Genomic DNA, 55,645 nt, shown 5'->3' with positions numbered 1-55,645 from the left:
GGTCACCGCCTCGGAGACCCGCATGTTCCCGTAGACGATCCACGGCTGGCGTCCCACCTCGGTGGTGATCCAGCCGCATTCGACGGCGACGACGGAGGCGACGCCCGCGACCGCGGCGCCCCGGTAGAACCATGTCGACTCGGGCAGCCGGCGGCGGCGCCACCAGGCCAGGGCGTACCACAGGGCGAGCAGCACCAGCAGGCAGCCGATGCCGACCATGGTGTCGAACGCCCAGTGGGCGATGGTGGCCTGGGTGGCGTTGGGGCGCTGGTCGGCCGGTACGGAGGTCAGGCCGGTCACCTTGGTGTCGGGCCTGAACCCGGCCAGGACGGAGTCGAGCTGCGGGATCCTGATACCGCCGGAGATGCTGCCGTCCGGGTGGAGACGGCCGTAGAGGTACTCGGGAACATGGGTGTCGGTCTTCCAGACGATCTCCATCGCGGCGAACTTGACCGGCTGCTTGTGGAAGACCTGGCGGGCGATGGAGTCGCCCAGCATGAACTGGACGGGCGTGCAGACCGCGGCGACGGTGAACGGGACGGTGAAGCCGAGGCGGTGGTAGCGGTCCCGGCGTCCGCGCAGCCATCCGCTGGCGTAGACACCGGCCACGACATAGCCGGCGGTCACCAGCATGGCCACCACGAAGTGCCAGTACTGCGGCCCGAACATCGGCGTGAAGATCGCCTTCCAGATGTTCACGTCGGTGGGGTCGCCCTCGGCGTCGAGGGTGAAGCCCCGCGGGGTGTTCATCCAGGAGTTGGCGGCCAGGATGCCGAAGGCCCCGAGCAGCGCGGCGGCGGGGAGGGGAAGCCCGAGCAGGAAGTGGGTGCGGGGCTTGAGGCGCCGCCAGCCGTAGAGGTAGATGGCGATGAGCACGGCCTCCAGGAAGAAGGCCCAGGCCTCGACGCCGAACCCGATCCCGAAGACGTCTCCCCACCGGCCCATCAGTCCCGGCCACAGCAGCCCGAACTCGAAGGACAGGACCGTGCCGGTGACCACGCCGATCGCGAACTGGACCGCCATCACGGCCGACCAGCGCCGCGCCAGCAGCAGGGCGGTGGGGTCGCCTTTGCGCAGCCCGTAGCCGTGCATGATGAGCGTGATCAGCGGCAGGGCCACGCCCAGCGGCACCAGGATGATGTGCGAGGCGAGGGTGAAGGCCATCAGCGATCTGGCCGGCAGCAGCTGGGGCGGTGCGTCCGCCAGGAGGTGGAGCGTGGTGTGCATACGTGTCTCCCCGGAGGCCGGCGACGCGGGCGGGCGAGATCAGCCGCCCGTGGCGAATCCGGGGAAGAGGGTCATGCCGCCGTCGACGTAGAGGGTGGTTCCCACGACGTAGTCCATGAGGTCGGAGGCGAGGCCGACGGCCGCGTGGGCGATGTCCTCGGGTTCGCCGACACGGTCGTAGGGGATCAGCCGCAGGAGATCCCGCTCGGCGTCCGGCGTCTCCCAGGCGGCGCGGTTGATGGGGGTCTTGACGGCCCCGGGGGCGATCGCGTTCACCCGGATCTTCTTCGGGGCGAGTTCCTGGGCCAGGGTCTCCATCATCATCTGCACACCGCCCTTGGACGAGGCGTAGTTGACGTGCCCCGCCCACGGGATGACCTGGTGCACCGAGCTCATGCAGATGATCTTTCCCGCGGCCCGCGACACCTCGGGCACGACCCCGCGGCGCAGGAACTCCTTGGTCGCCTCCCGGGCGCAGAGGAACTGCCCGGTGAGGTTGACGTCCAGCACCTTCTGCCACTGGGCGCGGGTCATCTCGGTGAAGGGGGCGTCGCGTTGCAGTCCGGCGTTGGCGACGAGGATGTCGATCGTGCCGAACTCCTCGACCATCCGCTCCGTCATGGCGACGACCTGGTCCTCGTCGGACACGTCCGCCTCGTACGCTGCGGCCCGCACACCGAACGAGGTGATCTCCTCGACGACCTTCTCGGCCTCGTCCCGGCCGGCCACGTAGTTGACGACGACGTCCGCTCCGGCCCTGCCCAGGCCGATGGCCGTGGCCTTGCCGATTCCGGAGTTGGCCCCGGTCACCAGGGCCTTCTGGCCCCGGAGCAGCTGAGCGGGGATCACACCTTGAGGTGCGCCTTCGGTGGAACTCACGATCGACTGCCTCCTGCACTGCGTAGCCCCGTACGGCCGCCGGACCACGGCCCGGCGCGCTCGCGCGTCACCCCATCACCGGGGGCGTGAGGCATGGCCCAAGGCAGGGCGGTGTTGCGCTGCCTGGCCGACGGGATTCGCCCGTCGGAGGCGGTGCCGGCCTGGTGGGCGGTGGCGCCGATCGGCATGGCCTTGTGCAGATGGACGCTGTGGTCCAGCAGATGGTGCTCGTGCACGCCCAGCTGGCCGAGCAGGTGCTGGAGTTGCCTCCGTACAGCTCGCCGTCGAACATCACATGGCGCCGGGGGTGTCCGGGCCGGGCCGCGTCTCGATCGGGCGGCGAGGGACACGGTCCGCCCGGACCTCACCTCGGCGGCGGCCGCCCTCACACGCTCGGGCGTCCAGCATTCTCGTCTCCAGGGCACCCACGCTGCCGATCACTCCTGCCCCGCCTGGCTCTGCACCTGCTCCAGTACCTGTTTCGCGGAGCTCGCCCCGCTGAAGAGGTCGGGGCCGTACTGGTTGAGCAGTTCGTTGACCCGCTCCCAGTTCTCCGTCGTACGCAGCGGAATCGCCGAGGCGTCGGCGGCTTCGAGAACCTCTCGGGCGCCGGCGAGGCGGGCGTTCTCGTACCACGCGTGCTGGGCCGACTCGCGTGACGGATAGGCGCGTCCCACTCCGCCGAGCCACTCCAGTTGCTTCTTCGCGGTCATCAGCGTGATCGCCCTGAACGCCCCCTCCGGGTCCGGGCAGGACTTGGAGATGCCGAACCCGGAACCGGACGAGTACGTCCTGCTGCCCTCCGGGCCGGCCGGGAGCGTGGTCAGACCCACCGGGAAGCCGGCCTGGTTCTTCAGGTTCAGCAACGCCCACGGGCCGTTGGCGCCCATGGCCACGTCGCCGCTGAGGAACTCCTTGTCGGGGAATGTGGGATCGTTCCCGGGCACGCGGGGGGCGACCTTCTGCCTGGCCGCCAGGTCGGCGTACCACTGCACGCCCCGGATCACGGCGGGGGTGGTCAGTCGCAGTCCGCCCGACCCGTCGGTGGGCTGCGCCCCGGTCCTGGTCAGCACCATGGGAAACATCCACACGTCCTGGGGTGAGGCCACGAACCCGTACGTCCGGTCCCCGGTCAGCTTGCGGGCGGCCGACTCGAACTCGGCCAGAGTCCACCCCACCCGGGGCTCCGGCACCCCGGCGTTGCGGAACATGTCCTTGTTGTACGTGAGGATCACCGGGCCGACGTCGTACGGCAGCGCGTACTGCTTCCCGTCGGCACTCAGTCCCTCCATGACGGACTTGTCGAAGTCCGTCACGTCGAAGTCGTTCCTGGCGATCAGATCGTCGAGCGGCAGCATGCCCTGGGTGTAGCCCGCGGTGCGGAGCGCCTGCATCGAGACGATGCAGGGTGCGTCGCCGCTGTCGAAGCGGGTGCCGAGCTCGGCGAAGTAGTCCTCGAAGGACGAGGTCTCGAGCTTGATCGTGATCTGCGGATCCTCGAGGGACACGCGGTCCGCGAGTTCATGCCAGACCTGCTGTTCCTCACCGCCGCTGGCCCACATCGACCAGGTCAGTGTCTTCGAGCCGCCCTCGCCGCCGCCGCACGCCATGACCAGCGTCCCGCCCAGCGCCAGGGCGACGGCTGCCCTCACTGCGATGCGCGACCCCGTCATGACATGTCCACATATCCCTTTTTGTGGCAATTGCATGCATTATGGCATGGCGAGTTCGGCGGCACCGAAGGAGACGTCGAAGCGGTCGCACCAGATGCTGACGCTGCGGTAGCGGGCCGGGGCGATGTCTTCGGGCACCTCGTAGTTCTGGCTGCCCTTGTTGCCCTTGAGCTTGCCGAGGCCGACATGCTCGCCGTCGTCGAAGACGTGCCAGCCGGCCCGGCCCTCCTTCACCGGTGCGTCGGTCAGCAAGACGCGCAGGTCAGGACCGTTGCTGGTGTCGAGGTTCTCCAGCCGCACGATGTGGGATCCGTCGGCCAGCCGCACGAGCCTCACCGTGCCGGACGTCGCGTGCTCATGGCTGACCAGCTCGCCGACCGCCACCGTCACCGGCCCCGCCGGGGCAGCCGGGGCGGCCGGGGCGGAGGACGTCCCGGACGACGGCGGTCCGGCAGGTGCCTGCGAGGCGGCCGCGGTCCCGGGCAGCGCCTCCTGGACCGTCTCGTCCTGCCACAGCTTCCACGGCTGGAACCAGTACAGCCCCAAGCCGACCATGACGACCGCCACCACCAGCACACCGGCCACCCACGGCCTCGCCCACGCGCTCCGCACCCGCCCCATACCGCCCACCTCCTGGGAAGTCACCCGTCCTGCCTCCCATTCAACGGACGAACGCGGCCGTCCGGGGCTCCCGGCGGATGACGAAACCCTTACGTCCGCGGCCCTGTGCCCGCCGGGGCGTGCCCGTCCGTCAACGGTGCTCGGGGTTGTCCGCACCCGGGTGGCAGCCGGCCTCCCACTGCGAGCGCTGGTTGCCGTACGAGGGGACGCCTCCGGCGCGCTTCAGCAGGGCGGCGAGGTGCATCAGGTTCCAGGTCATGAAGCTGGTGTTGCGGTTGGTGAAGTCGTTCTCCGGGCCGCCCGAGCCCGGGTCGAGATACGAGGGGCCGGGGCCGGCCGTGCCGATCCAGCCGGCGTCAGCCTGGGGCGGGATCGTGTAGCCCAGGTGCTGGAGGCTGTAGAGGACGTTCATCGCGCAGTGCTTCACACCGTCCTCGTTGCCGGTGATCAGACAGCCGCCGACGCGGCCGTAGTAGGCGTACTGCCCTTGTGAGTTGAGGAGACTGGAACAGGCGTAGAGGCGCTCGATCACCCTCTTCGTCACGGAGCTGTTGTCGCCGAGCCAGATCGGCCCGGCGATGACCAGGATGTCCGCGGCCATCACCCGCTCGTACAGTGCGGGCCACTCGTCGGTGGCGAAGCCGTGTTCGGTCATGTCCGGCTGGACGCCGGGCGCGATGTCGTGGTCGACCGCGCGGATCTCGGATGTGGTGACCCCGCGCGACATCATGATCGCCGCGCTCCTGTCGATCAGGCCCTGCGTGTGGCTGAGCTGCGAGGAGGGTTTGAGGGTGCAGTTGATGTAGAGGGCGGTCAGGTCGTCGAAGCGGTACGTGGCTTCGGTGGCGGCACCGGGGGACGGTGTGGCTGTCATGGGTGCAGCGTCTCGCGCGGATTCCGTTTTGTCCCGGTCCGACGCACGCCCTGACGCCTTACGGAGTCGTGACGTACGGGCGCGATCCCGTGGTGCGGCGCCGGTGCGGGCCTAGCGTGGCCCCATGCGTGTACTGGTCACCGGCGGTGCCGGGTTCATCGGGTCCCATGTGGTCGCCGCCCTGCGGGAGCGTGGGCACGAGGCGGTCGTGTTCGACGTGCGGGAGGAGCCCGGCGCCGACGTGCGGGATCCGGTGGCCGTCCGTCGCGCCCTGGCCGGGGTGGACGCCGTGTGTCACCAGGCCGCGATGGTCGGGCTCGGGGACGGGGTCGCCGACGCGGCGGAGTATGTCTCGCACAACGACCTGGGCACCGCCGTACTGCTCGCCGCCATGGCGGAGGCGGGCGTCGGGCGTCTCGTGCTGGCCGGGTCGATGGTGGTCTACGGGGAGGGGCGCTACGAGTGTCAGCGGCACGGGGTCGTACGGCCCGGGCCGCGTGCCGCCGCCGACCTCGACGCGGGCCGGTTCGAGCCGCCCTGTCCGGAGTGCGGGGCGGAGCTCTCCCCCGGCCTGGTCGGCGAGGACGCCCCGGCCGATCCCCGGAACGTGTACGCCACGACCAAGCTCGCCCAGGAGCACCTGGCCGCCGCCTGGGCCCGCTGCACCGGCGGATCGGCGGTGTCGCTCCGCTACCACAACGTGTACGGACCGGGCATGCCCCGCGACACCCCCTACGCCGGTGTCGCCTCCTTCTTCCGCTCGGCGCTCGCCCGGGGTGAGGCACCGCGCGTGTTCGAGGACGGGCGGCAGCGGCGGGACTTCGTGCACGTGCGGGACGTGGCGGCGGCTGGCGCGGTGGCCCTGGAGACGGAGTCCGGGCGGGGTGCGCTCACGGCCTACAACACCGGCAGCGGCGACCCGCACACCGTCGGCGAGATGGCCCGGGCCCTGGCCGCCGCGTACGGCGGGCCCGAGCCGGTGGTCACCGGCGAGTACCGGCTCGGGGACGTACGGCACATCACCGCGGACTCGTCGCGGCTGCGGGGCGCTCTGGGGTGGAAGCCGGCGGTCGGGTTCGAGGAGGGCATGGCGGAGTTCGCACGGGCCGGGATGCGGGACTCGTAGGAGCCGCCCCGGGCCCCGGCTCGCGAAAGACCGGTGGTGCTGCCCGTGTTCACGAAGCGGCGGCGGGCAGCACCACCTCGAAACGGCAGCCGCCGGGGATGTTGCGTACGGTGGCCCGGCCCTGGTGCGCCTCCACGATCCCCCGGACGATGGCGAGGCCCAGGCCCGCGCCGGCCGGGGGCGTCCGGGCGTGCGTGCCGCGCCAGCCGGTGTCGAAGACACGCGGCAGGTCCTCCTCGGGGATGCCGCCGCAGGCGTCCGTCACCGACAGCACCACACCTTCGGCAGTACGTTCAGCAGCGATCGCGACCGTGCCGTCGGCCGGGGTCCGGCGGATGGCGTTGACCAGCAGATTGCCCAGGACCCGGCTCATCTCCTTGCCGTCCACCTCCACCGGCACCTGTTCGATCCGGCCGCCCACCAGCCGCACCCCGTGTTCCCGGGCGAGCGGGTCGGCTCCCGCCAGCGCGTCGCCGACCAGGTCGTAGAGGGAGAGCCGGGTGGGAGTGAGAGGGAGCGTGCCCGCGTGGATGCGGGAGAGCTCGAAGAGGTCGCCGACCATGTCGTTGAGGCGTTCGACCTCGGTGCGCATCTGCTTCAGATAGCGGTCGGGGTCGGTGGCGACGCCGTCCTCCAGGGCCTCCGACATGGCGCGCAGACCGGCGAGCGGGGTGCGCAGGTCGTGCGAGATCCAGGCGACGAGTTCGCGCCGGGAGGTCTCCAGAGCGCGTTCCCGCTCGCGGGATTCCGCGAGCCGGGCGCTGGTGGCCGCCAACTCGCGGCTCAGCGAGTGGAGTTCGGCGGTCGTCGGGCCGTCGGGGGCGGCGAAGCTCCCGCCGTCGCCGAACGACCTGGCCGCGACCGCGAGTTCGCGGCTGCGGGCCACGACCCAGCGGCCCAGGAGGAGAGCGGTGGCCATGGAGACCACGGCCGCCATGGCGACGACGGTCGTGACGACGGTCAGGTCGTGCGAGTTCAGGAACATCGCCCACGCCACGGCCAGCGTGCCCGCGAGCATCGCGACGACCCCGACCGCCGCGACCACCGCGAGGGACGCGGTGAGCGAGCGGCGCCGGATCAGGCGCAGTACGGCCGCCCCGGCCAGCCCGGTGGCCGCGGCTCCGGCGAAGGCGTAGACGGCGATGAGAAAGGTGTCCCACATGGCTCACTCACCACCCGGTTCGAAGCGGTAGCCCACGCCCCACACGGTCTGGATCAGACGGGGCCGGGCCGGGTCGTCCTCCACCTTGCCCCGCAGGCGGCGCACGTGGACCGTGACGGTCGACAGATCGCCGAAGTCCCACCCCCACACCTCGCGCATCAGGTCCTCACGGCCGAAGGCCCGGCCCGGGTGGCGCAGGAAGAAGGAGAGCAGGTCGAACTCGCGGAGGGTGAGGGCGAGTTCGGTGCCGTCCTTGGTGGCCCGGCGGGCCCCCGGGTCGACGGTCAGACCGGCCGCACCCAGTCGGCGCCCGGGGACGGCGGGCCTGCTGCGGCGCAGCACCGACTCCACACGCAGGACCAGCTCGCGCGGGCTGAAGGGCTTGGTGACGTAGTCGTCGGCGCCGACCTCCAGGCCGAGGATGCGGTCGTCCTCGTCGCCGCGGGCGGTGAGCATGATGACCGGGACCGGCCCGTGCCCCCGCATCCGCCGGCACACCTCCAGGCCGTCCATCCCGGGCAGCATCAGATCGAGGACGATCAGGTCCGGCCAGTGCGCGGCGGCGCGGGTGAGGGCCGTCGGGCCGTCGTCCGCGCGGTCGACGACGTAACCGGCGCGGTCCAGGTACCCGGCGACGACCTCCGCGACGGTCGGGTCGTCGTCGACGACCAGGATCCGCGGGGGCCCGTCGGGGGTGTCCTCGTGCTGATGGGGCTGCTGCATGCCTCCAGCCTGGCACCGGGCGCCCGCCGATGCCGTGCGCCGGAGGCCTCCGGGCCGCTGACGTCCGCGTTTCGTAAGGAGCGGAAGTCCGCTATGCCCGATTCGCGTTCGTAGGGTGAGACCGTGACGACGATTCCTTCGGACGTCGACGTGGTGCTGCCCTGCCTGAACGAGGCCCGGGCGCTGCCCTGGGTCCTCGAGCGGATCCCGCCGGGCTGGCGCGCACTCGTCGTCGACAACGGTTCCACCGACGGCTCGGACCGGGTCGCCCGCGCGTTCGGCGCGACCGTCGTGAGCGAGCCGCGCCGGGGCTTCGGCGCGGCCTGCCACGCCGGGCTGACCGCGGCCACCGCCGACGTGGTGTGCTTCTGCGACTGCGACGCCTCCCTGGACCCCTCGCTCCTCGTCCCCTTCGTCCGCGAAGTGCGGGACGGCGAGGCCGACCTGGTGCTCGGCAGGCGGCGTCCGCAGGGCCGGGGCGCGTGGCCCGCGCACGCCCGGGCCGGCAACCTCGCGCTCGCGCGGATGCTGCGCCGCCGCACCGGGCTGCGGCTGCACGACCTCGGCCCCCTGCGCGCCGCCCGCCGCGAACCGCTGCTCGCCCTCGGCCTCACCGACCGGCGCAGCGGCTATCCGCTCCAGATGGTCGTCCACGCGTCCGACGCCGGCTGGCGGATCGCCGAGCACGACGTGCCGTACCTGCCGCGCACCGGGGCCTCGAAGGTGACGGGCACGTGGCGCGGCACCTGGCAGGCCGTACGGGACATGAGCCGCGTGCTGAGCGAGGCCCCGGCGCAGGGAGGAGCCGTCCGTTGAGTCCGTCGAGCCCGTTGCCCACGCTTCTGATCATCGCCAAGGAGCCGCGGCCCGGCCGGGTCAAGACCCGGCTCACGCCGCCGTTCACGCCCGGGGAGGCGGCCGAGCTGGCCGAGGCGTCCCTCGCGGACACCCTGCGCGCCGTGGCGGCCACGCCCGCCTCCCGGCGCGTCCTCGTTCTCGACGGCTCCCCCGGCCCCTGGCTGCCGCCCGGCTTCGACGTCGTACGGCAGTGCGCGGGCGGGCTGGACGAGCGGCTGGCGGACGCCTTCGCGCAGTGCGACGGCCCGGCGCTGCTCATCGGCATGGACACCCCGCAGGTGACACCGGAGCTGCTCACCGTGGACTTCTCCGACTGCGACGCCCACTTCGGCCCGGCCGAGGACGGCGGCTTCTGGGCCCTCGGCCTGGCACACCCCGACCCAGCGCTGCTGCGGGACGTCCCCATGTCCACGTCCATGACGGGCGCGGTGCAACGGAGCCGGCTCATCACCGCGGGCCTGCGGGTGCGGGACCTGCCCCGGCTGCGGGACGTCGACACGGCCGCGGACGCCCACGCGGTCGCCGCGCTGGCCCCGCACGGGACGTTCGCGGCCCGGCTGGCCCGGCACACGGCGAGGCGCCCATGACCACCGCGCCCGCGGCCTGGGCCGCCGCCGACCCCTACGCCACCGCCCTGCGCACGGGCCGTGGCCCGCTGTTCCTGCGCCGCGCCGACGGCTGGCTGCTGCCGCTCGACGTCGAACGCTGGTGCGCGCGGGCCGACCCGGTCGACCGGGACGTACTGGACCGGTGCGAGGGCAGCGTGCTGGACGTCGGCTGCGGACCCGGGCGCCTGGTCGCGGAACTCGCCGCCCGTGGCCGGACCGTCCTCGGCATCGACGTCAGCGAGACCGCCGTCCACCACACCGTACGGCTCGGGGGCCAGGCACTGCGGCGCTCCGTCTTCGACCCCCTGCCCGGCGAGGGCCGTTGGGGCACCGTCCTGCTCATGGACGGCAACGTCGGCATCGGCGGCGATCCGCGCGCCCTGCTGGACCGGGCGGCCGGTCTCCTCTCCCCCGGCGGCCTGCTGATCGCCGAGACCGCGCCGGTGGACATCGACGAGCGCGCCGAGGTACAGGTCGTGGACGTCGTCCACAGCTGTGGACCGGACGGCGCGTTCCCCTGGGCGCGGCTCGGTACCCCGGCCCTGCTGCGGCACGCCCGCCGGGCGAGCTGGCGTGCCGCCGGTCAGTGGGTGGCCGGCGGGCGCTGCTTCGTCGCCCTGCGCAGCCGCAGCGCCAGCAGCAGCGCGGAGCCGCCGAAGAGCAGGGCGCTGATCAGCAGCCAGCGGGCGAGGAACACGTCCGGCGAGAGTCCGGTGCCCAGGCGGTAACGCCGCTCCACCCTCCCGCCGATCAGCGGGAACCACACGAGCAGGAGCAGACCGGACAGGGCCGCCGGGACACGGACGTACATCGCCCACTCCCGGCGGCGGACCGCACCGAGCCCTCGTACGACCGCCCGGTCCAGAGCCGCGTACAACGGCAGCAGCACGAGGTCGTGCAGCAGTGCCGCGCCCACGAACCACAGCGCCACGCCGAACCAGTCGTCCGCGAGGAGCCGCACCCCCGCGTAGGCGGCGAGGGCGAACGAGCAGGCGAGCAGCAGAAGCTGGAAGGGGCTTCCGAGGGGGATCCGCGGCCGTCGCATCACAGCTCTCCGAACGTCATCCGGGCCACCCACTTGGTGTTGAGCACACCGGGCGCGGCGGGCACGATGATCCGCGCCGGGTAGCCGTGGTCGGGGGACAGGTCCTCGCCGTTGACGTACAGGGCGAGCAGGGAGCGCGGGTCTGCCACCTGGTTGGCGCGCAGCGCGGCCTCGCGGAAGGCGCCGCGTGCCTGGAGGGACTCGACGAACACGTCCGGCGGGTCGTCGTACCCGACGAGCGCCGCGAGGTCGCGCAGCCGCACCCCGCGCCACCACTGGTCGGACGTGGACCAGCCCTCCACACAGGCGATGGGCAACGCGGAGCTGTGCAGGGAGAGCGCGGCGAGCTGGGCACGGCTGAGGCGGACGGTGCCCGTACGCCCCGTCACGACGAGCCGCCACGCGTCCTCGCCCGTCTCCGCCACGTCGATCCCGGCGTACGCGGCGGTCTTGTTGATCTGGAACCCGTTCGGGCCGCCGCCGGGTTCACCGCCGCCGTGGGGCGCGAGGAGGGCGGTGCGCCGCAGCGGACCGTCGAAGCTCTGCCCGGCCGTCGTCGCGAACAGCAGCAGCGAACCGCCCCCGACGAACCACAGCGCCCCCCGCCGGGAGACGGTCGGCTCGGCGGGACGCGGCGTCACCAGGTCGTTCCGCTCCTCCCGCAGCTGCCGCAGATTGCGCAGGGCCGTCGGCAGCTTCAGCAGGGCGTGGGCGACGAACGCGGCGAAGAACACCCAGGCCCCGTAGAAGTGCAGGGTGTAGAAGGAGCCGGGGAAGACGTAGTCCAGCTGGATGTTGAGGACACCCGTCACGAACTCGAAGAGCGCGCCCCCGACGAGGAGCAGCAGCGAGATCCGCTCCAGCGCGTGCGCGAGCGAGCGGGCCGGCGGCAGCGCGAACAGCCTCGGGATCACCGACCACAGCTTGGCCAGCAGCACGGGGATCAGCGTGATGCCGAGCGTGACGTGGACGCCCTGGTTGAGCCGGTACAGCCAGTGCGGGTCCGTCGGCCAGGAGAACAGGTAGAAGCCGAGGATCCCCTTGTCCGGGGTCTTGTCGTTCACCGGCGACAGGTCCGGGTTGTAGGCGGCGTAGGAGACCAGCCCCGTCACGAACAGCACCGTGATCCCGCCGAGCAGGACGACGCCCAGCACCGAGGTGAACCAGGGGCCGCGCAGCGGGCTGCGCCAGAAACCCGGCGAGGAAGGAGACCGTGTCATGGCCCGACCGTAGGCCCGGCCCACCCCCGGAAAGGCCGCGCGAGCGATGACGAAACGCTGACATCCGGCCCGGACGGAGGTACTTCCTCCCATCACCCGGCCTAGCGTGCGGATGTGACCCGCCCCCTCCTCCGCGACCTGTACGCCGCCCTCGCAGCCGCCCTCCTCGTCACGACGGCCGTGCTGATCGGCCGGCACATCCAGGACTCCCAGCACACCCTGTTCGTCAAGTGGCCTCCGGTGCTCGCCACTTGGGATCCGCACGTCGGCCCCGGCACCCCGGCCGCCCTGCTCGTGGCGGTGGCCGTGGTGGCGTACGGACCCGCCCTCGCCGCCAGGCTGCCCTGGCGGGCCCTGCTCGCGACGGCATGGGCGACGGCAACGGCCTGGATCGTCTCCCTCGCCCTGGTCGACGGCTGGCAGCGGGGCATCGCGGGCCGGCTCACCACCCGCCACGAGTACCTCCAGGTCATCGACCGCTTCGACGACATCCCGGCCACCCTGCGGGACTTCACCCAGCACATCCTTCTGGAGTCCCCCGACAACTGGCCCGCCCATGTCGCCGGGCACCCGCCCGCGGCCACGCTCACCTTCGTCCTCCTCGACCGGATCGGGCTGCGGGGCGGCGGCTGGGCCGGGGTGTGGTGCGTCGCCGTCGGCGCCACGGCATGCGTGGCCGTGCTGGTCGCGGTACGGGCGCTGGCCGGTGAGAGCCTCGCGCGACGGGCGGCGCCCTTCCTGGTCCTGGCCCCGGCCGCGGTGTGGATGGGCACCTCGGCCGACGCGTACTTCGCGGCGGTCGCGGCCTGGGCCGTGGCGCTGCTGGCCCTCGCGGTCAGCGGAAGGCCCCCCTGGTGGGCGGCGGCGGCCGGCCTCCTCTTCGGGCTCACCTGCTACCTCTCGTACGGCCTCACCCTCGTCGCGCTCATCGGCGCGGCGGTACTGCTGCTCGGCCGGCGGCGCGTCCGGGAACGGCCGGTGCTGCTCGTGGCGCTGCTCGCCGGTCTGGCCGTGGTCCCGACGGCCTTCACCCTCGCCGGGTTCGACTGGTGGGAGGCGTACCGGCTCCTGGTCACGCGCTACCACCAGGGTGTGGGCGGTACCCGGCCCTACGGCTACTGGGTGTGGGCGAACCTCGCCTGCGCGGTCCTGATCACGGGCCTGGCGACGGCTCCGGGGCTGCGTCGCACGGGTGCCGTACTGCTCCGGCGGCGCTCCGGACCTCCCGGGCACGTCCGCCTCGCCCTTCTCGTGTCCGCGGCCCTCCTCGCCCTCCTGGTCGCCGACCTGTCGGGCATGAGCAAGGCCGAGACGGAACGCATCTGGCTCCCCTTCGCGGTGTGGCTGCTGCCGGCCTGCGCGTTCCTCACCCGGCCCCGCGCCTGGCTCGCGACCCAGGCGGTGCTCGCACTCCTGCTCAACCATCTGCTGCTCACCGGGTGGTGACCGGGGACGGGGGCACGGAAGCGCGACATCCTGCGGGCCCGGCGGTCCGCAGCCGCCGAGTTGTCCGCGAACTCCCCCGGGATTGTCCGTGCTCGGTAACGGACGGATCCTGTGGCCGCCGCTTCTCGTCATGCCAGTTGGTCGCACGGTGACCGGGCATCGGCGAGGAACTGCGGGAGAGCGGGGCGGACATGGCGCGGCACGGCGGCGGGCGGGGCTGGTACGGCAAGGTGGTCGGGGCGGCGCTCGGGGTGACGCTGCTCGCCACCGGTGCGTCGGTGTGGACCGCGCAGGCCGGGGCCACGGACGGCTCGTCGCCGAAGGCGAGCGCGTCGGCCGGGCCCGGCGGTGACGTCAAGCCGGTCGCGGTGGACATCGCGCACGCCTCGGACAAGGGAGCCCGCGGCGTCAACATCACCATCGACGACGGCCCCGACCCCGTGTGGACCCCCGAAGTGCTCGACGTGCTGCGGGAGTACGGGGTGAAGGCCACGTTCTGCATGGTGGGGACGCAGGCACAGGCCCACCCGGACCTCGTGAGGAAGGTCGTCGCGGCCGGGCACCGGCTGTGCGACCACTCGGTGTCGCACGACACCACCATGGACAAGAAGTCCGAGGCCTACCAGTCGCGGCAGATCCTCGACGCCGAACGCATGATCACCAAGGCGTCCGGGGGCGTACGGCCGATGTACTACCGGGCGCCCGGCGGGGCCTTCACCCCCTACAGCCGCAAGCTGGCCGCCTCCCGGGGCATGCGCCCGCTGGGCTGGAACGTCGACTCCAAGGACTTCGAGCGGCCGGGCACGGACGCCATGGTCGCCACCGTCGAACGGGAACTGCCGAACGGGCCGACGATCCTCTTCCACGACGCGGGCGGCGAACGCTCCCAGACCGTCGAGGCCCTGCGCCGAATCCTCCCCTGGCTCAAGGAGCAGGGCTACTCCTGCGGCTTCCCGGTGCGCTGATATTCGGGTCATTGCGGATGAGGGTGTAACGCGGCAGGGCTCACAAGACGCAGGGATAGGCAGAAGCGGGGCGACGAACCGGATTGCGTTTTCGGTGTCCGGGGCGGGCGTGCCGACAGGACAACACGTCAGATCGGATTCCTTGTGAGCAACATCGACCCGGCTCCCGGATATCAGACGTACAACCAGCCCACAGGCCCGGAACGACCCGTACGCCAGCAGGCCGGCGCCCGGCGCGCGGCCCTGATGATCTGCACGATCGCCGACATCGCCGCGGGTTTCCTCGGTCTCTGGATCCTGCTGTTCCTGCTCGACGCGAACCAGGCGAATGTATTCGTCGAGTTCGTACGGGGAACGGCGGACTTGCTGGCCTGGTGGTCCCAGGACATTTTCACAATGGACACAGAAGGCCTACGCGTTGTCCTCAATTACGGCCTCCCGGCCGTCATGTATTTGCTGATCGGTCACGGAATCGCCGCACGGCTCAACCGGGCCTGAAAGGCATATACGGCGTCCCGGCCGCCGACCCCGACCCGGTGAGCACGGCACGGAAGTCGGCGGCCTCGGGCGGCTCAGCCGGCGGCCTTGGCGATGATGCGCGCCATCTCCTCCTGGCCGAAGGCCCGCAGGGTCGTGGTGCGGACGTTGCCCACCCCGCCGAGCTGCAGGAGAGCCGCGGTGGCGGTTTCGTCGTCGGGCGCTTCGACGACGGCCATGAGGTCGTAGGGACCGACGGTCCAGTAGATGCTCAGAAGCTTCGCCCCGAGCTTCTGCACCCCCGAGGCGAAGGCCTCGGCACGCTTCGCCGTGTCCTTGTAGTTCCGGATCCCTTGATCGGTCCAGTTCAGCAGCGTGACATACGTCGGCATGATCATTTCACCTTCGTGAGGGAACACATCGCGCCACCCATCCTGGACAGAAGCCCTGAAATGCGCACAACATGCGCACCCGAAATGGGTAATGCGAGCGCGGCTCTCCCCGTTCAGGTGATTTTCGTCAAGTAAGCCACTTCGCTGGACTTACTATCCCGTCTCGTGGCAGACAGGCAGACCCGGAGCACGACCGACGTGGTCGTCCTCGGGGCCGGACCGGCCGGGCTGGTGCTCGGCAATCTTCTTCAGCAGCGGGGGGTCGACTGCGTCGTCCTGGAGCGGGCCGAGCGCGCGCACGTCGAGACCCGGGCGCGTGCCGGGTTCCTGGCGGCCAACACCGTACGGATCCTGGAGCGGCACGGGCTGGCCGAAGGGCTGCGGCGGCATGGGCAGCCGCACAGTGTGTGTGAGTTCCGCGGCGCGGACGGCCGGTTCCGGCTGGACTACAGCGGGCTCGGGCGCGGTGAGCGGCATACCGTCTATCCCCAGCAGCAGCTGGTCAGCGATCTGCTGACGCGGTTCCTGGCCTCCGGCGGGCGGGTCGAGTTCGCCACCGAGGCGGTGACCGTCCTCGGCTCCGGCACCGAGCGGCCCTCGGTGACCGTGCGCGAGGCGGACGGGCGGCCCGGGCGGTGGCGGGCACGGTACGTGGCCGGGTGCGACGGGCGGCACGGCGCGGCCCGGCGGTCGCTGCCGCCAGGGTCGGTGCGCCGGCACCACTGCGACCACGGCGTGACCTGGCTCGGACTGCTCGCCGAGGCGCCGCCCAGTCTGGACGCCGTCGGGTACGCGGTGCACGAGCGAGGCTTCGCCGGGCACATGGCGCGCACCAGCGAGATCACCCGCTACTACGTGCAGTGCGAGCGCGGTACCCCGGCCGATGCCTGGTCCGAGGAACGGATCTGGGACGAGCTTGAGCTGCGGATGCGGGGAGCGGAGTACGGTCCGCTGCACCGTGGCCGGATCGTGCGGCGGGGCGTCGTCGACCTGGAGTCCGATGTGCTCGAACCACTGCGGCACGGTTCGCTGTTCCTCGTCGGCGACGCCGCAGGACTCGTCAGCCCCTCCGCCGCGAAGGGCGCCAATCTCGCGGTCCTGGAGGCGGAGATCCTCGCCGAGGCCCTGGTCGACGACCTCGTCCACGGTGATTCCGGGGGGCTCGACACCTACTCCGCGCGGTGCCTGCCCTACCTCTGGCGCGCGCAGGAGTTCTCGCACTGGATGATCCGGTTGCTGCACGGCCCGTCCGGCTCGGACGGCACGTCACTGTTCCACGACTCCCTGCGGCGCTCCCGCATCGCTTCGCTGCGTACGTCGCGCAGCCACCAGGACTGGTTCGCCGAGCACTACGCCGGCGTATGAGGTCTGCTCCTCCGCCTTCTTCCTCCTGTCCCGCGTCATCCCAGATCTGAATGAGGATCCCCGCAATGATCACGACGTTGTCGGGCGACACGTCCCGCCTGCTCGCGACGGTCGGCTTCGTCAAGGAGCAGGACACCGCCACCCTGCTCCCGCTCCTGTTCCCCGGGCTCGACGGTCCGGAGCTGCGGGCTCTCGTGGAGCACTGCCGCTTCTCCCATGCCGCGCTGCTCGTCTTCCCGTCCAACGAGGCGGAGTTGCGCGCCATGCTCGCCGACTGCGGGCTCAGCGCGGCCCTGCCCGCCCGGCCGAGTGTGGTCGTACGCGAGCGGCTGGCCGTACGGCATCGGCGGCCGGCGGCCGAGCTGGACGTCGGCATCCTGCGCCCCGCGGTGGCCGGGGCGGACGGGGAGCACCGTACGGTCGAGGTGTTCGCGCTGACCGTGCCGCCGGGATCGGGGCTGGAGGAGATCGCCGCGTGCGAGCGTGAGCGCCAGCACGAGGCGCACGTCGCCTTCGAGGTCGCGGCGCCGGATCCGCTGGTGCTGCGCGGCCTCACCTCGGCCTTCGCGCGCTACGGGGCCGTCCCCGACGGCGGCGGCTACAACCCGCACGAGAACGGCACGGTCTTCTACTTCGGCGCGGCCGCCGAGGCCAAGGCCGGGTACCGGCGGGTGGAGCTGTACGTCCCCGGCGACCACCGCGACGTGCTCGCCGACCACCTCGGCGAGCATCGCGCCCGGCAGCCCGCCGAAACGCTCCTGCGCCTGCTGACCGGGGCGTGGACGACCCAGGCACTGGCCGCGTTCGCCGAGTTCCGGGTACCCGACGCCATGGCCGTCGAACGAGGTGCCGAGGTCGAGGAACTGGCGCGGGCGGTCGGCGCGAGGCCGCGGAGTCTGGCGACGCTGCTCCGCTATCTCGCGATGCTGGGCGCGGTGTCGGAGGGCCGTGACGGCTTCCGGCTCACCGAGCTGGGCGCGCTGCTACGGGCCGGCGCCCCCGGGTCGATGCGGGCGCTGGCGCTGATGTACGGCGGCCCGTTCTACGAGTCCTTCGCCGGGCTCGGGCACACGGTGCGCACGGGAGAGGTCGCCTTCGAGCACCTCTTCGGCGACAACCACTTCGACCATTTCGCCCGCGACCCCGAACTCGCGGAACTCTTCGACCAGTCCATGGCGGCGGGAGCCGCCATGTTCGACCCGGTCCCCGGGCACCCGGCCCTCACCGCGGCGGCCGAGGCGCCCGGCGGGGGCACGGTGGTCGATGTCGCGGGCGGCAACGGGGAGCTGCTCGGCCGCGTCCTCGCCGCGCACCCGCGGCTGCACGGGGTCCTGCTGGAGCGTCCACACGCTGTGGAAGCCGCCCGCCGCCGACTCGAGGAGACCGGCCTCGGCCCCCGCTGCGCCTTTGTGGCCGGCGACTTCGCGGACGTGCCCGCGGGCGGTGACGTCTACGTCCTCTCCCGCGTCCTGCACGACTGGGACGACGAGCGCTGCCGCGAGATCCTGCGCCACTGCGCCCGCGCGATGCCCGAGCACGCGGATCTGCTCGTCGTCGAACGCGTACTGCCCTCCGACGGCTCGGCCTCGCTGGCGACCGCCTGGGATCTCCACATGATGTGCAACGTCGGCGGGCGCGAACGGCGGGCCGACCACTACGCCGGGCTGTTCGCCGACGCCGGCCTCGCCCTGGTGGACCGGTCACCGCTGCCCCTGGACGGCAGTGTGCTGCACGTCAGGAAGGGCCGGTGTCAGCCGATGGGTGCCGGCATCGGCCGGACGTCGTAGTCGAGGCGGATGCTGTCTCCGGTGGCGGGGTCGGACAGTTCCACGCTCCAGCCGTCGGCGAACTGGTCGACGCCGGGGGTCATGGGGATGGTGCCGGAGATCAGGACGGTGCCGGGGGTGAGCGCGCCGCGTGAGCGCAGGACGTCGACCCAGTAGGCGGGGGCGAGGAGCTCGGCGAGGGTGCCGTGCTGGATCTGCGTCGAGGTGCCGTCGTGGGTGACCCAGGCGCGCAGGGTGAGGGCGTCGAGGCGGGACTCCACGTCGGCCAGGCGCCAGGCGCGGCGGGCGAGGACGTCGGGCCCGGCGTTCTTGCTCCAGGCCACGCCGTGCACCTCCAGGTCGCGGTCGGTGTGGTCGCAGGCGGCGGTCAGCAGCAGCTCCCCGCCGTCCGCGACGACGAGCGCCCACTCCGCCTCGCCGGAGGTGTGCGCATGCTGCGCGTGCACCCGGTCGGTCTGCTGGGCGAGGTAGGGGGAGACGGGGTAGAGGGCGGGCGTGACGGACGGGCCGGGCACGCCCAGCTCGGCGAGCTCCGCGACGTGGGCGGCGACGTCCTCCTGGCTGCGTCCGGCATATCCGGCGTTCAGGACCTGGACGACGTCGACCTCGCGCGTCGATCCGTCGGGCAGTTCGAAGGTCAGCACGGCCATGAGGGCACTCCCAGAGATCGGGTCAGCGGATCGGGGCAGCGGATCGGGTCCACGGATCGTCCGCGGTGAAGTTCTCGCGCAGGGGGTTGCGCATACGACCTGTATACAAGAAGTATGCCGGAAGGTCGATGTCCCCCGACGTCCCCGAGCAAGGATGGGAACCATGCCCGACACCCCGAAGGACGACACGAAGGACGACACAAAGGCGTCCGATCGGCACTCCGGCGTCCGCCGGGCCTTCGTCGCGAGCCTCACCGGCACCGCGCTGGAGTGGTACGACTTCGCCGTCTACTCCGCCGCGGCCGCGCTGGTCTTCGGCGACCTGTTCTTCCCCTCGGAGGACCCGCTCACCGGCACGCTCCTGGCGTTCTCCACCTACGCGGTCGGCTATGTGTCACGCCCGCTCGGCGGGTTCGTCTTCGGCCGCCTCGGTGATGTGATCGGCCGCAAGAAGGTGCTGATCGCCACGCTGGTCCTCATCGGCGCGGCGACGTTCCTGATCGGCGTCCTGCCCACGTACGGGACAGCCGGCGTGGCCGCCCCGATCGCCCTGGTCGTGCTGCGCTTCGCGCAGGGCGTCGGCGTCGGCGGCGAGTGGGGCGGTGCCGTACTGCTGTCCAGCGAGTTCGGGGATCCACGCCGCCGCGGCTTCTACGCCTCCGCCGCGCAGGTCGGCCCGCCCGCCGGAAACCTGCTGGCCAACGGCGTGCTGGCGGCCCTCGGCGCGCTGCTGACCGAGGCACAGTTCGAGTCGTGGGGCTGGCGTGTGGCGTTCCTGTTCTCCGGCGTCCTCGTCGGGTTCGGGCTGTGGATCCGGGCGAAGCTGGAGGAGACCCCGGTGTTCAAGGCGATGGAGGCCGAGCACTCCCGGCCCGAGGCGCCGATCCGCGAGGTGTTCACCACCCAGCCCCGGGCCCTGCTGGCCTCGATCCTGTGCCGCGTCGGCCCCGACGTGCTGTACGCCATGTTCACCGTCTTCGTCCTCACGTACGCCACCCAGGAACTCGGCATGTCACGCGGCTCCGCCCTCGCGGCCGTGCTCATCGGCTCCTCGATCCAGGTCTTCCTGATGCCGCTGGCCGGTGCCCTGTCCGACCGCGTGAACCGGCGGCTGCTGTACGGCGGTGCCGCGGTGGCCGCCGGGGTGTGGCCGTTCGTGTTCTTCCCGATGATCGGCGGCGGCACCTGGCTGCCGCTCGCCACGGGTGTCGTGGTGGGCCTGGTGATCCACTGTTGCCTGTACGGCCCGCAGGCCGCCTTCATCACCGAGCAGTTCGAGCCCCGGCTGCGCTCCACCGGTTCGTCCCTGGCCTACACCCTGGCCGGGATCATCGGCGGCGCCGTCGCCCCGCTGCTGTTCACCAGCCTGCTGAGCGCCTACGGCAGCTGGGGGCCGCTGGCCGTGTACATCGCCCTCGCCTCGGCGGTCTCCCTCGTCGGCGTCTGGCTGGGGCGCGACCCGGAAGCCGCCGTGGACGAGGACGCCGCACTCGCCGCGCCGAAGTCGGACACCGCCCCTACCCGCCTCTGAGGAGGACGCACCGTGCGCATCGCCCTGAGCCAGCTCACCACCGGCCCCGAACCCGAGAAGAACCTCCTGCTCATCGAGGAGTGGACCCGGCGCGCAGCGGACGCCGGAGCCCGCGTCGTCGTCTTCCCCGAGGCGTCGATGGCCTGCTTCGGCACGCCACTGACACCGCTCGCCGAGCCCCTGGACGGGCCGTGGGCCGACGGCGTGCGGCGGATCGCCCGGGACGCCGGCACGGTCGTCGTGGCCGGCATGTTCACCCCGGCCGCCGAGGGCCGGGTGACCAACACCCTGATCGCCACCGGGCCCGGGGTGGAGGCGTCGTACGACAAGATCCATCTCTACGACGCCTTCGGCTTCCGTGAGTCCGACGCCGTCGCAGCGGGTTCGGCCCCGACGGTCATCGACGTGGACGGCGTACGGCTGGGCCTGGCCACCTGCTACGACATCCGCTTCCCGGAGCTGTTCCGGGCGCATGCCGACGCCGGAGCCGTCGCCACCCTGCTGGCCGCGTCCTGGGGCGCGGGGCCGGGCAAGGCGGAGCAGTGGGAGCTGCTGGCGCGGGCCCGGGCGCTGGACGCCACGGTGTGGCTCGCCGCCGTCGACCAGGCGAACCCCGACCCCGGCGCGGACACCGGCCCGGGGTCCGCCCCGACGGGGATCGGGCACAGCCTCGTCGTCGGACCCGACGGGACCGTACGGCACGCTCTGGGCGCCGAGCCCGGTCTGCTGCCGGCCGACCTGGACGTCGACGAGGTCACCGCGGTCCGGCAGCGGATCTCCGTACTGGCCAACCGGCGCCCGGAGGTGTGGGGATGAGCAAACCCGAGCTGGAGTTCCACCTCCCCGACGGACCGTGGCGGACCCCGGCCGGCGCCGCCCCGGGCGTCGAGGAACGCGTGCTGGCCGACGACCCCGCGCGCGGATCCCGTACGGCGCTCGTCCGCTGGGCGCCGGGCACCGACACCTCGGCGGACGGCGTGGCCCACCACGACTTCTGGGAGGAGGTCTACCTCGTCGAGGGAGCGCTACACGACGTGACGCTCGACCGGACCTTCACGGCGGGCATGTACGCCTGCCGCCCGCCCGGCATGCCGCACGGCCCGTGGACCTCCCCGGACGGGGTCACCATGCTGGTGATCACCTACCCGGACGCCCCCTGACCCACCGCTAGCCCGCGAGCAGCACCTTGAGCGTCGACTCCAGATGGTGGTCGATGGCGGCCCACGCGGCCTGCGCGTCACCGGCTTCCAGCGCCTCCAGGATGGCCTCGTGCTCCTCCAGCACCGCCTCCTGACGGCCCTGCTGGTTGAAGAGGGCGACCACTCCGGCCCGGACCTGGCGACTGCGCAGGCCCTCGTAGTGCCGGTCGAGGAGGGCGTTGCCGACGGCGGACACCAGGGCCGCGTGGAAGCAGTGGTCCACGGCGATGAACTCCCGGGCCTGGTCGGCGCCGGTGAGCTCGCGCTGCCGCTCCAGCAGGGACCGCAGCTCCTCGACCGGTGCTCCCCCGCCGGAGACGAGCTGCTGGGCGGCGTACCGTTCGACGATGCCCCGCAGCTCCATGAGCTCGCGGATCTCCCGCCCCGTCAGCGGCGACACCCGGGCGCCGCGCTTGGGCACCAGCTCGACCAGGTCCTCGGCGGCGAGTTGCAGCAGCGCTTCCCTGATGGGCGTGCGGGAGACGCCGATACGGTCCGCGAGCTCCTGCTCCGACAGGAAGGCGCCCTGCATCCCGGGATCCGTCAGCACCGTGTCCTTGAGATACGCGTACGCCTTCTCCCGACCGGACGTCACGGCAGCCCCCAGCTCTCGCATACACCTTGTATACGGACGCTACCACGGGGCTTCCGAGAGTCGCCGCCGTCCGCCAGGAACACCGTCCGCCATGAACATGGCGTCAGGCTCCCGCGGTCGGCGACATCACGGGCGGCGGCAGGTCGGACCTCGTCTCCCGCGACACCGGCGGCAACCTGTACCGCAACAACGGTGACGGCAACGGGTCGTTCGGCGGCCGCGCGAGGATCGCGACGGGCTGGCAGGAGTACAAGGCCGTCGTGTGAGGCGCCCGGGGGCGAGGGGCTGCACCCGTCCGGGGGACCGTGAAACCCTGTCCGGGGTGCTCAACGGACGTGCTGGCGGCGGAGACGCCACTATGAGTCCAAGCAGCAACGAGGACCAGGAGGTACCGCAATGACTGTGGCTCCAACTCGCTCTGTAGTGTCCATCGCCCGCCCGCGGAACTGGGCGGCCCTGCTCATCGTCATCGTGATCGTCTATGCGCCGGCGGCCCAGATCCAGGACATCCTGACCGGTCTGACCGCCCTGTCAGCGGTACTCGTCTCGGGCTCGGCGGTGCGAGCCGTGTCGACGCCCCAGCGGCAGACGGCCGTCTGAGGACGGGCCGGGACGGATCTCCGCCAGAGGAAAGGGCCGGACCACACAGTGGTCCGGCCCTTGGAGCGTGACGAACGACGGGTGGCTCCGGCTCAGTGGCCGGCGGCGCTGGCGTCGCGGCGTCGGCGGCGGAGGGCCGCGGCGTACGTCGTCAGGCCGCCCAGGACCAGGGCCAGGCTGGCGGCGATGATCAGGTGCGCGGTGGAGGAGGTGCCGGTGGCCGCGAGGGAGGCCGCACCGGTGACGAGTCCGGTTCCGGTACCGCTGAGGTAGTTCACGATCGTTTTCCTCTCGGCGGCCTGGCGGCCGCGTCGGATCAGGCAGATGAATCAGGCGGATCAGGAAGGTCAGGCGCTCAAGGCTCCTGGCTCTCCGGTCACTTCCAGGCCGAGACGCGGGTGGCGTAGGACTTCACGACCGAGGAGGCGAACCAGTAGGCACGCACGGTGGAGAACACCAGCCCCGGCAGCATCAGTACGTCGACCAGGACGCCCTTCCAGCCGAGATGGCGGGTGCGGAAGGCGGCGTACACGATCCAGAAGGCGACCAGGCACAACCAGACCGGATCCAGGACGAAGCCCGAGTCGGCGATCACGCCGGTCCAGACGGCCAGCCACCCCAGCGTGTAGAGGAAGCCGACGAAACCGAGCACCATGCTGGTGATGGAGAACCACGTGTGCTTGGTCCAGCCGCGACGCCGCAGGGTGTCGACCGTGCCACGTCCCCAGCGTTCCCGCTGGCCGATCAGCTCCCGCAGGGTGGGCATAAGGTCGGTGTAGGCGATGCAGTGCTGGTTGGCCGTGACCTTCCAGCCCACTTCCTTCAGCGCGAGCGTCGTCTCGTAGTCCTCCACGAGGTTGGCGTGGTCCTCCCAGAACACCTCGCCGCGCCAGCGCAGGAGACTCAGCAACGCCTCGGTGCGATAGAAGGAGCCCGCGCCCGACATGCTGTGGATGCCGAAACGGTAGCGGCCGCGGGCGTAGCGCCCGTACTCCATGATCTGCATCCCCAGCAGATAGCGCTGCCAGAGGTTCTTCCACAGTCCGGTGCGGCCGAGGCAGGTGGCGCTGAGTCCGCCCAGCCGCCGGTCGGAGGCCATGACGTTGCGCGCCCGTTCCAGGAACTTCGGGTGCAGGCTGGTGTCCGCGTCCATGACCAGCAGGTACTTCGCGGCGGCGGCGAGTCCGCCGGATGCGCTGTGCAGCCAGTCGATGCCGTGGTTGAGGGCGCCGGCTTTCTTGTGCGGGTTGTCCGGAAGGTTGAAGACGACCGTGCGCGGCACACCGGGACGGTCGGCGAACCGGCGGGCGAACTCCTCAGTCCGGTCAGAGGAGTTGTTGACCACGATGATGATCAGGTCGGGTGGTGTGCTCTGCGCGGCGAGTGATTCCAGCGCGAGCAGAACGCCGTCCTCCTCGTTGCGGGCGGGGAGGATAACGGCGGTCTCCATCAGCGGGGCCGCCCCCTGGGTGACCAGACGTCGCCTGTGGGCGCCTTGCGTACGTCGGCCTCGGCTGTGAACAGGGTTGCCGCCGGGGCGGCTTCCCTCCGTGCGTAAGGAGCCTGAACGGCCCCTCCCCGCTGCGACCGGGCGTCCGGCAGGCGTGGTCAGGTATTCGGACATGAATGTGTTGCCCCCCGGGCGGCATGGCTGCCGCCCATTTCCTCGACGGCCGTCGGGCCGCCCTGCTGCCTTGTGACGTCCCGATGCCATTCCCCCCGGCTCGGGACAGACGTAGCCGCCACTGCAAGCAGTGGCGGCACGAGGGGCCATTGTTGTGGCGGCGGTTACGGTCCCGGAAGGGTGATGGAGGGGCGCAGAGGAGCTTGGACGAAGGGCATGGGGTGAGGAAGGGGTTGGGTGGTGAGAAGGGGGAGCGCAGTTCTTCTGCGCGCCCCCGAGTTGTCCCCGGTGTCAGCCCGAGAACGGGACCGCGTCGGTGGCGGAGGTGTGCCAGCTGGTGACGACCGGCTTGTCGACGATGTACGAATCGACCTTCAGGGACTCGGGGTTCGGGTCGTCGTTGGAGACGGAGACGATGAGGCTGTCCAGTTCCTTACCACCGTCCTCCTTGGTGGTCTTGGGGTTGACGCCGGCGTAGGCGGTGACGCCTGCGCGCAGCGTGATCGACTGACCCGCCGACTGCTCCGCCGGCCCGGCCTCCGTACCGTCCGAGCCGAAGGCCACCACCGGCAGTTCGGCGGGCAGGACGCAGGTGATGCCGGACTTGGCCGTGGCCTTGATCAGGAAGTAGCCGCCGGCCTGGTCCTCGGAGCTCACGCTCCAGGAGATGTCGTTGGTGCCGCAGCTCTGCCCGTAGCCCTTCTTGTCCCCGGACGCGTCACTGCCGGAGGCGTCGCCGCCGCCCGTACCGGACTTGTCCGACGAGCCGCTGCCCGCGGCCCCGCCGCCGGAGGACTTCGAGGTGCCGGAACCGCTGCCGCCCTCGCCGCCGTCGGCCGCCGTCGGGCTCGCCTGGCTGGAGGAGGCCGCCGGGGAGTCCGACGCCGACGACTCGTCACCGCCCCCGCACGCGGTCATCAGCAGGCCCGAGCCGATCACGGCGGTGACGGCGAGAGCGGTGCGCAGACGACGGTTCATCGCGGAATTCCTCCAAGGAACGACAAGTGCGGGGCATCTAGTGATCGCTACCGCGCGTTTACGATCATCAAGACGGTCCCCTCCGGCATCCGGTTCACGTCGTCTCACGTCCCGGACGTCGCCGTCACGTGCCTGTGACACAGCCTCAGCTGTGGCGAGGTGGGGACTCCGGCTCGCTCAGTTCGGCGGTGAACTGGGCGCCGGCCAGCAGTGCCAGGTTGGACAGCCACAGCCAGACGAGGAAGACCACGACGCCGGCCAGGGAGCCGTAGAGCCTGCTGTAGGTGCTCAGCGCGGAGGCGTAGAGGGCGAAGCCGGCGGAGACGGTGAGCCACAGGGCGGCTGCGAGGGCTCCGCCGGGGAGGCTGTGGCCGCGGGTGCGTGCCGCCCTGGGGCCGGTGTGGAAGACGATGACGACCAGCAGGGCCACCACGCACAGCAGAAGCGGCCAGCGCAGCAGGCTCCAGGTCCACGCGGCCATCGCGCCGAGGCCGAGATAGCGGCCGATGTTCTCGGCGGCGGGGCCGGTCAGCAGCAGGACGAGGGAACCTACGACGAGCAGTCCGAGCAGGGCCAGCGCGGTGAGCAGGATGCGGTGGGCCTTGCGCCAGGGCGAGCGGCGGTCGGCCACCCGGTGCATACGGTGCAGGGCGCGGCGGAAGACGGCGAGGTAGCTGGAGGCGGACCACACCGCGCTCACGATGCCGCCGCACAGCAGGGTCCAGACGGCCGAACCGTCGTGCAGCGTGCGGGACAGCACGTCGTGCAGGGGGGCACCCGACTGGCCGGGCGCGTAGGCGGTGACGTGCGCGATGAAGGCCTCGGCCGTGCCCGGGCTGATCAGGCTGAACGCGATGGCCGTGACGAGCAGGGCGGGCAGCACGGCCAGGATGGCGTAGTAGGTGAGGGCGGCGGCGAAGTCCGACACGTCGTCGCGCCACATCGACACCGGGGTGCGGCGCAGCGCGGCCGCCCAGGGCCGGTCGCCCGGCCGACGGGCGCCGCGGGCGCCCGGGCGGGGGGCTGCCGTGGAGTGTGGTTCAGCTGACATGGGGCCTGCGATGCGAGGGCGTGCCGAGACGGACGTGGGCAGGGACACTGTAGGGGGGCAGGGCCGTCTCCGTGGGGGGCGCATGCGGTGAGGGTGGGCAGGACGTCGGTGGGGGCGGCGTCCGGCTGGACCCCTACCCCCGGACGTACGTGCGGAAGCGTCCGCCGTACCGACGCCCTGCCGTTCCGAGCGGCCGCGCTCGTTCCCGACCCCTCCGAAGCCGGTTCCTTCGCGGATTTCACGGCCGCCCCGGCATCCGTACGGCGTCCCCGCCCGGAAGTACCTGGTAGCGGCCCGGTCGACCCATGCCCGTGATCGTGACCGCGACAGCTACCGGGTCCGGTCCGGGTCCGGTCCGGGTCCGGTCCGGGTCCGGTCCGGGTCCGGTCCGGGTCCGATCAGGAGGAGAGGCGATGTCACCAGTGCCGGGAAACGCCGCCGCACGGGAGCGGCGGCGCACGGCCGTGATCGGCAGCGGGGTGGCGGGGCTGACCGCCGCGTACGTGCTCGCCCGCGCGCATCACGTCACGCTGTTCGAGGCCGACGACCGGCTCGGCGGGCACGCCCACACCCACGAGCTGACCGGGCCCGGCGGCGCGACGTACCGCGTCGACTCCGGCTTCATCGTGCACAACCGCCGCACCTATCCGAACCTCCTGCGTCTCTTCGGCGAACTCGGCGTCGCCACGCAGGAGTCGGAGATGAGCATGTCGGTGCGGTGCGAGGGCTGCGGCCTGGAGTACGCCGGTGCCCGCGGCCCCGCCGGACTGTTCGCCCGGCCCCGCAACGCCCTGCGCGGGGCCTATCTGCGGATGCTGAGAGAGATACCGGCCTTCCACCGCTCCGCCCGGCGCCTCCTCGCGCGGGGGAGCGAACCGGACCTCACCCTCGGGGAGTTCCTGGACGGCGAGGGCTTCTCGCCCTACTTCCGCACCCACTTCATGACCCCGGTCGTGTCGGCGGTGTGGTCCTGCGACGCCGCCGCCGCGCAGCGCTACCCGGCCGCCTATCTGTTCCGCTTCCTGGAGCACCACGGGATGCTCTCGGTGAGCGGATCACCGACGTGGCGCACCGTCACCGGCGGCTCCCGCGTGTATGTGGAGCGGGTGGCGGCCCGGCTGGACGAGGTGTGCCCCGCGGCTCCGGTCCGGGCCCTGCGGCGGCATCCCGACGGCGTCAGCCTCACCACGGCCGACGGCACCACGCGGTCGTACGACTCGGTGGTCCTCGCGACCCACCCCGACCAGGCCCTGCGGCTGCTGGCCGATGCCACGCCGGAGGAGAAGGAGGTGCTCGGCGCGTTCCGGTACTCCCGCAACACCACGCTCCTGCACACCGACACCCGGCTGCTGCCGCGTGCGCGCGGGGCGCGGGCGTCGTGGAACTACCTGATGCCGTCGTGCGGTGCGGGCGCCGACCGGGTGCGGGTCAGCTACGACATGAACCGGCTCCAGCGGCTCGACGCCACCGAGACGTTCGTGGTCACCCTCGGCGGCGAGGACCGTGTCGACCCGGCCCGGGTCCGCGCCCGCATGGTCTACGAACACCCCGTGTACACCCCGGAGTCGGTGGCCGCCCAGCAGCGGCTGCCCGAACTGGGCGGCCCCGTCACGGCGTTCGCGGGCGCCTACCACGGCTGGGGTTTCCACGAGGACGGCTGCCGGTCCGGGGTGACGGCCGCCGCGGCGCTGGGGGTGCGATGGTGACGACGCCGATATCCACGCCCGCACCCGCGCCCGTGTCCGAGCCCGCGCCCGTGCCCGCCCTGTACCGCTGCGCGATCGTCCACGTGCGCACCGCGCCCCTGCGGTACGCACTGCGCCACCGCACCTACATGTGGCTCGTCGACCCCGACCGGCTCCCTCGGCTCCCGCGTCCACTCCGGCCGTTGGCGCGCTTCGATCCGCGCGACCACTTCTCCGGCGGGCCGCCCTCCATCCGCGCGGGACTGGACGCCTTCCTGGCCGGCCACGGGGTGCGGCTGGACGGCGGCCGGGTCGTGATGCTCACCCACGCACGGGTCCTCGGACACGTCTTCAACCCGCTCACCGTCTACTGGTGCCACGGCCCCGACGGCACCGTGCGCTGTGTGGTCGCCGAGGTCCACAACACCTACGGCGAACGCCACTGCTATCTGCTGCGCCCGGACGCCTCGGGGGAGGCCGAGGTGGGCAAGGAGTTCTACGTCTCGCCGTTCTTCCCGGTCGACGGCCGCTACCGCATGCGCCTGCCCGCTCCCGGGGACCGGCTCGACCTCACCGTGCACCTGGAACGGGAGGGCGGCAGGCCGTTCACCGCGACCGTGCGCGGGGCGCGCCACGAAGCCCGTACCGGAACGCTGCTGCGGCTGGCCCTGCGCCGGCCCTGGTCCACGCTCGCCGTGTCCGCGGCCATCCGGCTGCACGGCATCCGGCTGTATCTGCGCGGGCTGCCCGTCCGGCCCCGACCCGACCATCGCGACAGGGAGAACTCCGCATGACGACAGCCGAGCCGCGCACCGGCGACACGGGGCGGACCGTGGCCGTGTCCCCCGGGGCCGTGGACGCGACCCGCTGGCCCGACGTGGCCCGGCCGCCGAAGGCCTCCCGGGCGCGGACCGCGATCACGGCGGCCGTCGTACGACGTGCCCTGCGTGACCTGCCGCTGCACGTCCGCTTCCCCGACGGCACCTCCCTCGGGAAGGGCGGCCCCGTACTGGACCTCCACGACCCGCGGGCGTTCCACGCCCGGGTGGGCAGCCAGGGACTGGTCGGCTTCGGCGAGTCGTACATGGCCGGCGAGTGGGACGCGCCCGACCTGGTCGCCGCCCTCACCGTGCTCGCGGCGCGCATGGGCGAGCTGGTCCCCGCACCGCTGCAGAGGCTGCGCAAGCTGTGGGCGCCGCGCCGGCCGGACGCGCAGCGCAACACCCCGGGCGGCTCCCGGACCAACATCAGCAGCCACTACGACCTGTCCAACGACCTGTTCGCGCTGTTCCTCGACGACACCCTCAGCTACTCCTCGGCCCTGTTCCGCGGCTTCCCCGCCGACTGGGAGCTGCTCGCCGCCGCCCAGCACCGCAAGATCGACCGGCTGCTGGACCTCGCCGGCGTGCGGGAGGGCACCCGGGTACTGGAGATCGGCACCGGCTGGGGCGAACTGGCCATCCGCGCCGCGACGCGCGGCGCGCACGTCACCTCGCTCACCCTCTCCCGCGAACAGGCCGCCCTGGCCCGCGAGCGCGTGGCGGCGGCCGGTCTCGCCGGCCGGGTCTCGGTGGAACTGTGCGACTACCGCGAGGCACACGGCACCTACGACGCCGTTCTGAGCGTGGAGATGGTCGAGGCGGTGGGCGCGGAGTTCTGGCCCGCCTACTTCCGCGCCCTCGACGAACGGCTGGCCCCGGGCGGACGCGCCGCCCTCCAGGCCATCACCATGCCCCACGAGCGGATGATCGCCGCCCGGGACACCTTCACCTGGATCTCCAAGTACGTCTTCCCCGGCGGCCTGATCCCCTCCGTGGAGGCCGTCGCCGGGACCGTGCGCGACCACACCCGGCTGAGCGTCACCCGCCGGGACGCCCACGGTGCCCACTACGCCGAGACTCTGCGTCTGTGGCGGGAACGCTTCGCAGGGCGCGCGGACGAGGTCGCCGCGCTCGGCTTCGACGAGACGTTCCGCCGTCTGTGGACGTTCTACCTCGCCTACTCCGAGGCCGGATTCCGCTCCGGCTACCTGGACGTACAGCAGTACCTGCTCACCAAGGAGGCCACGGCCCGATGACTCCCACCGCTCGGCAGGCCCGGCCGTGAACGGGTTCGCCTGGGCCGCGTTCGCGGTCGGCCTCGCGTGGTCCGCCGGGGCCGCGCTCGCCGTGATGCTGGCGACCTTCGCCGTCGCCGTGCGCAAGGGCGTGCACCGGATCGTCGACGCGGCCTGGGGGCTCGGGTTCACCGCCGTGGCCGTAGCGGCCTTCCTCGCGTCGGCGGGCACCGGCGACCCGGGGCGGCGGATCCTGGTCACCGCGCTGACGGCGGTGTGGGGGATCCGTCTCGCCGTGCACATCGCCCGGCGCGGGCGCGGACACGGCGAGGACCCGCGCTACGAGGAGATGCTGGCCAAGGCGCCCGGCAGCCGGAACCTGTACGCGCTGCGCATCGTGTATCTGCTGCAGGGCGCGCTGGTGTGGCTGGTGTCGCTGCCGGTCCAGGCCGCGCAGTACATCACCGGGCCGATGACGGGGTGGGCCGCGGCGGGCGCCTGTCTGTGGGCGGTCGGCGTGTTCTTCGAGGCGGCCGGGGACGCCCAGCTCGCCCGGTTCAAGGCGGATCCGGAGAACAAGGGCCGGATCATGGACCGAGGGCTGTGGCGCTACACCCGTCACCCCAACTACTTCGGGGACTTCTGCGTCTGGTGGGGCCTGTTCCTGATCGTCTGCGACGCGCCCGCCGCGGCGGCGGCCGTCGTGGTGTCGCCGGTGGTGATGAGCCTGCTGCTGACCAAGGGCAGCGGGAAGCGCCTGCTGGAACGGCACATGGCCGAGCGCCCGGGGTATGCCGCGTACGCGGCCCGGACCAGCGGCTTCTTCCCGCTGCCACCCAGGTGAGCGACGCCGCCCCGCCGACCGGCTACGGATGACTCTTGAAGGGCGCCCACCGACCGGCTACGGATGGACCTTGGAGGGCACCCGGATGAGGCACGTGAGGAGCGCGGATGACAGTCAACGAGCGGGAAGGCACTGCCGGGGCCGGGGCACCCGGCGTGCCGACCGCGCTGGTGCCGCGCCGCGTCCCCGGTGCGCCGCGTGCCGCCGTGCTGTTCCTGCACGGCGGCAGGTCCGAGGGCCGGGCCCCTTCGCGGCCCTGGCATCTGGCGGCCCTGCGGATGAGGCCCTTCGTGCGGGCCGTGGCCGCCGCGCTGCCGGACGACGGGGTCTTCCTGGGCGAGGTGCGCTACCGCGTGCGCGGCTGGAACGGCTCCGAGGGTGACGCCCTGCGGGACGTCCGGCGGGCGCTCGACGAGCTCGCCCGCCGCGCCGGTGACGTGCCGGTGGTCCTCGTGGGTCATTCGATGGGGGGCCGCGCCGCCCTGCGTGCCGCGGGCGCGCCGCAGGTCCGGGCGGTGCTGGCGCTGGCGCCCTGGTGCCCGGACGGCGAGCCGGTGTCCCACCTGCGGGACAAGGACGTCGTCGTGATCCACGGGGACCGGGACCGGGTCACCGAGCCCGGTGCGTCGGTGGCGTTCGTGGACCGGGCCCGCGCGGCCGGGGCCCGGGCGGACGTCCGCCTCGTACCGGGCGGTGACCACGCGATGCTCCGGGGCGACACGGACTGGCACCGCGTCGCGGCCGCCACCGCCGTGGGCATGCTCCCGCCCTGAGGCCTGTGCGCGAGGGGCCCCCTCAGAGCCAACTCCTCAGGACGCCCCCCCCAGGACGCCCCCCCCCAGGACGGGCCCCCAGGACGCCCCCCAGGACGGGCCCCTCAGGACGGCCCCTCAGGACGGGCCCTCAGGACGGGCCCTTAGGACGGGCCTCAAGGATGGCCCCTCAGGGCCGTCCCCCGGCCTCCCCCCGCTGCTCGTGCCGTCCGATGCCGTGGATCAGGGCCACCGCGAGCGCGCTGATCAGCAGCAGCACGCTCATATAGAGGACCACCGGCCAGGGTTCTCCCCCGGCCGCCTCCAGCAGGGCGGCGGCGATGAGGGGTGCGGTGCCGCCCGCCAGTGCCGCCGCGACCTCGCGGCTCAGGGCGACTCCGCTGAACCGGGTCCTGGTCGTGAACAGGTCCGCCAGGAAGCCCGCCTGGGCGCCGAGCTGAACCCCCAGCAGCAGCCCGCTCAAGCCGAACGCGAACCACACGTACCCGGCCTCCTCGGTGTCCAGCAGCCAGAAGAAGGGGAACGCGAACGCCGCCGCGCCGACCATGGCCCAGCCGAGCACCGTCCGGCGGCCGACCGCGTCGCCCAGGGCCCCGGCCACCGGCGTCACCGCCGCGCTGCACGCGAAGTAGATCAGCGCGCCGACGAGGGTGACCGTACGGGAGACGCCGAGCTGCTCGGTGAGGTAGGCGAGCGCGAACACCACCGGGATGTACGCGGCGACATTCGGCCCGATACTGCTGATCACCCCGAGGACGAGGGTGCGCGGAGACTCTCGGGCCAGCTCCACGGCGGGTGCCCGGGCGACTCCCCGCTCCCGTTTGGCCTCCTCGAACATCGGGCTCTCGGCCACGCTGACGCGGATGTAGAAGCCGGTCGCCGTGACGAGGAGGGTGACCAGGAAGGGGATGCGCCAGCCCCAGCCGAGGAAGTCGTCCGGGGGCAGGGCCGCCACGGCGGCGACGGCCCCGGCCGAGAGCAGCGCGCCGGCCGCCGCACCCGCCGGGGGGATGGCGGCGTAGCGCCCGCGACGCTCCGGCGTGGCGAACTCGGCCAGGGTGAGGGAGGCGCCCGCGTACTCGGCGCCCGCCCCGAACCCCTGGATCATCCGCAGCACGACCAGCAGTACGGGAGCCCACACCCCGGCGGTCGCGTACGTCGGCAGCGCGCCCATCAGGGCGCTGGCCAGGCCGACCGTGACCAACGTGATCACCAGCATCCGCCGGCGGCCCAGCCGGTCCCCGTAGTGCCCGATGACCAGCGCACCGAGCGGCCGGACGGCGAACCCGACCGCGAACGTGGCGAAGGACGCCAGTGTCGCCGCGACCGGATCGCCGGGCGGGAAGAACAGCCGGTTCAGGACGAGCGCGCTCATGGTGCTGAACAGGATGAAGCCGTACCACTCCAGCGCGGTGCCGATGGTCGTCGCCAGCACCACGCGCGTCAGCATGGACGGTCCCGTACCGGCCATACGCCGCATATACCGCATACGACCAATCTGCGCCAGCCTCCCGGCCACTTCGCCGAACCTCGCCGTACCGGGAGCGCACAACCGCCGGACGGACGCAGTGCCCGTGCCCGGCACCTGCCGCCGGACGTTCCGCTCACGGCACGCGGTAACCGCCTCCCCACAGGCAACGCACAGGCCCTCTTCCGCCTCTTGCACAGCGCCACCCCCCAACTGAGAGGACCGCGCTGTGCGTTCACGAACCCACATACGTCCACGTCTGATTCCGGCCGGATCGCTGGTCCTGGCCCTCGCGGCGGCCGGATCCGTGCTGGCCGGGCCGGCCGGCTCCGCCTTCGCCGCCGAGACGGCCGACCGGGCCGATCTGCGCGTCGACGTGAACCGCGACGGACGGGTCGACCTCACCGGCGGCAGCGACAAGACCGGCGAGGACGGCTGGTCCACCGGGCGCGGAGCGGTCTACCTGCCCAACATCGACGACGACACCAAGCGGTGTCCCGTCACCGGACCGGGCGGCAGCCCCCTGTCCGACGCCAAGCTGGCCGCGTGCAACGACGGCACCGACACCAAGGTCAACGGCGGCGCGGACGCCGCCGACCTCGCCCGGGTCCGTTCGGTGCCCCTGCCCGGCCTCCCCGCGAACGCCAAGGGCAGCCTGAAGGTCACCACGGGCGGCAAGCACGCGCACCTCTTCCTCAAGCGCGCCGGGCAGTGGGTCCTGGTGACGCCGGCGACCCGGCTGACCGCCGCCGAGCTGCGGGCCGGCGTGGAGTTCGGCATCGAGGCCACCGACATCGTCCGGGACACGGCGAAGTGGGACGGGCGTGCGGTGGTCCGGCTGACCGTGACGTCCGGGCAGAAGTCCACCTCCGACGCCGTGACCCTGCGCGTCGCGCCGCTGCTGACCCAGCATCATCTGCAGAACACCCAGCAGGTGATGGTGACCGAGGTCCAGGGTGAGGGCGAGTACAGCCGCCTCCAGCAGAAGTTCGTCGCCGAACTCGGCAAGGAGGTCAAGAAGGCCGGGGTCACCACGCCGCTGGTCAAGTTCACGAAGTACGCCGACCCCTGGGCCCAGGACTTCGTCGAACCGGCCTACGTCAACATGACCGGGCCGAACGGGCAGGCGCAGGTGATGCGCGTGATGCTGCGCTCCGCCCAGCCGGACCGGGACGCGGGCCGCGAGCTGTTCGAGAAGATCCGCGGCCGGGACATGGGGGTCGTGCAGGTGACCGACCCGGCGGAGCCCGACGACTGGTCGCTCAACTCCTTCGGGAACCTGGAGACCATCCCGTCCTACGCGCACAACGGGCGCTCCTTCCCGGCCGGGCGCATCATCATGGGCGAGCGCAAGGACAGCGGGGCACGCCCGTCGAAGGTGATGCGGACGATGCTGAAGTCGCAGGGCATGCAGGACCCGCTGCTGCTGGACACCTCCTGGCTGGGCGTCGGGCACGTCGACGAGTTCGTGCAGTTCCTGCCCGCCGACACCCCGCGCGGCTGGCGCATCGGCGTCGCCGACCCGGAGGCGGGGCTGCGGCTGCTGCGCGACGCCAAGCGCGACGGCCACGGCGGCACGAAGATGTTCTCCGTCCCGGGCCGCAGCGACAGCCCCGCGCCCAAGGAGACCATCGACCAGGCGCTCGCCTCCCGGCGCCTGGTGTCCGACAACCAGATGGCGGCCCGGCGCATCGCGGCCAACCTGGAGATCCTCAAGCGCGAGACGGGTGTCACCGACGCGGAGATCGTGCGGGTGCCCGCGCTGTACACCCGTGAGTCGGAGGCCTTCTCCGCCGAGGGCCAGGACGTTCCCGTGCCGCGTCTGACGCGCATGGGCGCAGCGTCCGACCTGGTGGACAGCCTCCGGGACCGCGGCCAGCAGAAGTGGCTCGCCGAGAACCCGGCGGCCCCGCGTGCGGCGGCACCGGCGGCGGTGGAGACCAGCGCGTACGTGCCCGGCGCGGTCAACGGCGTGCTCCTGGGCCGCGACCGCTACCTTGCCCCGCGCCAGTGGGGTCCCGTCATCGCCGGCAAGGACATCTTCACGGAGGCCGTCAACGCCGTCTACACGAAGGTCGGCATGAAGGTGTCGTACATCGACGACTGGTACACGTACCACCTCGGCATGGGCGAGGTGCACTGCGGCACCAACACCCTGCGCGACGCCTCCGCCGCGTGGTGGCGGCAGCCGGCGCGGTAGCGCCCGCGGCCGCCCCGCGCCTGAGCGCCCTCGCGGCGCTCAGGCGCGGGATTCCGCGGTGGTCCTCAGATCGAGGAGCCACAGGTCGAGGCCCCTGCCGAGCGCCTCCCCGGCGACGGGGACGTCCGCCTCGACCCGGTCGCCCGTCCAGGTCTCCTCGCTGTGGCTGGACGCGCATGCCAGGCTCGTGAGCGCGGCTGCCGTCCGCGCGGCGTCAGGGGAGCTTCTTGAGCAGCTCGGCGGCGAGCGGGGCGGAGGAGGCCGGGTTCTGGCCGGTGACGACGTTGCGGTCGACCCGGACGTGCGGCGCCCACGGCTCCCCGGTCTCGACCGTCAGTCCGGCCTCGGTCAGCCGGTCCTCCAGCAGCCACTTCGCCTTGTCCGCGCTGCCGGCCAGCCGCTCCTCGGCGTTGGTGAAGGCGGTGATCCGGTAGCCGGCGTAGGCGTTGGTGCCGTCCTCCCGCACCGCGGCCAGCAGCGCGGCCGGGCCGTGGCAGACCACACCCACCGGCAGCCCGGACTCCACCGCGCGGGCGAGGAGGCGGCCGGAGTCGGTGTCGACGGCGAGGTCCTCCATCGGGCCGTGGCCGCCGGGGACGTAGACCGCGTCGAAGTCGCCGAGGCGTACGTCGGTCAGCGTCAGCGGGGTGCGGAACTCCGGGGCGCCCTCCACCACGGCCTTGATCTTCGCGGCGTTCTCCTCGCCGCCGGCCGCCTGCGGGGCCAGGCTGCCCGGGTCGACCGGCGGGACGACGCCGCCCGGGGTGGCCACGGTGATCTCGTGACCGGCGGCCTTGAACGCCTCGTAGGGGGCGACCGCCTCCTCGGCCCAGAAGCCGGTGCGGTGCTTGCTGCCGTCGGCCAGCGTCCAGTGGTCGGCGCCGGTCATCAGGAAAAGGATCTTCGCCATGGGTGACTCCTGGGGTTCTGCGAGGTCTGGATCTGGGAGGTCTGGATCTGGGAAGTTTGGATCTGGGAGAGGTCTGGCCGCGTCGTCGCCACGGCGCCAGAGCCAGCAGGCGGCTACCCGGCCACGCCGACCTGAACCTGCTCCGCATTCTCGTCTGAAACACCCTGTTCCTCGCCCCGGGCGCCCAGGCGGCCGTCGTCAGGAGTCGTACGGTCCGTCGCCCGGGCCGTTCCCGGGGGCGAGGCGGCGGTAGGCGGCGCGGGCGTGGGCCAGGCGGGCCAGGGCCGTGCCCAGCAGGGCCGCCGCGAGCAGACAGGCGAGCCATGTGGTGTCGCGGTGTCCGGCCCAGGTGAGGGTGCCGGCGGGCGGGATGACGAAGCCGTTGAGGAACAGCCAGCAGAGCAGGGCCGTGCCGGGGGCGGCCGTGAAGCGTGCGCCCAGGCCGAGCACGGCGGCCAGCATGGAGAGCGCGGGCAGCGCCAGTTCCGGACGGTCGGGCCCCACCACGGTGTTGAGACACGCCACCAGCGCCGGAGCGCCCGCGAAGGCCCCGGCCCAGACCAACGGGGTCGCCACCGGCCGCGGGACGGGCCTGGCTCCGGTGCCCAGGGGCATCCACTTGATCATGCTGCCGCTTCCGCTCTGCCGGCCGGTTCCGAAGTGCTCGCCAGGGTGCCATCAACGCCGCTCCGGAGGAACACCGGATCCGGACAGTCGGACAGGGGAGTTGAGGGTATGGCGTCGCATATCGGCTCGCCCGGCGCCCCCCGGATTGCGTACGGTCTGGATCGCGGACCACGCAGGGGTTGGGGGGGACGGTGGCCAGGAGACGTTACGTGGCCAGAGGTGTGCCAGGGGGCTATCGCATCTGGGACAACCGAGGACGGCGCTGGTGGGGTGACCTCTACGAGTTGTGCCCTGACGATCTTTTGACCGAGCTCAACGGGCAGGCGGACCAGGCCCGCGTCACCGTGCTGATGAAGCGCTACAGAGCACAGAAGCGATAGGCGCCGGCCCTGAAGGTCAGCCCGGTCGGCGCAGTCCCGCGATGAGGAGTCCGACCAGCCGGCGGGCGTCGTAGCGGGGGTCGCTGTCCGCGCCGATGCAGAGGTTGCCCACGCCGCGCATGAGTTCGTACGCCTCGATGTCGGAGTCGATCTCGCCCGTGTCGGCCGCGGCGGCCAGCAACTCGGCGCAGACGGGCACGAGCCGGTCGATGAAGTAGGCGTGCAGCGCCTCGAAGCCGGCGTCGTCGGAGTGCAGGGCGGCGGCGAGGCCGTGCTTGGTCACCAGGAAGTCGGCGAAGAGGTCGATCCACCGACGCAGTGCGGCGTACGGGCTGGCACTGCTCGCCAGCAGGGCGGGGCCCGCCTCGGCGCAGGCGTCGACCTGGTGCCGGTAGACGGCGATGACGAGGTCCGCCCGGTTGGGGAAGTGGCGGTAGATCGTGCCCACCCCGACCCCGGCCCTGGCCGCGATGTCACGCACCGGCGCCTCCACGCCCGACGTGACGAAGACCGCGGCGGCCGCGTCGAGCAAAGCCGCCTTGTTCCGCCGGGCGTCCTTACGCCGGGACGGGGCCGCTCCCCCCACTTCCTCGCGCGTGCCCTCGGCGTCGCTGTCGTTCACCGCGCCGCTCCTCCTCTGCCTCTTCCGCTGCCTCTTCTGCCAGCACACTTGCCGAAACGGAACGACGTTCCGTATCGTCTCAAGCGGAACAGCGTTCCGCTTTCTTTATGATGCCAGAGGAGACACGGTCATGCAGTACCGCACCTTGGGCCGCACCGGTGTGCAGGTCAGCTCCCTCGCGCTCGGCGCGATGAACTTCGGCCGGATCGGACGCACCACCCAGGACGAGGCCACCGCCCTCGTCGACGCCGCCCTGGAGGCGGGGATCAACCTCATCGACACCGCCGACAGGTACAGCGGCGGCGAGTCCGAGGAGATGGTCGGCAAGGCCATCGCGGGGCGCCGCGAGGACATCATGCTGGCCACGAAGGCGAGCATGCCGATGAGCGAGGAGCGCAACCACCAGGGCGGCTCGCGCCGTTGGCTGGTCACCGCGCTGGAGAACAGCCTGCGCCGCCTCGGCGTCGACCACGTCGACCTCTACCAGATCCACCGGTGGGATCCGCGAACCGGCGACGAGGAGACCCTGTCGGCGCTGACCGACCTGCAACGCGCGGGGAAGATCCGGTACTTCGGTTCCTCGACCTTCCCCGCGTACCGCATCGTGCAGGCCCAGTGGGCCGCCCGCGAGCACCACCTGAGCCGCTACGTCACCGAACAGCCCGGCTACTCGGTTCTCCAGCGCGGGATCGAGACCCATGTCCTGCCCGTCACGCAGGAGTACGGGCTCGGCGTGCTGGTGTGGAGCCCGCTCGCCTCGGGCTGGCTGACGGGCGCCGTCCGTGAGGGCCGGGACATCACCACGAACCGCTCGGCGTTCATGCCCGAGCGGTTCGACACCTCCCTTCCCGTCAACCGGGCCAGGCTCGACGCCGTCGAGCGGCTCGCCGGGGTCGCCGACCAGGCCGGCCTGACCATGATCCAGCTGGCGCTCGGTTTCGTGGCCGCGCACCCCGGCGTGACCAGCGCGCTGATCGGCCCTCGCACCCCGGACCATCTCACCGCGCAGCTCGCCGCCGCCGACACCGTGCTCACCGCCGACGTCCTCGACGCGATCGACGCGATCGTCGCGCCCGGCACCGACCTGGCCCCGCAGGAGAAGCACGACACCCCGCCCGCGCTGCTCGACCCGTCACTCAGGCGCCGCTGACCGGCCGGGTAGGCGTCAGGCGTCCTCGATGGTGATGAAGGGGTCCCACTGGAAGTACCCCTTCAACTGGCGGTGGCGGTCCAGGATCTGGAAGTAGAAGTGGTAGGTGACCTTGCCGGACCTCTTGACGGTCGTCCGCCAGTAGTGGTCCTGGTACCGCTGGGTGTCGAACTCCGGCCGGCCCTCGCTGCCCTCCTTCGGCAGGGGGTATATGCCGTCGATCACCTCGATCTCCGGTGTGCGGATGAGCTCGTGCCGGCTGTCGCTGCTGACGTAGCGGTACAGCAGGGCCTTGTAGTCGCTGCCCAGCGAGATGGTCGTCTCACGCCACTTGACGGTGTCGCCGGGTTCGGCGCGCAGGTTCAGCTCGGCTCCCGACGTGCCGACGATGTGGTCGTGGCGGGTCGTCATGTAGATCAGGCTCTCGTCGACGTAGGTCGGCGCGTCGGGGTTGCGGGAAGCGTTGGGGTACCGTTCGGCGATCGTGGCCGCGTCGAACGCGATCAGGACGTTGAGATCAGCCATGGTCTTCTCTCCCTGTGTCGGTCTCTATGAGTGCGGAACCTTGTAGGCCATAGCCCGCGGGTAGTCGTGCCGGTGCAGCCGGACGCGGACCAGGAGCGGCCCGGCGTTGAGCGGGTCGGCCGGGTCGGTGAGGCGGTCCAGGAGGTCGTCCAGCTCCGCGGTGTGCGTGACGCTGACGCCGTTCGCCGGCGTCTTCCCGCCGGCGAAGACGGCCGGGAGGCGGTCGTAGTGCCAGGGGTGCAGGACGTTGTAGAAGTCCGGGTCGGCGGCGTCCCGGTCCGCGTAGAACTCCGGGTGCACCAGCATCTGTTCGATGCCGTAGAAGTGGCCGTTGTCCATGACGAACACCACCGGGCGCAGGCCGAGCCTGGTGTGGGTGGAGAGCTCCTGGCAGGTCTCCTGGAAGGCGCCGTCGCCGACGAAGACCATCGGGCGGGCGTCCTCCCGCTCGGGGGCGAGCGCGGCGCCGGTGGCCGCGCCGACCGACCAGCCGATGGACAGCCAGCTGACCTGGGACAGGAACCCGCCCGCGGGCAGGGACAGGTTCATCGAGCCGATGAGGGAGAACGCGGCGTCCGAGACGACCGTCCAGTCCTCGCCGGTGTCGTGGTTCAGGAAGTGGTTGACCCGGTCGAAGACGCCGTCGTAGGTGAGGTGTTCAGCGCGCCGGTGAGCCGAGCGGCCGCTGCGGAGCGAGGCGCGGTGCTGTTCGAGCGCGGCCGGGCGGTGGTCGCGGGAGCCGTGGTGGTCGTAGGACTCGGCGTAGTAGTCGGCGGTCAGGCCCCCGGAGCCGTAGGCCTTCACCAGCGCGTCCTGGAGGGCGGGCAGCAGGTGGCGGAGCTGGACGTCGGGGAAGTACGAGGTGCCGACGCTGACACCGCCGAGCGCGGCCATCACCCAGTCGCCGCCTACGGACTGCTCGCCGCCGAGGTTCTTCGACGTGGACCAGGCGCCCAGCCCGATCCGGCAGGTGGCCCAGTCCTTGAAGACGGCGTGCACGTCGGGGTGGCTGGCCGGGCCGTTGTAGACGCCGTGGAACTGCGGCAGGTCCTCGTCCACGACGGCCTTGGCGCCGACGGTGGTGCAGAACGGCACGCCGGTGGCCTCCACCAGGCCGGTGAGCTGCTCGCCGAGGCGGAGACGGTCGATCTCCTCGCCGGCCCACACGATCGGGCGGGGCCTGCCGTCCGGGCCGGGGTGCTCCTCGACCAGGGTGAGGACGGCCTGCACGGCGTGGTCCAGCATGGTCTGGTTGCGTTCGCTGAACGGCCGCTCGCGGGGCACGACCGGCACCTCGGGTTCGGGGCAGGGCTCGTCCCAGAGGTCCTCCATGATCTCCAGGTAGACCGGGCGGCGCTCGGAGAGGCACGCGGTGAGCGCGGCGTCGATCTGGCCGGGGGCGAGGCCCGGGTTGGAGACGACCTGCGCGTCCACGGTGACCTGCCGGTAGACGTCCAGGTTGCTCTCCGCGCGGGGGCTCATGTGCGAGGTGAGCAGGCCGACGGCACGGTAGTTCTGCCACTGCTCGTAGGGCGGGGAGGCGTTGATCGCGACCAGCGGGACCTGTTCGACGTAGGCGCCGCCGCAGGCGTTGAGCAGGTTGAACGCGCCCACGCTGTAGGTGACGGCGACCGCTCCCACGCCGTGGATACGGGCGTAGGCGTCGGCGGCCTGGCCGGCGCCGCCCTCGGTGGGGGTGCCGACCCACTCAATGTCGTCCTCGTCCCGCAGGGTGGTCAGGAACGGGCCCAGGTGGTTGCCGGGGACGCCGAACAGATGGGTGATGCCCAACTCGGCCAGCCGCAGAGCGAGATAGCGGGCGACGGTGCACCCGCGGTCGATCGCGGTCACGAGCTCTCCCCTTGCCCGTCCGCGCCAGGGACGGTGACCGGCGGGGCCTGGTGGACGGCGAGGGCGGCCCGGACGGCGCTCTCCAGGGCGCCCTCGATCCAGGCGTGCTTGAGGGAGGTGTGCTCCCCGGCGAAGTGCACGGGGCCCTCGGGCCGGGAGACGTCCAGGTGGAAGCTGGTCATCTGGTGCGCGGTGTAGATGGCGGCCTCGCCGAAGGCGTACGGGTCGCGTGCCCAGCTCTTGGTGGCGCCCTGCCCCGTGAAGAACACCTCGATACGGCGCCCGTGCAGGGCCTGGAGGTTGCGCAGGGCGTAGACGTAGCGCTCGGCGCTCCGCATGGAGTCCCAGCGGGCGGCGTCGTCGGACCAGCAGTACGAGGCGAGGACGACACCGCCGGTGCTGCCCTCGACCCGGTGCGACGGGTAGTACATGAACCGGTTGGGGTTGTCGGCCGCTGAGCCTCCGCCGAAGCAGTGGGTGGCGGGGCGGACGGCGGGGCCGCGCAGCGGCAGGGTGCTGTCGAGCTGCCGCATCTCCTCGGTGACGGCGCTGTCCTTGACGGCGGCGCCGAGCAGTCCGGAGGCAGCAGGGCCGGCCCCCGCCTCGACGATCGAGAGGACCATGTCGGTGCCGTCCTGGCCGCCCTGCCGGTAGTACTCGTACAGCCCCGGCGAGATGCGGTCCAGCTCCTCGCGCCAGTCGTCCTCGGTGAACTCCCACCACCGGTGGCTGAACTCCAGCAGCACCTTGGTGGCCTGGTCGTAGTGGGTCTCGATGATCGCGCGCCGCTTCTTGTACGACATCGAGGGGACGATCTCCACGAAGCGCAGGGCGGAGAACGGGACGGTGACGATCGCCAGGTCCGCCGTCCACAGGCGGGGCGGGGCCTGTGGATCGTTCTCGGCGACGGTCTGCACGGCCACGCCCCAGCCGTCGGGTCCGACGGCGCCGGTGCCCTCGGGGTCGGTGTCGCGGCTGGGGTCGTGGTACTCGAGACGGATCATGCGGTGACCGAGCCGCACCTCGTCGCGCAGGCCCTTGTGGAGGGCGTGCGGCAGGCGCCAGTTGCCGCCGGGGATCTCCCAGTAGCGGACGCCCGGGTTGATGTCGCTGCGGCTCAGGAAGCTGTGGAAGAAGGACAGATGCAGCCGCGAGGACATGTTCTCCAGGGTTCCGACGGCCTCGACGGCCTCGTCGCTGAGCCCGGCGTGGTCGCGCAGGAAACCGCCCATCGAGTAGCCGTCGAAGTCGCGGATCACCCGGGCCCAGCCCTCGACCCACTCCTCGAACGGCTTGTTGACGCGCCGGCCGTCGACCACGTCGGAGTAGTAGTCGCGGACGCATTCCAGCGCGTCGTCGACCATTTTCACGACGGGGGAACGGACTTCGTCGCCGGTGAGGTGGAAACCCTCGTTGACGCGCTCCGGCCCGGCACTGTAGTCGGAGCGCCGTACCTGGACGCGGTTGGTGCGGATCCAGGAGTTGCCGCGCTTGTCGGGCTCGCGGAATTCGGGGCTGTCGTCGCCGTAGGACCAGGTCCGGCCGGTGAAGGAGGTGTACGACACCGGCGGCACGGGGACGTCGGGGCCGCTGCCCGTGCCGGGGTCCACGTCCACGTTGTAGAACTGGCGGCGGCCGAGCCCGAGTTTGTCGACCAGGGCGAGGACCAGCGGGTGGAAGTCGGGCAGCCGCATCGCACCGGCCTCGGCGTACTGGGCCGGGTCGTCGAAGGGCTGGTGGTGCTTGGTGGCCCGGAACGTCTTGATGCGCCCGCCGACCCGGCTGGCGTTGGCCTCCAGGACGGTGACCTCGTGGCCGGCGTCCTTGAGTAATCGCGCGGCGACCAGGCCGGTGATTCCGGCGCCGATGACGAGGACCTTCTTACGCGGGTGATGGGTGGGGCCGAGGCGGCCCGTGTCTATCAGGGTGTGCAGATAGTCGAGTTTGAGGTCCTTGCCGTCCGGCCCGACGAGCAGAAGTTCACGGGCGAGCTTGAGACAGGTCTGCCAGCGCGCACGGGTGGCGGAGCTGTCCCGAGAAGTGTCGGTCATAGCCAGCGATCGTAGATATGCCGGAACGATTTCCCGGTTCACCCGGTGCACAACGTCCGGAAATAACCGATCGCACACAATGACAGAAATTCGACACGTCCAGCCGCCCTCTGCGAGAACAGATGATTCAGAGGAGGCGGAGGGGCAGGAAAAGCGAAGCCGGTTCGAAAACCCGTTCGCGGAATGTGGACGTCCTGAAAACCCCGGCGGTCACCCTCACGCCGGCGCGATCGACACGGAGCGCGGCCCAGAAATCGTTTCGGCCGGTTCCCGCCGTCGCGGCCGGGCCAAGAACGCGGCAGGGGGCCCGCCCCATGGGTGAGGCGTGCCCCCTGCCGGTCGGTCACGTCACTAGGCGGTCACGATGCAGGTGGTGGGAACCCAGCCCTTGGTCCCCTTGTAGGAGATGTAGTCCCACTGGTCACTGCCCTGACCACACCAGTCGTCGTACCACTTCGACGCCTTCTCGTTCTTGAGGCTGCAGGCGGTCTTCCCCTTCGGGAAGAGACCCAGAGCGGTCGATGAGACGCTCTTGCTCTTGCGGATCTTGACGCTTTCACGCGCCTTGACCTTTCCGTTCCCCGTGCCCGCCTGGCACGCGGCGAGCACGGAAACCTCGCCGGACGACGCGGTGGCCGTCGGAGCGGCTACCGCCGGGTTCGCGGTGAAGGCGACACCGGCCAGCGCCACGGCACCCAACACGCTCATCATTTTCCTGCGCACGAAAACCCCGTTTCCCCGAAGTTGATCAGTCAATTGGCAACTTATCACTCCGGAAATGGCGCGTGATCAGGATGCGCACCGAGATCGGAAAGACCTTGTGTGAACCCGGTGAAAGTGAACGCAGATCGGGGCGAACCCAGCGGATGGGTCGTTGTTCGGACCGTGGAAACGGGTCGCCGAACAATTCGCCGCCCGGTTGAACTGGGCCGGTGGGACCGGACGCAGCGGGAGAGGGGTGTCGGATGCGCGGGAGCGCGGGTGTCGGGATCGTGGTCGCCGGGCTGGTGCTGGCCGTCGGTGGCTGCGCGGGCGGTACGGACGGCAAGGGCGGCGCGGACCAGGACGGCACGTCCGGCCGGGACACGGCCCCGGCGACGCCGTCGCAGCCGCCGTCCAAGGAGTTGGTGCGGTGGGTCGGCGCGATGTGCGAGTCGACGGTCGCCCTCAGGAACGAGCGTGCGCGCAGTGCCGCCGATCTGAAGGAGCTCCGGGGCATGGGCGGTGGGGACGACCTCCTCGTCCAGTCCCGCTCCATCGGTCACCTCAACGCGGCGGCCTCGGCGGTGGAGGGCGTGGCGAGCGACCTGGCCGACCTCGGCCGCTCGGGCATCCCCGCGGCCGACCGGATGCGTGACGCCCTGGAGAAGGAGGTGAAGCGAGCCGCCGGGAAACTGGGTGAACTGTCACCGCTCGACGTGACCGACGACGCCCATGGCAACGCCGCGGCCGTCGACAAGGAGGTCCAGTCCCTCGTACCCCTGCCGGACCTGCCCGCCCTGGCCGAGCGGGACCAGCGGTTCGCGGCGGCGTACGAGCGGGCCGAACAGTGCGCCCCGGGCTGGAAACCCGCACCGGACACCGACGCGCCGGACACCCCCTCCCCCGACCCCACCGGCCCCCTCCCCAAGGCGGCCGACGGCAAGAACACGGCAGCCTGCGCGGACGGCAGGTGTGAGATCCTCGTGACCTCCCAGACCGACCTCACCGCGAACGGCGTGACCCTGCACATCACCACCGGCGACTCCGTCACCTTCCAGACCCCCAACACCGTCATGAACCTCGGCGGCCAGGGCGTGGCCCAGTTCGGCGAGGACCTGAAGATCACGATCGTCGCCCAGAACGAGGACGGGGCGGTGCTGAGGTTCAGCATTCCCTAGAGGTCTCGCGCATGGTGGCGGGTGTCGCTCACATCGTCATCGTGGCGTGCAGCCGGGTCAGCCGTGCCGTCTCGTCGTCGCGGAAGGCCGCTACCTCGTGGCAGCGCCGGCTCATCACGAACTCGCCCAGTGGCAGGCACAGGTCCATGCGCTGGATGCAGACGCCGACCATGAACGGGCCGTCCGCCCCGCGGTACAACCGGACCCCGTAGTACCCCTCCTGGCAGTCGTCCGGGTGGTTGAACCGGCAGTCCGCGCGGGTCTCGGGCAGCCGCACGGGCCGGATGCTCTGCAGAACGAGGCCGGAGTCCCGGGCCCCCGGAGGCGGCTGGGAATCCCTTCAACGGCCCTCGCACGTCCCCCGATAAGCAACCCCCGGCAACCGCTCCTCCCACTCCGCGCGGGTGAGGATGCCGGTCGTTCGGTCGCAGACGTAGGACGTCGTGCGGGTCGGGTCCAGCGTCCAGAGCCGGGCCGTCAGGTCGTAGCCCGCGGAGGCGAGGGCGTCGCCCCGGGGGCTGAAGGCGACGGTGGTGACGGTGTCGAGATGGCCCGTGAGTTCCTGGCCGACGGGCTCGGCACGAGCAGGGTCGGACACGTCCCACAGCCGGACCGCGTGGTCGCCGCCGCCGGTCGCCAGGGTCTTTCCGTCCGGGGCGAACGCCAGGGCCCGGACCTCCCCGCGGTGTCCGGTCAGTGGTTCTCCCGACGGGCGCACCCGGCCGCCCTGCCCGACGTCCCACAGCCGCACCGTACGGTCGTCGCTGCCCGTCGCCAGCGTCTTGCCGTCCCTGGTGAACGCCACCGCGTTGACCGCCTCGTCGTGTCCGCGGAGGGCGGTGCCCGCGGGGCGGGCCGGTGTGCCGCCCTCCACGTGCCACAGCCGGGTCGTGGAGTCCTCGGAGGCGGTGGCCAGGAGACGGCCGCCGCGGGCGAAGGCCACGGAGGTGACGGTGTCCGTGTGGCCGCGCAGCGGTGCGCCGAGCGGCCGGACGCGGTCCGGTCGCCGGACGTCCCACAGGCGCACCGTGTCGTCCTCACCGCCGGTGGCCACCGTGCGGCCGTCCGGCGCGAAGGCCACGGCGGGGGTGCCGCCTTCGTGTGCGGGCAGGGGCGCTCCCAGGGGCGCGGGGCGGTCGGGCGTGGAGACGTCCCACAGGCGTACGGTGCCGTCCGCGCTGCCGCTGACCACCGTACGGCCGTCCGGGGCGAACGCCAGGGCCAGAACCTGGTCCTCGTGGGCGAGCGGCCGGGGCAGCCGGCGCGGGCGGTCCGGGCGGCGTACGTCCCACAGCCGGATCAGCCCGTCGTCGGTGCTGGCGGCGGCGAGGAGGCGGCGGTCGGGGCTGAAGGCGACCGCGGTCACCGGGTTGGTGAAGTCGGTGAGGACGGTCGGCGGCCGGTGCCAGAGCAGCACGCCGCCGTCGGCTCCGGTGCTGGCGAGGGTGCGGCCGTCGGGGCTGAAGGCCACCTCCCACACGGCCTCGGTGTGGCCGGTCAGCGGCTCCCCGAGCTGCTGCGGGTAGGCGGGGTTGGCCACGTTCCACAGGATGGGTGAGTCGTCCTCGCCCGCGCTCGCCAGCATCTCGCCGTCGGGGCTGAACGCCACCGACATGACCGGCGCGGTGTGCGCGGTGAGCGGTTCGCCCAGGGAGCTGAGGCGGCCCGGGTCGGACGCGTCCCACAGCCGTACGGTCTCGTCGAAGCCGGCGGTGGCCAGCGTCCGGCCGTCCGGTGAGAAGGCCAGCGTCCAGACGGGGGCGGTGTGGGCGCGCAGGGGCTTGCCCAGCGGTGCGAGGCCGTCGTCCTCGCCGTAGCGCCACATCCGTACGGTGCCGTCGTAGCCGGCCGTGGCCAGTGTGCGGCCCTGCGGCGCGGACGCGACCGCGCGGACACTGCCGTCGTCCGACGCGTCGGCCTCGGCGGGCTCGCCGAGCGGTGCCGGGCGCGCCGGGTCGGTCAGGTTCCACAGGCGTACGGTTCCGTCGTCGCCCGCGGTGGCCAGGGTCCGGCCGTCGGGGGCGAACGCGGTGGAGACGACGTTCTGCGCGTCGTGGCTCACCAGTGGGCGGCCCAGGGCGCGGGGCCGCTTCCGGTCACTCACGTCCCACAGCCGGACGGCGCCGCCTTCCCCGGTGGCCGCCAGCAGGTTCCCGCCCGCCGATGCGAAGGCGACCGCGCCGACCCGGGCCGTGCCGAGGCGCAGGGGTTCGCCCAGCGCCTTCCCGGTGCCGGTGTCCCACAGCCGGACCGTGCCGTCGTGGCCGCCGCTCGCGAGGGTCCGGCCGTCGGGCGCGTACGCCACGGAGCTGCCGACCCCGTCGTGCCCGGGCAGTTGGGTGGGCAGGACCCGGCCCGCGTCCGAGGCCAGCCGGGTCTTCAGGTCCGGGGTGGAGCGCATGCGGTACGCGGCGACATCGAGCCGGGCCGCCAGCCCCGAGTGGGTCTCGCGGACCCGGTCGGCCTCGGCGGTCAGCTGTCCGAAGACGGCGTCGTCCCGTTCGGCCTGCGCGGTCGCGCGGGCCTGGAGGGCGACGACGGCGGTGCCGGTGGCGAGCAGGGCGAGCGCGGCGAGGACGGCCACGACGGTGCGGCGCAGCAGCACGGCACGGTGCCGGCGTCCGAGCGAGGTGGTGAGGAACCGCCGTTCCAGGGCAGTCAGTTCCTCGCTGCCGGTCTCGTGCGGGAAGGCGTCGCGGGCGGCGCTCAGCCGGGAGCCGGCGTAGAGCGCGGCGTTCTCCTGCCCGAGTCTCTGCCAGGTGCGGGCGGCCTCGGAGAGCGCGCGGTGGACGCGCAGCCGGTCGCGCTCGGCGTCGATCCAGCCGCGCAGCCGGGGCCAGGCGGTGATCAGGGCCTCGTGGGCGAGGTCGACGGTGCCGTCGTCGAAGGTGACGAGACGGGCCCGGGCCAGACGCTCCAGAACCACCCGGGTGTCGGCGGGGCTGCCGAAGTCGAGCTCCGCGCGGTCGGTGGGACGGCGTGTGTCGGGTGTCCCGTCGCCGGGGGCGACCAGCCGGAGCAGGACGCGGCGCGCCAACTCAGCCTGTGCCGGGGTGAGTTCGCCGTACACCTGCTCGGCGGTCCGTACGACGGCGCCGTGCAGTCCGCCGGCCGCCTCGTAGGCGGTCTCGGTCAGGGCACGGCCGCTGCGGTGGCGCCAGGTCTCCAGCAGGGCGTGCGACATCAGCGGCAGCCCGCCCGGGGCGTCCTCGACCTCGTCCAGGAGGCGGTCGGTCAGGGCGCGTTCCACGATCAGGCCTGCCGTGGCGGCCGGGCGGACGATGGCGTCCCGCAGTTCCGTCCGGCTCATCGGCCCGGCGAGCAGCGTGGCGTCCTGCAACGCGGCGGTGAGCCCGGGGTGTTCGGCGCAGCGCCCGAGGAAGTCGGCCCGCACCGCGATGACGACACGCAGCCGGCTGTCGGCGTCCGTGGCCGCGACGAGGCGGTCGATGAAGGCGTCCCGGTCGGCCGGGTCGGCGCCGAGGGTGTACAGCTCCTCGAACTGGTCGACGATCAGCCAGGTGTCGGCGTCCGTGTCGGGGACGGGTTCCAGTCGGTGGGCGTGCGTGTGCAGCGGGTCCGCGCCGGGGGTGAGGATCCGTACGGCCGCGGGCGGCACGCCGTCGTCCGAGGCCGCCGTCAGCCGGGGGATGAGGCCGGCGCGCAGCAGGGAGGACTTGCCGCTGCCTGAGGGGCCGAAGACGGCGGTGAAGCGGTGCTTGCGGTTCAGCTCGGCGAGCCGCTCCACGAGCTGGTCGCGGCCGAAGAACAGCTCGGCGTCGCCCGGTTCGAACCGGGTCAGGCCCCGGTAGGGCGGCCGGGCGGTCTCGGCGGCGGCGGCCTCGGCGGCCAGTTCGTCCGACGCCTCGCGCCAGCGCCGCTCCCACTCGGCGAGGTCGCCGCCGCAGGCCTTCACATAGGCGAGCGTCACCGCCCGGGTGGGCAGCTGTCTGCCCGCCGCGGCCTGCGACAGGGTGGTCACCCCGTACCGCGCCCGCCGGGCCATCTCCCGGTACGTGGGTCTGCCCGCGGACTCCCGCAGCGCGCGCAGCCCGGCGGCGAACCGCGGCACCGTTCCGGCCGCCGGATCCAGCTCGCCCTCGGCTCTGCCCGGTCCCACCTGTCCCGGCACGTGCCCGCCCCCTCCCCCTCGTACGCCCTCCCCAGACTTTCGGCCGAATCGGCGAGCGGGACACCGGGGTTCACCTCTTCCTCACCCTTTCCGCCCCCGGGTTGTTCGGTGCGGGGAGAGGGCCTGCTGAACAACCCCGTACGGCGGTCGGCTTCTGGTGGGCCACGGCGCGGTCCGAGCACGGCGAGGGGAGGGCTCGGGCCCGCCGCGCATCCAGGAGACGGAGAGTCATGTACGGACAACGAAGGCGTGAGGTGAGGGCGATGCGGGACTCCACGACGACACGTATGCCGAGATCCCTGATCTGGATCCTCGTCCTGGTCTGCGTGCACGCGATCGGAAGCTTCTTCGGCGGCTGGGCGGTCATCGACGAGAACCAGAGCAAGCTGGACCACGGGCAGGACCCCCTGATGCCGATGGCGATGGCCTGGTTGCTGGCGCTGTTCTGCTGCGGACTGGCGGCGCTCCACCTCACCTGTGTCGCGCTGGCGCACGGGCGGCACGCCTGGGTGCGTGTCGCGCTCATCGTGTGTCTGTCCCTCGCGGCCCTGGGGATGGTCTTCGTCTTCCTCGGTTCGCTGGCCGCCGGAGCGCCGAGCCCCCCGGCGTTCCTGTTCGCCTGTATGGACGTCGCGGCCCTGTGGACGGTGAGCGGCGAGACGGGCCGCCGGTACTTCTCCGTACGCGCCGCGGCGCCGGCGGTGACCACACCATGACCCACCCGGCGTACGAACCTCCGCGGGCGCGGGCCCCCGGCGACCCGCTCGCGGTGGCCCTCGGCAACGCCACGCTGCTCGGCTTCGGCTATCTGCTGCTGCGCCGACGGCGGTTGACGGCGATCGCCGTGATCGGCACGGTCGTGCTCGTCGACCTCACCGCCAGGACGGCCGCCACCTGGTGCGAGGTCCTGCTGCTCCTGTGGTGGGCGGCCGGCATCGCCCACGGCTGGTTCCTGGCCCGCCGCAACCCGGAGCAGGCGGTACGGCGGGGACAGCGCGCGGGAACACTCACCCTCGCCCTCGCGCTCGTGCTGACCGCGGCCCTGCTCCGTATCGACGCGTACGGCATCGAGAACCGGGTGACCGAGGCCCGTGAGGGCGGCGACTGCGAGGCGGCCGTGGCCGCGCAGGGCGAGGTGGGGTGGGGCCACCGTCTGGCGGGCGCGCCGGTGGTGGAACCCGGCGACGCGGTGGTGGAGGCGTGCCGTCGGCTCGACGGGGCGGCGGCCGCCCTGGCCCGTGCCGCGCGCGGGGGCGGCACCGAGGACCTGGGGCGGGGCTTCGGCACGCTCGCCGGTGTCCTGAACGAGCCCGGTAACGAGCAGACGGTCAGGTCGGTCCTGGACACCTTCCTCGACGCCCTGCCCACCGACGACTCCTGCGACACCGCCGCCCTCACCGCCTGGCTCCGCGCCCGCGGCCCCAGCCACGACGTCCTGGACCGCTCCGCCCGCACGGCGGCACACACCGAACCGGCCGCCCTGGTGGGCTGCGGCGACCACCTGATGACCGAGGACGCCTGGCAGCAGGCCCGCACGCACTACCAGCGGCTCCTCGACACCTACCCGGACGACACCCGCGCGGGCGAGGCCCGCGACGGCGTGCGTGAGGCCGGCCTCGCCATCGAACTGAACCATGTGCGCGGCCTGGTCGAGGACGCGTACGACGCCCGGTCCGGCTACTGCGCCGAGCCCGCGAGATACGGCGGAGCCCCGCCGTACCGCAAGGGCTCCGGCCGCGCGCTGTTCCTCGGCGACACCGAGTACACCGACGGCCTCCCCGCCTCCTGGCGCACCGGCGACCCCGCCAAGGCCGCCCTGGTGGTCTGCGCCGACGAGGCGGAGAACGGGGCCGCGGTCCAGACCTGCCCGTACGAGAACAAGAAGTCCGCGTACCTCCCCCACCAAGTGACCTTCTACAAGGTCAGGGTCCCCCTGAAGATCTACGAACTCCGCACCGGCAAGCGCCTCGACCCCCGCTCGGTCCAGATCAGCGGCGAAAGCTGCCCGAACGTCCTGCGCTACACGTCGTACGGCACGTACGACCTCGGCCCGGGTGACCAGTTCGTCTCCACGTCCAAGCCGGGCGTACGGGACGCCTTCGCCCGGGCCCTCGGCCGCTGAGCCCACGGCTGGGGCCGCGCCGCAATCAGGTGAATGCGGCGGCCCCGCCGGTAGCGGCCGAGGTACCCCCGGGAAGGCATGCCCCATGCCGAAGTTCCTCATCCAGGCCACGTACACGCCCGAAGGCACCAAGGGACTCCTCAAGGAGGGGGCCAGTGGGCGGCGGGCTGCCGTCGAGCAGGTCGTCACCGGGCTCGGTGGGGACGTCGAGGCCATGTACTACGCCTTCGGGGCGGACGACCTCGTGATGATCGTCGACTTCCCCGACACCGTCTCCATGGCCGCCGTGAGTCTCACCGTCAAGGCCAGCGGTGCCATCCAGTCGCGGGCGACCCCGCTGCTCACCCTCGACGAGATCGACGAGGCCACCCGCCGGCAGGTCGCGTTTCGCGCGCCCGGAGCGTAGTTCGCGCGCCCGGAGCGTAGGCAGCCGTCAGGGCGCATTACCTTGTGACGCATGGGGGGTATACGCAGGGACCCGCGAGGGTGGTGGGAGCACGCGCGGGCGCTGACGGCCGCCAATCCGCTCGTCGTCGACATCGGCGTCGCACTGCTCGTGCAGGGCGCGATGACCATGCCGTTCGTCGTGCCGCGTGCGGCCGGGGCGCCGCCCGCGACCTGGGGCGCGTACGGGCTGAGCACGCTCACCGTGCTGCCCCTGGTCTGGCGGCGGCGCGCTCCCGTCGCCGTGCTGTTCGCGATGCTGGCCACCACCGCGCTGTACGGACTGGCCGTGGACGGGCCCGGGCAGCCGCTGCCGTACACCGGGCTCGTGATCACGTACACGATCGCCGCCCTGTCGCCCGCGCGGAAGCGGCTCGTCACCGCGGGTGTGCTGCTGGTCGCCGTGCCGGTGGGCGTGTGGCTCAACACCCGGTCCGCCCGTGAACTGACCTTCTCCGTCATCGTGTTCGCGGCCGCCTACGTCTTCGGGCGGCTCACCGACACCCGTCAGCGGGCGAACCGCGTCGAGGCGGAGCAGGCCGCCGCCCGCGAACGGGCCCGGATCGCACGGGAGATGCACGACATCCTCTCCCACGCCGTGAGCCTGATGATCGTGCAGGCGGAGGCCGGGCCGGTGGCGGTGCGTGCCGCGCCCGAGCGGGCGGAGGCCGCCTTCGACGCGATCTCCGCGACCGGTCGGGACGCCATGACGCAGCTGCGCCGGATGCTGGGCGTGCTGCGGGAGGGGGACGACGACAGCGCCGCCCCGCGTGAGCCGCAGCCGGGGCTCGCGGAGCTGCCCACGCTCCTCGACCGGGTGCGGGCCGGGGGCCTCGACGTCACGTACGGGACGGCGGGAGACGTCCGGCCCGTGCCGCAATCGGTCGCCGCCACCGTCTTCCGGATCGTCCAGGAGTCCCTGACCAATACCGTCCGGCACGCCGGAGCACATACGGTCGCGGTACAACTCACCTACGGGGGAAGCGACTTGGACGTCAAGGTGACCGATGACGGACACGGGCCGCGACCCGGCCGCGGCGGGCAGGGGCACGGGCTCGCCGGGATACGGGAGCGGGCCGCCGCACACGGGGGGAGCGCGGTGACCGGACGGGGAGCGGACGGGCGAGGGTTCGAGGTGCGCGTGACGATCCCCCTACCGGCCGCCGCGGAGGTGGCGCGGTGACGATCCGGGTCGTGGTGGCCGATGACCAGGAGCTGGTGCGCAGCGGCTTCGCGATGATCCTGGACGCGCAGCCGGACATCGAGGTCGTCGCGGAGGCGGGCGACGGGGCCGACGCGGTCGAGGCGGTACGGCGGCACGCGCCCGACGTGGTGCTGCTCGACATCAGGATGCCGCGCGTGGACGGCATCGAGGCCTGCCGCGCGATCACCGCCCTGGGCGACTGCCGGACCGTGATGCTCACGACGTTCGACTCCGACGAGTACGTGTACGAGGCGCTGCACGCGGGCGCGAGCGGCTTTCTGCTCAAGGACGTGCGCCGGGACGATCTCGTGCACGCCGTACGGGTCGTCGCCCGGGGCGACTCGCTGCTCGCGCCGTCCGTGGCCCGGCGTCTCGTCGAGCAGTACACGCGGCCCGCCGCCGCCCGGCCCCGCCGCCCCGATCCCCGCCTCGACGTGCTGACCGGGCGGGAGCGGGAGACGCTGCTGCTGCTCGCGCGGGGTCTCTCCAACGCCGAGATCGCCGCCGAGCTGGTGGTCAGCGACCACACGGTGAAGACGCATGTCGGCAACGTGCTGGCGAAGCTGGGGCTGCGGGACCGGATCCAGGCCGTGATCTGCGCGTACGAGACGGGGCTGATCGCGGCCGGTGATCCCCCGCCCGGGGGAGCGGGCCGGGCCGGGCCCTCCCCCGCGTCGGCGAGGAACTGACCCGCCAGGACCGCCCGCGGGGGCGATCCGCTCGTCGTCTCAGGTCCGGAGGATGGAGCCGTCCAGAACACCGGTTCCGATCAACGGAGTTGACCATGACCCCTACCCGTCTGCTGACCGCCGCCGTGCTCGTCGTGGGAGTCGTCGCGGGGTCGTCGGCCCTCCCGGCCGCCGCCTCCGCCCCGGCGCCCGTGGTGTCCGTGGTGTCCGCCCAGTCTTCGGACCGCGCCCTCGAAGCCGCCATCGCCGGGCTTCCCACCGCCGACGCGACCGCCGCCCTCGTGCGCGTCGGCGGCAAGGAGGGCACCTGGCGGGGCAGTTCGGGCGTGCACGACCTGCGGACCAACCGGCCCGCCGACCCCGACGCCCGGTTCCGCGCCGGTTCCGTGACCAAGGTCTTCACCGCGGCCGTCGCCCTGCAACTGGCCGAAGAGGGACGGCTGGACCTCGACCGCACCGCCCGCTCCTACCTCCCGGACCTGATCCCGGCGGCGTACGAGGACGTCACCGTCCGGCAGCTCCTCGACCACACGCACGGCATCCCGGCCCCGGACTTCCCCGGCACCACCGTCGAGGAGGCGTACGAGAACCGCTTCAAGGTGTACGACCCGAGGGAGATGGTCCGCTCGGCGACATCGAAGACGCCGGAGTTCGTGCCCGGCGAGCGACAGCACTACCTCAACATCGGGTACACGATCGCCGGGCTGATCGTCGAACGCGTCACCCACGACTCGTACGAGGACCAGGTCGCCCGGCGCGTGCTCGAGCCGCTGGGGCTGTGCGACACCTCCTACCCGGGGGCGAACCCGCGCATCGTCGGCCCGCACAACCGCGGATACCAGCGGATGCGGCTCGACGACGGGACCACCGGGCTGCGTGACGTGTCCGTGTGGGGGGTGACGGACGGCTGGGCGGCCGGGGACATCATCTCGACCACGGCGGACCTGGAACGGTTCACCAAGGCCCTGTTCCAGGGGCGGGTCGTGCGCGGGCCGCTGCTGGAGGAGATGTTCACCCTGCCGGAGGTGACCGACTTCAAGACCGGGAAGCCGGCCGCCTACTCGGTCGGGCTCTCCATGATGGAGCTGGGCGGGCGCGAGGTGTGGGGCAAGACGGGCGGGCGCTGGGGGTACAACGCGGCCATCGCCTCCACCCGCAACGGCTCCCGCACCCTCGTGTACAGCGTCAACTCCACCGACGCCAAGGGCCAGGGCATGAACAAGGTGGCCGAGAACATCATGGTGGCGACCTACGGCAGGCCCTAGCTGTATTGACCCGCGGGGTTGTTCACACGGCTGATGGGTGGCTGACCTGCGAGTGCGGTGTGGCAGCGGTGGTGGTTGTAGGCGTGGAGGA

52 protein-coding genes and 1 pseudogene (1 of these 53 cut by a window edge) are annotated in these 55,645 nt (G+C 72.3%); 28 read left to right on the top strand and 25 right to left on the bottom strand.

The window, feature by feature from the left end:
* The 5 genes from ACIBK5_RS38875 to ACIBK5_RS38855 all read right to left on the bottom strand — a co-directional run.
* Positions 1-1,227: the 5' portion of a cytochrome ubiquinol oxidase subunit I gene (locus tag ACIBK5_RS38875; RefSeq protein ID WP_399027430.1), read on the bottom strand. It extends 207 nt beyond the left edge of the window; 1,227 of the gene's 1,434 nt are visible here — the first part of the coding sequence; its start codon is at positions 1,225-1,227; its stop codon lies beyond the left edge, outside the window.
* A 39-nt stretch (positions 1,228-1,266) separates the two neighbouring features.
* Positions 1,267-2,106, bottom strand: a complete 840-nt coding sequence (locus ACIBK5_RS38870) for an SDR family oxidoreductase (protein WP_399027428.1) — start codon at positions 2,104-2,106, stop codon at positions 1,267-1,269.
* Positions 2,107-2,543: 437 nt separating this feature from the next.
* A complete protein-coding gene (locus tag ACIBK5_RS38865; RefSeq protein WP_399027426.1) occupies positions 2,544-3,779 on the bottom strand; it encodes an ABC transporter substrate-binding protein in 1,236 nt (411 codons plus the stop codon).
* A 39-nt stretch (positions 3,780-3,818) separates the two neighbouring features.
* Positions 3,819-4,400, bottom strand: a complete 582-nt coding sequence (locus ACIBK5_RS38860; protein ID WP_399027574.1) for a DM13 domain-containing protein — start codon at positions 4,398-4,400, stop codon at positions 3,819-3,821.
* 130 nt (positions 4,401-4,530) lie between these two features.
* Complete coding sequence (locus ACIBK5_RS38855) at positions 4,531-5,274, bottom strand: flavodoxin family protein (protein ID WP_399027424.1); 744 nt, start codon at positions 5,272-5,274, stop codon at positions 4,531-4,533.
* A 124-nt stretch (positions 5,275-5,398) separates the two neighbouring features.
* On the opposite strand from ACIBK5_RS38855, the gene ACIBK5_RS38850 reads away from it, so the two are divergent.
* A complete protein-coding gene (locus ACIBK5_RS38850; protein ID WP_399027423.1) occupies positions 5,399-6,400 on the top strand; it encodes an NAD-dependent epimerase/dehydratase family protein in 1,002 nt (333 codons plus the stop codon).
* 49 nt (positions 6,401-6,449) lie between these two features.
* Here the strand turns inward: ACIBK5_RS38850 and ACIBK5_RS38845 are convergent, their stop codons facing one another.
* Together ACIBK5_RS38845 and ACIBK5_RS38840 are read right to left on the bottom strand one after the other, a co-directional pair.
* Positions 6,450-7,562, bottom strand: a complete 1,113-nt coding sequence (locus ACIBK5_RS38845) for a sensor histidine kinase (protein WP_399027421.1) — start codon at positions 7,560-7,562, stop codon at positions 6,450-6,452.
* A gap of 3 nt (positions 7,563-7,565) precedes the next feature.
* A complete protein-coding gene (locus tag ACIBK5_RS38840) occupies positions 7,566-8,285 on the bottom strand; it encodes a response regulator transcription factor (RefSeq protein ID WP_399027419.1) in 720 nt (239 codons plus the stop codon).
* Between the two features lie 123 nt (positions 8,286-8,408).
* On the opposite strand from ACIBK5_RS38840, the gene ACIBK5_RS38835 reads away from it, so the two are divergent.
* From ACIBK5_RS38835 to ACIBK5_RS38825, 3 genes are read left to right on the top strand one after another with little or no spacing between them, the layout of a single operon-like run.
* On the top strand, positions 8,409-9,101 hold the full coding sequence (locus ACIBK5_RS38835) for a glycosyltransferase family 2 protein (protein ID WP_399027417.1): 693 nt from the start codon (positions 8,409-8,411) through the stop codon (positions 9,099-9,101).
* A gap of 14 nt (positions 9,102-9,115) precedes the next feature.
* A complete protein-coding gene (locus tag ACIBK5_RS38830; protein WP_399027572.1) occupies positions 9,116-9,730 on the top strand; it encodes a DUF2064 domain-containing protein in 615 nt (204 codons plus the stop codon).
* Entirely contained in the window at positions 9,727-10,479 is a 753-nt protein-coding gene (locus ACIBK5_RS38825; protein WP_399027415.1) for a class I SAM-dependent methyltransferase, read from the top strand. The genes ACIBK5_RS38830 and ACIBK5_RS38825 overlap by 4 nt, the downstream gene beginning before the upstream one ends.
* Before the next feature lie 316 nt (positions 10,480-10,795).
* Here ACIBK5_RS38825 and ACIBK5_RS38820 read toward each other — a convergent pair whose 3' ends face one another.
* Positions 10,796-12,016 (bottom strand): molybdopterin-dependent oxidoreductase, encoded by a 1,221-nt coding sequence (locus ACIBK5_RS38820; RefSeq protein WP_399027413.1) that lies wholly within the window; start codon positions 12,014-12,016, stop codon positions 10,796-10,798.
* A 114-nt stretch (positions 12,017-12,130) separates the two neighbouring features.
* Here ACIBK5_RS38820 and ACIBK5_RS38815 point away from each other — a divergent pair, with 114 nt between their 5' ends.
* The 3 genes from ACIBK5_RS38815 (at position 12,131) to ACIBK5_RS38805 (ending at position 14,925) form a co-directional block, all read left to right on the top strand.
* The gene (locus tag ACIBK5_RS38815; protein WP_399027411.1) at positions 12,131-13,462 is read left to right on the top strand and encodes a hypothetical protein; all 1,332 of its coding nucleotides are present in this window, start codon (positions 12,131-12,133) and stop codon (positions 13,460-13,462) included.
* A 191-nt stretch (positions 13,463-13,653) separates the two neighbouring features.
* Positions 13,654-14,427: a polysaccharide deacetylase family protein gene (locus ACIBK5_RS38810; protein ID WP_399027409.1), complete on the top strand. Its 774-nt coding sequence runs from the start codon at positions 13,654-13,656 to the stop codon at positions 14,425-14,427.
* A gap of 144 nt (positions 14,428-14,571) precedes the next feature.
* On the top strand, positions 14,572-14,925 hold the full coding sequence (locus ACIBK5_RS38805; protein ID WP_399027407.1) for a hypothetical protein: 354 nt from the start codon (positions 14,572-14,574) through the stop codon (positions 14,923-14,925).
* A 74-nt stretch (positions 14,926-14,999) separates the two neighbouring features.
* Here the strand turns inward: ACIBK5_RS38805 and ACIBK5_RS38800 are convergent, their stop codons facing one another.
* A complete protein-coding gene (locus ACIBK5_RS38800; protein ID WP_399027405.1) occupies positions 15,000-15,296 on the bottom strand; it encodes a GYD domain-containing protein in 297 nt (98 codons plus the stop codon).
* Between the two features lie 165 nt (positions 15,297-15,461).
* Between ACIBK5_RS38800 and ACIBK5_RS38795 the strand changes: the two genes are divergently transcribed.
* Complete coding sequence (locus tag ACIBK5_RS38795) at positions 15,462-16,661, top strand: 4-hydroxybenzoate 3-monooxygenase (RefSeq protein ID WP_399027403.1); 1,200 nt, start codon at positions 15,462-15,464, stop codon at positions 16,659-16,661.
* Between the two features lie 65 nt (positions 16,662-16,726).
* Entirely contained in the window at positions 16,727-18,448 is a 1,722-nt protein-coding gene (locus ACIBK5_RS38790) for a methyltransferase (RefSeq protein ID WP_399027401.1), read from the top strand.
* Here ACIBK5_RS38790 and ACIBK5_RS38785 read toward each other — a convergent pair.
* A complete protein-coding gene (locus tag ACIBK5_RS38785) occupies positions 18,412-19,098 on the bottom strand; it encodes a DUF2848 domain-containing protein (RefSeq protein ID WP_399027400.1) in 687 nt (228 codons plus the stop codon). The genes ACIBK5_RS38790 and ACIBK5_RS38785 overlap by 37 nt on opposite strands.
* 163 nt (positions 19,099-19,261) lie before the next feature.
* On the opposite strand from ACIBK5_RS38785, the gene ACIBK5_RS38780 reads away from it, so the two are divergent.
* The 3 genes from ACIBK5_RS38780 to ACIBK5_RS38770 are packed head-to-tail and all read left to right on the top strand — an operon-like array spanning position 19,262 to position 21,789.
* Positions 19,262-20,629 carry an MFS transporter gene (locus ACIBK5_RS38780; RefSeq protein ID WP_399027398.1) on the top strand — a complete coding sequence of 456 codons (1,368 nt, stop codon included), beginning with the start codon at positions 19,262-19,264 and terminating at the stop codon, positions 20,627-20,629.
* Positions 20,630-20,641: 12 nt separating this feature from the next.
* Positions 20,642-21,445 (top strand): carbon-nitrogen hydrolase family protein, encoded by an 804-nt coding sequence (locus tag ACIBK5_RS38775; RefSeq protein WP_399027396.1) that lies wholly within the window; start codon positions 20,642-20,644, stop codon positions 21,443-21,445.
* Positions 21,442-21,789 carry a cupin domain-containing protein gene (locus ACIBK5_RS38770; protein WP_399027394.1) on the top strand — a complete coding sequence of 116 codons (348 nt, stop codon included), beginning with the start codon at positions 21,442-21,444 and terminating at the stop codon, positions 21,787-21,789. Before ACIBK5_RS38775 ends, ACIBK5_RS38770 begins: the two co-directional genes overlap by 4 nt.
* A 7-nt stretch (positions 21,790-21,796) precedes the next feature.
* Here the strand turns inward: ACIBK5_RS38770 and ACIBK5_RS38765 are convergent, their stop codons facing one another.
* Positions 21,797-22,444, bottom strand: coding sequence for a GntR family transcriptional regulator (locus ACIBK5_RS38765; protein ID WP_399027392.1), 648 nt, complete (start codon positions 22,442-22,444; stop codon positions 21,797-21,799).
* 375 nt (positions 22,445-22,819) lie between these two features.
* Between ACIBK5_RS38765 and ACIBK5_RS38760 the strand changes: the two genes are divergently transcribed.
* Entirely contained in the window at positions 22,820-23,023 is a 204-nt protein-coding gene (locus tag ACIBK5_RS38760) for a hypothetical protein (protein ID WP_399027390.1), read from the top strand.
* A gap of 92 nt (positions 23,024-23,115) precedes the next feature.
* Here ACIBK5_RS38760 and ACIBK5_RS38755 read toward each other — a convergent pair whose 3' ends face one another.
* From ACIBK5_RS38755 to ACIBK5_RS38740, 4 genes are all read right to left on the bottom strand, one after another.
* A complete protein-coding gene (locus tag ACIBK5_RS38755; protein WP_382491569.1) occupies positions 23,116-23,301 on the bottom strand; it encodes a hypothetical protein in 186 nt (61 codons plus the stop codon).
* A gap of 98 nt (positions 23,302-23,399) precedes the next feature.
* A complete protein-coding gene (locus ACIBK5_RS38750) occupies positions 23,400-24,473 on the bottom strand; it encodes a glycosyltransferase (RefSeq protein ID WP_399027388.1) in 1,074 nt (357 codons plus the stop codon).
* A gap of 465 nt (positions 24,474-24,938) precedes the next feature.
* Positions 24,939-25,625 carry a DUF4232 domain-containing protein gene (locus ACIBK5_RS38745; RefSeq protein ID WP_399027386.1) on the bottom strand — a complete coding sequence of 229 codons (687 nt, stop codon included), beginning with the start codon at positions 25,623-25,625 and terminating at the stop codon, positions 24,939-24,941.
* Between the two features lie 145 nt (positions 25,626-25,770).
* Positions 25,771-26,676 (bottom strand): YihY/virulence factor BrkB family protein, encoded by a 906-nt coding sequence (locus tag ACIBK5_RS38740; protein WP_399027385.1) that lies wholly within the window; start codon positions 26,674-26,676, stop codon positions 25,771-25,773.
* A 413-nt stretch (positions 26,677-27,089) separates the two neighbouring features.
* Here ACIBK5_RS38740 and ACIBK5_RS38735 point away from each other — a divergent pair, with 413 nt between their 5' ends.
* From ACIBK5_RS38735 to ACIBK5_RS38715, 5 genes are all read left to right on the top strand, one after another.
* The gene (locus tag ACIBK5_RS38735) at positions 27,090-28,382 is read left to right on the top strand and encodes an NAD(P)/FAD-dependent oxidoreductase (RefSeq protein ID WP_399027383.1); all 1,293 of its coding nucleotides are present in this window, start codon (positions 27,090-27,092) and stop codon (positions 28,380-28,382) included.
* Entirely contained in the window at positions 28,376-29,155 is a 780-nt protein-coding gene (locus tag ACIBK5_RS38730; RefSeq protein ID WP_399027381.1) for a DUF1365 domain-containing protein, read from the top strand. The genes ACIBK5_RS38735 and ACIBK5_RS38730 overlap by 7 nt, the downstream gene beginning before the upstream one ends.
* Positions 29,152-30,438, top strand: a complete 1,287-nt coding sequence (locus tag ACIBK5_RS38725; protein ID WP_399027379.1) for a class I SAM-dependent methyltransferase — start codon at positions 29,152-29,154, stop codon at positions 30,436-30,438. Before ACIBK5_RS38730 ends, ACIBK5_RS38725 begins: the two co-directional genes overlap by 4 nt.
* 25 nt (positions 30,439-30,463) lie before the next feature.
* Positions 30,464-31,261, top strand: coding sequence for a DUF1295 domain-containing protein (locus ACIBK5_RS38720; protein WP_399027377.1), 798 nt, complete (start codon positions 30,464-30,466; stop codon positions 31,259-31,261).
* 107 nt (positions 31,262-31,368) lie between these two features.
* On the top strand, positions 31,369-32,034 hold the full coding sequence (locus ACIBK5_RS38715; RefSeq protein WP_399027375.1) for an alpha/beta fold hydrolase: 666 nt from the start codon (positions 31,369-31,371) through the stop codon (positions 32,032-32,034).
* Positions 32,035-32,203: 169 nt separating this feature from the next.
* Here the strand turns inward: ACIBK5_RS38715 and ACIBK5_RS38710 are convergent, their stop codons facing one another.
* Entirely contained in the window at positions 32,204-33,484 is a 1,281-nt protein-coding gene (locus tag ACIBK5_RS38710; RefSeq protein WP_399027373.1) for an MFS transporter, read from the bottom strand.
* Positions 33,485-33,731: 247 nt separating this feature from the next.
* Here ACIBK5_RS38710 and ACIBK5_RS38705 point away from each other — a divergent pair, with 247 nt between their 5' ends.
* A complete protein-coding gene (locus ACIBK5_RS38705; protein WP_399027371.1) occupies positions 33,732-35,702 on the top strand; it encodes a protein-arginine deiminase domain-containing protein in 1,971 nt (656 codons plus the stop codon).
* 214 nt (positions 35,703-35,916) lie between these two features.
* On the opposite strand, the gene ACIBK5_RS38700 is transcribed toward ACIBK5_RS38705, so the two are convergent.
* Both ACIBK5_RS38700 and ACIBK5_RS38695 read right to left on the bottom strand, forming a co-directional pair.
* A complete protein-coding gene (locus tag ACIBK5_RS38700; RefSeq protein ID WP_399027369.1) occupies positions 35,917-36,612 on the bottom strand; it encodes a type 1 glutamine amidotransferase domain-containing protein in 696 nt (231 codons plus the stop codon).
* A gap of 198 nt (positions 36,613-36,810) precedes the next feature.
* Positions 36,811-37,239: a hypothetical protein gene (locus ACIBK5_RS38695; protein ID WP_399027367.1), complete on the bottom strand. Its 429-nt coding sequence runs from the start codon at positions 37,237-37,239 to the stop codon at positions 36,811-36,813.
* Positions 37,240-37,430: 191 nt separating this feature from the next.
* On the opposite strand from ACIBK5_RS38695, the gene ACIBK5_RS38690 reads away from it, so the two are divergent.
* The gene (locus ACIBK5_RS38690) at positions 37,431-37,619 is read left to right on the top strand and encodes a hypothetical protein (protein ID WP_399027365.1); all 189 of its coding nucleotides are present in this window, start codon (positions 37,431-37,433) and stop codon (positions 37,617-37,619) included.
* A gap of 16 nt (positions 37,620-37,635) precedes the next feature.
* Here the strand turns inward: ACIBK5_RS38690 and ACIBK5_RS38685 are convergent, their stop codons facing one another.
* Positions 37,636-38,241, bottom strand: coding sequence for a TetR/AcrR family transcriptional regulator (locus tag ACIBK5_RS38685; protein ID WP_399027364.1), 606 nt, complete (start codon positions 38,239-38,241; stop codon positions 37,636-37,638).
* 130 nt (positions 38,242-38,371) lie between these two features.
* Here ACIBK5_RS38685 and ACIBK5_RS38680 point away from each other — a divergent pair, with 130 nt between their 5' ends.
* Entirely contained in the window at positions 38,372-39,391 is a 1,020-nt protein-coding gene (locus ACIBK5_RS38680; protein WP_399027362.1) for an aldo/keto reductase, read from the top strand.
* A 15-nt stretch (positions 39,392-39,406) separates the two neighbouring features.
* On the opposite strand, the gene ACIBK5_RS38675 is transcribed toward ACIBK5_RS38680, so the two are convergent.
* The 4 genes from ACIBK5_RS38675 to ACIBK5_RS38660 form a co-directional block, all read right to left on the bottom strand.
* Complete coding sequence (locus ACIBK5_RS38675) at positions 39,407-39,916, bottom strand: inclusion body family protein (protein ID WP_399027361.1); 510 nt, start codon at positions 39,914-39,916, stop codon at positions 39,407-39,409.
* Positions 39,917-39,940: 24 nt separating this feature from the next.
* Positions 39,941-41,767: a thiamine pyrophosphate-binding protein gene (locus ACIBK5_RS38670; protein WP_399027359.1), complete on the bottom strand. Its 1,827-nt coding sequence runs from the start codon at positions 41,765-41,767 to the stop codon at positions 39,941-39,943.
* Positions 41,764-43,818 carry a flavin monoamine oxidase family protein gene (locus ACIBK5_RS38665; protein ID WP_399027357.1) on the bottom strand — a complete coding sequence of 685 codons (2,055 nt, stop codon included), beginning with the start codon at positions 43,816-43,818 and terminating at the stop codon, positions 41,764-41,766. Before ACIBK5_RS38665 ends, ACIBK5_RS38670 begins: the two co-directional genes overlap by 4 nt.
* 351 nt (positions 43,819-44,169) lie before the next feature.
* Positions 44,170-44,520 (bottom strand): hypothetical protein, encoded by a 351-nt coding sequence (locus tag ACIBK5_RS38660; RefSeq protein ID WP_399027356.1) that lies wholly within the window; start codon positions 44,518-44,520, stop codon positions 44,170-44,172.
* A 263-nt stretch (positions 44,521-44,783) separates the two neighbouring features.
* Between ACIBK5_RS38660 and ACIBK5_RS38655 the strand changes: the two genes are divergently transcribed.
* Complete coding sequence (locus tag ACIBK5_RS38655; RefSeq protein ID WP_399027354.1) at positions 44,784-45,698, top strand: hypothetical protein; 915 nt, start codon at positions 44,784-44,786, stop codon at positions 45,696-45,698.
* Between the two features lie 28 nt (positions 45,699-45,726).
* Here ACIBK5_RS38655 and ACIBK5_RS38650 read toward each other — a convergent pair.
* Together ACIBK5_RS38650 and ACIBK5_RS38645 are read right to left on the bottom strand one after the other, a co-directional pair.
* A pseudogene (locus ACIBK5_RS38650) lies at positions 45,727-45,999 on the bottom strand (radical SAM protein); the annotation flags it as partial.
* A 39-nt stretch (positions 46,000-46,038) separates the two neighbouring features.
* Entirely contained in the window at positions 46,039-49,830 is a 3,792-nt protein-coding gene (locus ACIBK5_RS38645) for a WD40 repeat domain-containing protein (protein WP_399027352.1), read from the bottom strand.
* Between the two features lie 287 nt (positions 49,831-50,117).
* Here ACIBK5_RS38645 and ACIBK5_RS38640 point away from each other — a divergent pair, with 287 nt between their 5' ends.
* From ACIBK5_RS38640 to ACIBK5_RS38615, 6 genes are all read left to right on the top strand, one after another.
* Positions 50,118-50,546, top strand: coding sequence for a hypothetical protein (locus tag ACIBK5_RS38640; protein ID WP_399027351.1), 429 nt, complete (start codon positions 50,118-50,120; stop codon positions 50,544-50,546).
* Positions 50,543-51,952, top strand: coding sequence for a hypothetical protein (locus ACIBK5_RS38635; protein WP_399027349.1), 1,410 nt, complete (start codon positions 50,543-50,545; stop codon positions 51,950-51,952). Before ACIBK5_RS38640 ends, ACIBK5_RS38635 begins: the two co-directional genes overlap by 4 nt.
* Positions 51,953-52,037: 85 nt before the next feature.
* Positions 52,038-52,358, top strand: a complete 321-nt coding sequence (locus tag ACIBK5_RS38630) for a GYD domain-containing protein (protein WP_399027347.1) — start codon at positions 52,038-52,040, stop codon at positions 52,356-52,358.
* A gap of 51 nt (positions 52,359-52,409) precedes the next feature.
* Positions 52,410-53,579 (top strand): sensor histidine kinase, encoded by a 1,170-nt coding sequence (locus ACIBK5_RS38625; RefSeq protein WP_399027345.1) that lies wholly within the window; start codon positions 52,410-52,412, stop codon positions 53,577-53,579.
* Positions 53,576-54,289, top strand: coding sequence for a response regulator (locus ACIBK5_RS38620; RefSeq protein WP_399027344.1), 714 nt, complete (start codon positions 53,576-53,578; stop codon positions 54,287-54,289). The genes ACIBK5_RS38625 and ACIBK5_RS38620 overlap by 4 nt, the downstream gene beginning before the upstream one ends.
* Positions 54,290-54,384: 95 nt before the next feature.
* Entirely contained in the window at positions 54,385-55,554 is a 1,170-nt protein-coding gene (locus ACIBK5_RS38615; RefSeq protein ID WP_399027342.1) for a serine hydrolase domain-containing protein, read from the top strand.
* Positions 55,555-55,645 lie beyond the last annotated feature (91 nt).

The sequence above is a fragment of the Streptomyces sp. NPDC050546 genome (assembly GCF_044457425.1).
GTDB lineage: Bacteria > Actinomycetota > Actinomycetes > Streptomycetales > Streptomycetaceae > Streptomyces.
This window is presented reverse-complemented; position numbering and strand designations above follow the sequence as displayed.

Coding starts and splice junctions, on each gene's coding strand:
- ACIBK5_RS38865 (WP_399027426.1), bottom strand. CDS start 3,779: ATGACGGGGTCGCGCATCGCAGTGAGGGCAGCCGTCGCCCTGGCGCTG.
- ACIBK5_RS38860 (WP_399027574.1), bottom strand. CDS start 4,400: ATGGGGCGGGTGCGGAGCGCGTGGGCGAGGCCGTGGGTGGCCGGTGTG.
- ACIBK5_RS38855 (WP_399027424.1), bottom strand. CDS start 5,274: ATGACAGCCACACCGTCCCCCGGTGCCGCCACCGAAGCCACGTACCGC.
- ACIBK5_RS38850 (WP_399027423.1), top strand. CDS start 5,399: ATGCGTGTACTGGTCACCGGCGGTGCCGGGTTCATCGGGTCCCATGTG.
- ACIBK5_RS38845 (WP_399027421.1), bottom strand. CDS start 7,562: ATGTGGGACACCTTTCTCATCGCCGTCTACGCCTTCGCCGGAGCCGCG.
- ACIBK5_RS38840 (WP_399027419.1), bottom strand. CDS start 8,285: ATGCAGCAGCCCCATCAGCACGAGGACACCCCCGACGGGCCCCCGCGG.
- ACIBK5_RS38825 (WP_399027415.1), top strand. CDS start 9,727: ATGACCACCGCGCCCGCGGCCTGGGCCGCCGCCGACCCCTACGCCACC.
- ACIBK5_RS38820 (WP_399027413.1), bottom strand. CDS start 12,016: ATGACACGGTCTCCTTCCTCGCCGGGTTTCTGGCGCAGCCCGCTGCGC.
- ACIBK5_RS38810 (WP_399027409.1), top strand. CDS start 13,654: ATGGCGCGGCACGGCGGCGGGCGGGGCTGGTACGGCAAGGTGGTCGGG.
- ACIBK5_RS38800 (WP_399027405.1), bottom strand. CDS start 15,296: ATGCCGACGTATGTCACGCTGCTGAACTGGACCGATCAAGGGATCCGG.
- ACIBK5_RS38790 (WP_399027401.1), top strand. CDS start 16,727: ATGATCACGACGTTGTCGGGCGACACGTCCCGCCTGCTCGCGACGGTC.
- ACIBK5_RS38785 (WP_399027400.1), bottom strand. CDS start 19,098: ATGGCCGTGCTGACCTTCGAACTGCCCGACGGATCGACGCGCGAGGTC.
- ACIBK5_RS38780 (WP_399027398.1), top strand. CDS start 19,262: ATGCCCGACACCCCGAAGGACGACACGAAGGACGACACAAAGGCGTCC.
- ACIBK5_RS38770 (WP_399027394.1), top strand. CDS start 21,442: ATGAGCAAACCCGAGCTGGAGTTCCACCTCCCCGACGGACCGTGGCGG.
- ACIBK5_RS38765 (WP_399027392.1), bottom strand. CDS start 22,444: ATGCGAGAGCTGGGGGCTGCCGTGACGTCCGGTCGGGAGAAGGCGTAC.
- ACIBK5_RS38760 (WP_399027390.1), top strand. CDS start 22,820: ATGACTGTGGCTCCAACTCGCTCTGTAGTGTCCATCGCCCGCCCGCGG.
- ACIBK5_RS38750 (WP_399027388.1), bottom strand. CDS start 24,473: ATGGAGACCGCCGTTATCCTCCCCGCCCGCAACGAGGAGGACGGCGTT.
- ACIBK5_RS38745 (WP_399027386.1), bottom strand. CDS start 25,625: ATGAACCGTCGTCTGCGCACCGCTCTCGCCGTCACCGCCGTGATCGGC.
- ACIBK5_RS38740 (WP_399027385.1), bottom strand. CDS start 26,676: ATGTCAGCTGAACCACACTCCACGGCAGCCCCCCGCCCGGGCGCCCGC.
- ACIBK5_RS38735 (WP_399027383.1), top strand. CDS start 27,090: ATGTCACCAGTGCCGGGAAACGCCGCCGCACGGGAGCGGCGGCGCACG.
- ACIBK5_RS38730 (WP_399027381.1), top strand. CDS start 28,376: ATGGTGACGACGCCGATATCCACGCCCGCACCCGCGCCCGTGTCCGAG.
- ACIBK5_RS38725 (WP_399027379.1), top strand. CDS start 29,152: ATGACGACAGCCGAGCCGCGCACCGGCGACACGGGGCGGACCGTGGCC.
- ACIBK5_RS38715 (WP_399027375.1), top strand. CDS start 31,369: ATGACAGTCAACGAGCGGGAAGGCACTGCCGGGGCCGGGGCACCCGGC.
- ACIBK5_RS38710 (WP_399027373.1), bottom strand. CDS start 33,484: ATGCTGACGCGCGTGGTGCTGGCGACGACCATCGGCACCGCGCTGGAG.
- ACIBK5_RS38700 (WP_399027369.1), bottom strand. CDS start 36,612: ATGGCGAAGATCCTTTTCCTGATGACCGGCGCCGACCACTGGACGCTG.
- ACIBK5_RS38695 (WP_399027367.1), bottom strand. CDS start 37,239: ATGATCAAGTGGATGCCCCTGGGCACCGGAGCCAGGCCCGTCCCGCGG.
- ACIBK5_RS38680 (WP_399027362.1), top strand. CDS start 38,372: ATGCAGTACCGCACCTTGGGCCGCACCGGTGTGCAGGTCAGCTCCCTC.
- ACIBK5_RS38675 (WP_399027361.1), bottom strand. CDS start 39,916: ATGGCTGATCTCAACGTCCTGATCGCGTTCGACGCGGCCACGATCGCC.
- ACIBK5_RS38665 (WP_399027357.1), bottom strand. CDS start 43,818: ATGACCGACACTTCTCGGGACAGCTCCGCCACCCGTGCGCGCTGGCAG.
- ACIBK5_RS38655 (WP_399027354.1), top strand. CDS start 44,784: ATGCGCGGGAGCGCGGGTGTCGGGATCGTGGTCGCCGGGCTGGTGCTG.
- ACIBK5_RS38640 (WP_399027351.1), top strand. CDS start 50,118: ATGCCGAGATCCCTGATCTGGATCCTCGTCCTGGTCTGCGTGCACGCG.
- ACIBK5_RS38635 (WP_399027349.1), top strand. CDS start 50,543: ATGACCCACCCGGCGTACGAACCTCCGCGGGCGCGGGCCCCCGGCGAC.
- ACIBK5_RS38630 (WP_399027347.1), top strand. CDS start 52,038: ATGCCGAAGTTCCTCATCCAGGCCACGTACACGCCCGAAGGCACCAAG.
- ACIBK5_RS38625 (WP_399027345.1), top strand. CDS start 52,410: ATGGGGGGTATACGCAGGGACCCGCGAGGGTGGTGGGAGCACGCGCGG.
- ACIBK5_RS38615 (WP_399027342.1), top strand. CDS start 54,385: ATGACCCCTACCCGTCTGCTGACCGCCGCCGTGCTCGTCGTGGGAGTC.